Source organism: Fodinibius sp. Rm-B-1B1-1 (assembly GCF_038594945.1).
GTDB classification, from domain to species: domain Bacteria; phylum Bacteroidota; class Rhodothermia; order Balneolales; family Balneolaceae; genus Fodinibius; species Fodinibius alkaliphilus.
This window is the reverse complement of record NZ_JBCFYD010000001.1, coordinates 807,401-865,071: the sequence shown is the minus strand read 5'-3', so window position 1 is coordinate 865,071 and position 57,671 is coordinate 807,401. Positions and strand designations below refer to the sequence as shown.

Here is a 57,671-nt window from a genome sequence, read left to right as displayed (position 1 = left end):
AGAAGTGTTTTCAAACACACCATAGAATTCGAATCCTTGGAACTTGACAAAGGGATTAAGCATAAAGGCAGTCATTTCCCCTGCTGCAGCTGGTTGTCCAAAACCAGGAGTAAAGCTTGGGGCAAAACGTCCACTTCGGAATCCATCATCCATGACACTGTAGTACCGTGAGCCGGCACGATCTCCAGAATACAAGTATATAGATGATGAATTGGATACGTTAAGGATCGATGCACTTAAACGGAAACGCGTGTCTTCGTTCATCTTCTTGTCATAAGCTAACTTACCATAAACAGTGGCGTGTGTCTTAATATCCTTGGCAATAACGCTTTGGTTTAGTTTACCATTGCTCACGCCAAGCATCGCCATCATTCCATTATTATAGTAGTACATCTCACCGGCTACCTCAGTAGTGAAAGAGTCCATGATATAGTTACCTACAAATGGGTTGTGGATGGCAAAAGCGTTATCCGTACGGCGGAAGTGGTTGTCACCGTAGTTGAGTTCCATATGACCAATTTTAATACGCAACTTGTCCATTAAGCCGGAAAGCAGTCCTTCAGAAATAAAGTCAAGTCGATCTACCTGCATGTATCCACTTTTAACATACGCCTCGGTATGGTGTTGCGATGTTAAATACGTACGTAAGTGCATGCGAAGACCGCTGGCCAAAGCTACATCCAGATCTAAGTTAGAAGTAGCAAGGTTGAAATTGTTTTCTAATTCTGGCAGGGTCTTGAAAATTGGATTACCGTTATCATCCGTTCCTGCAAAATATGGATCCCCAGTATTTTCTTGGCTAATTCCTTGAAATTGTAGCGTATTAGCACCACCAATTCGGACATTTAATCCGTCGAACTCAACATCCGTATCAAAGGGAGCTTCAAATTGATTTAGTCCCGTTTGGTCAGGATTGGTATAATACTGCATATCCCGATCGAATTGAGCAGAAGCTATTCCGACCGCCCCGAATACCATTAGGATTGCCAAGCTAATGTACTTGGATATATTGTGTAACGTCTTCATAATAGAACCTCTGGTTATTTTTGTGAGTGTAGATGTTATCTTTTTGTGCTTCGTTAGATAGAATTACAAGATCCGTTCCAAACGGGAGAAGACATGATAATTTTTCAATAATTCTATTTAGAAATGTCTTTTAAAGATGATAGGCACAATAATTATTTGAAATAAATTGTGATTAAATAATGAGGATTTGTCGTCTAAGAATGGGGCATTGCATTATTGCATGGGGATAGCAAACAAATTTTTGCAGATTTGCATAGTGTTATTTCCAACAAAATGCGTACAAATTAAATGACACTTTAACATTGAATTGCTATTTAGTAGCTTGAAGTATAAACCTTAATTAAAAGAGGACAGCTTATGTTTTCTACTATAGGTCGTTATTTATATGCATTGCCATTTGGAGTATTTGGAATTCTACACTTTGTCAATGCAGGGCAAATGGGCGGAATGGTGCCGATTCCCGGTGGCGTATTTTGGGTTTATTTAACGGGATTGGCAATGCTGGCAGCTTGTATAAGTATTCTTATTGAACAAAAGGTGCGATTAGCCACAATTTTACTGGGGGTAATGCTGCTTATTTTTGTATTGAGTATTCACTTGCCGGGTGTAATTGGTGGAGAAATGCAATCCAGTATGCCTAATCTCCTTAAAGATTTAGCGCTGGCAGGGGGAGCTTGGATTATTGCCGGTCAGGCTGAAGGTGACGTAACCGATGAAATCTAAGATATCACTAAACTAATACTCTGATAATTTTAAAAGCCCGCAGTTGCAGCTGCGGGCTTTTTAGTTGATTCTAAATTTCTTTACGCTTTGGCAGGGTTAACCTTTTCGTCGCCCGCCATCCAGTTTGGCACCCAGCTTTGAGCTTTCACTTTCGAGAGTACACTTTCGGCGGCAACATAAACTACCGGGATGAATACTAACGTAACCAATGTGGAAGCTGTTAATCCTCCGATAACAACACGGGCAAGCGAAGCCTGAATTTCAGCCCCAGATCCAATGCCAAATGAGAGCGGCAGAAGTCCCAAAATAGTGGTAAGGGTTGTCATCAAAATAGGTCGCAGTCGCAATCGGCCCGATTCAATGACCGCTTCCCGGATATCCAGGTTATATTCTCTTCTCATCAAGTTAATATAATCGACCAGTACAATGGCATTATTGACGACGATTCCGATGAGCATTACCATTCCCATCATGCTCTGCATATTTATAGTTGTACCGGTAAGCATTAACGTGGGGACGACTCCAATAACTGCCAACGGGACAGAAAACATAACCACCAGCGGATCAAAGAATCGTTCAAATTGAGCAGCCATCACCATGTAGATTAAAAATAAGGCCATAATGATGGACAGTTGGAAATCGGCCGCTGCTTTTTGTTGTTCCTCGTATTCCCCGCCATAGACAATGGAAAACCCATCGGGCAGTGGCATATCAGAAAGCTTAGCCTGAATTTTTTCAACTGCTTCACCGAGGGCCACCCCACTTTCGAGATTGGCCGAGATATACGATACACGCTGGCTGTTTACCCGGTTGATATCGGTTGGTCCGCGCCCTTTTTGTTTTGATACTACAGCAGTAACGGGTAATACTTCGCCATCAGCCGTGGTAATAGAAATATTCTCAAGATCTTTAGGACTAAGACGATCTTCGGGTTGAAGGCGGACCCGAATTGGAAATTCATCTCCACCATCTCGAAACGTTCCGGCCCGGCTACCCCCAATATTGGTCTGAATTACTTGGGCAACTTGGGTTACGGTAAGTCCAAGATCGGCAATTTTTTCTCGATCAAAAACAAAGTTCTCCTCAGGACGTCCTTCCCGCCGGTCAGTTCTTACGCCCTCAACTTCAGGGATTTCTTCCATGCGACGTTTTATCTCCTCTGATAGTTCTTTGGCCTGATCCAAGTCATAACCACGCAGTTGTACTTCAACCGCTTCACCACCGCCTGATCCAAAGATGCGTCGCAATATCCAAAGTCCGGATTGCGCACTAACGCGGATATCTCCCCCCGGTACCGTTCCGGCTACTTTTTTGCGAAGCTGATCAGCAAGTTTTGAGGTACTTATAGATCGCTCAGAAGCATCAACCATTGCGATCTCAACCTCAGCCCGGCCATCACGAACCTCAGTAGTAAGGTGTTCGACATCTTCCATGGGTAAGTGGGCTCGTACCACCGTTTCAAGTTCCTTAAGATACTCATTCTGTACAGCGATATTGGTGCCTTCAGCCATCATAAAATCAATATCGATTTCATCGGCATCAGACTGTGGCGCGAGTTCTACAGGGATAAGCGGAACGAGCAGTATTGATCCAACAACCAACACTCCGGTGATAGAAAAAACGGCTGGTTTGTGCTTTAGGGTGTAGTCAATGAATTGGGTATAGCGGTGCTCCAGAATTCTAAATATCCGTTGGAACCAGCTCTTCTTAGTAGCTTCTTTAGATTCGTCGGGTTGTACCGTTAAGAATCTGCTGCACAGCATGGGCACCAGCGTAAGAGCAACAAAGAGAGAGCAAGCCAAAGCAAATACCACGACAAGCGCAAGTTCCTGGAAAATACTGCCTGAAATGGTCTGCATAAAGACGACCGGCAGAAAGATAACCGAAGTCGTAATGGTTGAAGCAATAATGGCGCCGCCTACTTCACGGGTACCAACCAGGGCACTGGTTTTTAAATCTTTGCCACGCTCCTCCCTGAGCCTGATAATATTTTCAAGTACTACAATGGCGTTGTCAACAATCAGGCCCACCCCCAGGGCAAGTCCGCCAAAGCTCATTTGGTTGAGGGTCAGTCCATTAAAATACAGTAGTCCAAAGGTGGCAATAATAGATATGGGAATGGCCAGCGAAATAATAAAGGTAGATGAACCATTTCGCAGGAAAATATATAGCACAACAATGGCCAATAAAGCTCCCCAGATAGCTGAACTCTGGACGTTATCAATAGAGTTTTGAATAAACTCACTTTGGTCGGTCGTGACAAAAAGATTCATATCCCGCCGTTCATTATTCACTTTTTCAATCTCCTGGCGGATATCTTCTGCTACTGCAACAGTGTTAGCTCCTGTTTGTTTGCGGATACCAAAGCGAACCATCGGCTTTTCATCAATGGTAACGAGGCGATTTAAATCCTCATAGCCCCATCGAACTTCGGCTACATCTTTCACGCGGATAGGTTTGCCATCAACCATCCGGATAATGGTATTTGCTATTTGATTAATATTCTCATATTCACCCAGAGTGCGCACATAAAGTGACTGTACACCTGAGTTTACATTTCCGCCCGGCAGGTTAACGTTTTCACTGGCTATGGCTTGTTGGATATCAGCCGATGAAAGTCCACTTGCAATAAGTCGATCCCTTTTGATTTCAACATGTACTTCTTTGTATACACCACCCCAGATATCGATAGAGCCAACACCGGGAATTTGTTCAAACCGTTTCGTAACTTCACGATCAAGGACCTGGGTAAGCTCTTGAAGATTTCTCTCTGAATTAGCTCCTACAATAACAATGGGGAAATTATTGGGATCAAACTTCCAGATGCGCGGTGGTTCGGCTTCTGGAGGGAGCTCATCCCGGACGCGGTCAAGGGCCGCTCGGATATCATTAGCTGCTACATCAATATCGGTACCTTGGGCGAACTCAAGCGTTACTCGACTTTGTCCTTCTGATGAACTCGATCGCACGCGTTCAACACCCGGCACACCAGCGATGGTATTTTCAATTCGCTGGGTAATGATGGTTTCAATTTCTTCGGGACCCACATTGGGATATTCTGTTGCTACTGTTAATTGTGGGTATTCAACGGGAGGTAAGAGGTCTACAGGTAAGTATCGAAATGATATTACCCCCAATACGATGATGATTAAAAAGAGCATCGTAGTAGCAATGGGTCGATCAACAGCTGTTTCGGTAATTTTCATAGCGTTAGGTGGTCAATAGGGAATAAAAATTATTGTCTCGCAGAGTCATTGAGGTTACCCTCACGGTCTAACACATGTTGCAATAAATCTTGTCGTTGTAGGCCTTGAAGTGCTAAAATACGTTCCCAGGAGCTTGTGCGTACTCTGGCTTGTTCACTTCCCTGGGCTAACAGATTTTGGCCAACAGTAACAATCCAACTACCGGGGTCAACTCCTGAAATACCAACCTCCATTCGCCCTTCGGCGATAACATCTACTGGCTTAAACTGTATTTCGGTTGGTTCGGTAAGCGGCGGGGGATTTTCAGGGTCAACCTGTTCGGGCGGCTGTATTTCAGACCCCAGGGAGGTAGCAACAAATACGCCATCTTCTCCTGTTGTTGGATCGTTATAAACAGCGCTTGTTGGAACTATAGTGGCTTGCTGGCTTTCACCATAAAGGATATCAACGGGAACAAACATTCCCGGGCGTAACTTATTATTGCCATTTGAAATATCAATTTCCCCCTCGGTACTTCGGGTGACGTTATTTAGGAAGGGAGAAATTCTTGATAGTTCGGCTTTTATGTAATCGCTGTTGTTGGCATTTGACCCAGTATAAACATGGGCGGTTTGTCCAACTTCGATATTGTCGAGCATCTGATCGGTAAGCACAACTTCTACCCGCAGGTTGCTGAGGTCACCAATAGTAAATAGTTGGGTGCTGCTATTAACTTGCATCCCGGTTTCTGCATTGCGTTGACCAACCGTTCCCGAAATGGGAGCTTTGATGACTGTTTTCGAAAGTAAATCTTGTTGTTCCTCTAAGCTTGACTGTGCCTGATCGAGTTGGGCTTCAGCCAGTTCCACATCCGCTTCAGCCGAACTCATTTGAGCTTGAATAGTTTCAAGTTCCAGTTCACTTGATAGTTCTCGGTCGCTTAATTGTTTGGTTCGTTTATATTGTGCCTCCAGTTCGCTGTAACGGGCTTTGGCTTGTTTGAGGCGGGCCTCGTTAATCCGCATATTTGCCCTTGCCTGTTGAACTTGTTCACGGTATTGATTATCGGCAAGTGAGACTATCGGATCCCCTTCCTCAACATATTGCCCATTCTGAACATGAACAGTCGCAATTTTTCCTGAAATTTCGGGATACAAGGCGACTTGGTTTTTGGCATAGACGGTTCCGCTCAGCCGTTCAGAAAGAGGCAACGTGCCGAGACGAGATTTTACTGCTTCAACTGATGGAACAGAGGCAGATGGATTACCCATTGCAGGACCCTCTGATGATTCGGAATCACTCGAGCATGAAATGATTATGACTGATAAAAATAGTATTGATGATAAATAGAATAACTTTTTTAATAGGGGGAGCTTCATAAATGAGAACTGAAATTCTTGTTTACGGATCATAATGATACAATCAAAAAATTAACCGAAATGTTCATTATAAAATGTAATAGGATGTTATACTTTATTACGGACTAATTTACTACATGATTTTGAAGGAAATCTGAACGTTTAAGCAGTTAGGAAAATGATGAGCATTTGCGGATCGTAGCTGTTTTATATGTTGAAAAGGATTAACAAATAACTACGATATTCAAGCTTGTTATCGTCTAATACCTGTGCATACTTTATCGACAGATTTTAAATTATATTTCTATAGATGGATACCGTTACACAACTCACATTGGGCGCCGCAGTCGGAGAGGCTGTTTTGGGAACGAAGATTGGAAATAAAGCAGCTTTCTGGGGAGCGGCCTTGGGTGTTATGCCAGATTTAGATGTGCTGGCCTCTCCTTTCGTATCGGAAGTTCAGGCCTTAGCTATTCATCGTGGGATTACACACTCCTTATTTTTTGTCGTTGCTGTTGCACCTATTTTAGGATGGGTACTGCATCGCTACGTTAAAGGTAGTGCCTCTTGGAAACAATGGTTGTGGTTGGTGTTTTGGGTGGTACTGACACATATTTTTATTGACGTTTGCACGAGCTATGGCACTCAGGTTTTTCAACCGTTTAGTAACTATTCTCTCAGCTTTAATTCTATCTTTATTATTGATCCTTTATATACCCTGCCTTTGTTGGGCGGGGTGATAACAGCCTTATTTCTGAATCGTCATTCCAAAGCGAGGTCTTTGGCAAACTGGATTGGCATTGGGATTAGTACTTTTTATCTGTTACTGGGTTTTGGAATAAAACATCACGTAAATAATGTGTTTCAAGAAAACTTTGTGAAGCAGAATATTGCTCCCGAGCAATTTATGACGACCCCTTCGCCCTTAAATATTTTGCTGTGGAATGGTTATGCGGAATCCCAAGATACGTTGTATGTAGGGTTGTATTCTGTTTTTGATGATAATCGACAGATCGAATTTAAATCTATTCCTCAAAATAAAAAACTGCTGAAACCATTTGATGATCAGTTGCCTGTAGAGCGATTGATCTGGTTTTCGCGTGGTTATTATGCCGCTGATAAAATTGGCAGTGAGCTTATTGTTCATGATTTACGCTTTGGTCGCTCCGATCTTTGGCTTACCGATGGTGATGCTCCTTTTGTATGGAATTATCGCCTGGAGTTTAATGGTGATTCAACACGCGTAACAGGATTTGAACAGTTTGAACCCAGTTTTGATATGCGTACCGAAATGTGGAATCGGTTGTTTAAAAGAATGGTAGGGCAGAAATAAATTAGTGGTGTTGGGTGGCAAGGTATTACTACAGCTATCCCAAAATAAAAGGGGGCGCTGTTTCAGAAAACAGCCCCCCAATGGCAATGCGTTTTTACCTTCGATTATGAATTATCATCACCGTTATCATTGTCGGGATTATCCCCTACCTGCGGGGGCAATTCAACGCCAGACATATTTTTGAAAACCTCAAGCATTTCCATGGGCAGCGGTAAGAAAGCGAATGTCGTATTTTCTTCGCTAATATCACTCATCGTTTGTAGGAAACGAAGTTGCAGAGCCATAGGTGCTTGTTTCATCATGGTAGCAGCTTCAACGAGGCGTTCGGCGGCCTGAAATTCCCCTTCGGCATTAATGACTTTTGCACGACGATCTCGTTCGGTTTCGGCCTGACGTGCCATTGCGCGTTTCATATTCTCGGGTAAGACGACATCACGGACTTCTACCGATACCACCTTGATGCCCCAGGGGTCGGTCTGCCGATCAATAATTTCCTGAATATTTTTATTGACTTTATCACGCTCTGCCAGTAATTCGTCGAGTTCTACCTGGCCTACAATGCTACGTAGAGTGGTTTGTGCCAGCATAGAAGTGGCATGAATATATTTCTCAACCTGGATGGTCGCCGCCTCGGCGTCGATAACCCGGAAAAAAGTAATAGCATCCACATGTACTGTTACATTGTCTTTGGTGATAACCTCTTGCCGGTCTACGTTTATGGTTAATACCCGTAGGTCAACGCGCTCAATTTTATCAATGAAGGGAATCAGCATGATAAGGCCAGGGCCTTTGGTTTTATGAAATTTTCCAAGCCGAAATACAACGGCACGTTCATATTCCCGGAGAATTTTAAAAATCTGCGGAAGCAGTATCGCGGCCAAAACCGCAATAGTGACTATCCAGGTAATCATATCAAAAAATTGGTTCGAACTTTCCATAAAGCCTCGTTTTTAGGGATTGGTTAATACTATTAAATAAAGTGTTATGCTGTGTTTGAAGAATTCGTTACAGGTTTTACCCTCATTTTAAGTCCCTCCACTTCTACGATTTCGCACTCTTCGCCCTCTTCAATAGTGTCATCGCTGGTGGCATCCCAATATTCACCGCTCACAAAAACCTTTCCATGGTGATTGTCGATTTTATCAACGACCTCCGCCCGTTTGCCAACCATAGCATGCTTCCCAGTTTTACTTTCGGTAAACTGGGCTCGAATACCTTCGGTAACAATCCAAACGAAAAAGAGGGCTGTTAGTATTGTTGCTGGAACGAGCCAAGCCCATGAAAGCTCCATCGATTCGGGAAGATCCTGAAAAAGCATGAGTGCTCCCAAGAAAAAGGAAACAGATCCCCCGGCAATAAGGAGGCCAAAAGTGGGGGTAAATGCTTCGGCGATAAACAGGATAATTGCCAATCCGATAAGAGCAAAACCAGCAATGTTTATAGGCATAGCAGCTGAGGCGTACAATACCAATACAAGGGCAATTACACCTGCTACGCCAGGGACGATAGCACCGGGATTGGTTACCTCTCCGATAATGCCATAGATAGCAATCATGGTGAGTATTAGCATAACTTCGGGACGCATGATAAAACCTAAAAACTGTTCGGCAAGATTGGTAGGAATTTCCGTTATCGTAGCATTTTGAGTTGTCAGCGTATCGCCGTTGATTACCTGTCCGTCAAGTTCTTGGAGTAGAGTATTCCGGTCGTTAGCAATAAGATCGATAACATTTAACTCAAGTGCTTCGTCAGCAGTAATGGATTCTCCATCACGTACAGCGGATATCGCCCATTCGGCATTGCGGTCGCGACGGTTAGCAATGCTTTCGATAAAACTTTCGGAATAATTAAAGATTTTCTTCTGCATTACCGAGTCGGTTTGCCCGCCCATCTGTACCGGTGAAGCAGCTCCGATTGTGGTAGTGGGAGCCATCGCGGCTATGTGGGCGGCCATGGTAATAAAGGTGCCGGCACTGGCTGCTCGTGCACCTTCTGGTGCAACATATACGACAATCGGTAAGTCATCTGATTCGAGAAAAGCCTGAACAATATTTTTGGTAGATTCCAGCAATCCGCCCGGAGTATCTAACTGTATAATAAGAAGTTCGGCTCCTTGCTCCCTGGCAGTTTTGATCCCCCGATTAATATAGTTGGTTGTTGTAGGAGAAATAGACCCTTCTACCGAAATCATTGTAACAACCGGTTGCTGTTGTAAGGTATCTGAGCGGGCCGAATCTTGGACTGATCTTGACATAGGTGTGTCTGCCTGGCTGGCCGTGCCAGAGATAAGTAATATGAAAAATGTAAGAGCAATTAATCGTTTCATATCATAAAGTTATCAAAAAGCATGTCAGAAACAATATCAAGTTGCGTAGAATACTAGCATGTTGAAAAATAAGTGACCAATACACAAACAAACATCATTTAGATATGAAAACATAACTATGATATAAAACTGTTGTTCTATTATTCTTATGTATGTCCGAGCTAACTGCCTAATTAATGTTTTGCTGTTTCATTAAATATCAATTAGGTTAGACCAAAATACTGACTAACTGTTTAGTTCTATGAGTGAATCAGCTAAAAGTACCCGGCAGGAAATTATAGAAGCATCTCGCAAAGAGTTCTTGGTTCATGGTTATGAGGGAGCCCGCCTCCACAATATTGCCGAGCATATTGGGGTTACCAAGGCTATGATCCATTATTATTTTAATACGAAGCGCGAACTATTTGAGCATGTGTATAAAGAATCTGTGGATGAAATATATTGTGAGCTCAATAATATTTTTGCTGAGGAGCTACCGTTGCTCAAAAAAATTGAGATGCTGGTAGAACACTGTTTGCAAAAAGCAGATGAAGATCCACAAGTTCTTTCATTTGTAATTACCGAGAGCAGGAGAAAATCTGAGTGGCTGCAACCTATTATTAACGATAAGGTTAAGTTGGAGTTGTCAGATTTTGAGGCGGAGTTGAATAAGGCTGCTTCAAACTATCAGGTTGCGTCGGTAACGGTGCATGATTTACTAATGAATATCTTTGCTCTTTGTTACTATCCAGCTCTTGCAGGCCCCATTCATGAATCAATATTTGATTCTAATAAAAGAGATGTTCAAGGAGATATGTCCCAAAATAGGAAAGGGGTTATTTTGGATACGGTTTTTAATTGGTTGACCGCTTAATAGATTGTAGGTTGGATTAACTTCAGAAAAAATTAATACAATTTGTCTGACATTTAAATAGAGCTTTATATATTATTAAAGTCCTGAAAGAGTCTCCAGAAATTACTCGGGACTAAAATAATAAACGGCTATTATGGGCGCTAAAACTACTCGTCTGCTTGCGGCTGTGATGTTTACTGACATTGTTGGCTACACGGCTATGATGCAGGAGGACGAAGAAAATGCAAACGAACAAAAGGAACGGCAGCGTCAGGTGCTTCGAGAGGGGGCGAAAGAATTTGATGGCAAGGTACTACATTACTACGGTGATGGGGCACTAACTATTTTCAGCAGTGCTTATAATGCAGTCAGGTGTGGCATAAAAATTCAGGAGGAGCTGGTTGATCCCTTTCTGCCAATGCGTATAGGTATTCATATAGGAGATGTCGTATATGATAATGAAGATGTATATGGGGATGCCGTCAATATAGCATCGCGATTAGAAGAGATGGCTGTTTCCGGGGGGATTCTTATATCACAAAAAGTATTAGATGAGATAAAAAACCATCGGAATATTCAGACGAAAGAGCTGGGAGTTTTTGATATTAAAAATGTTAAGCAGCCTATTTCAATATTCGCGATTGCAAATGAGGGGATTAATGTGCCCTCAGCAAGGGAAATAAAAGCAAAAAGTGGGAGACGGAAAGACCGTATTGCTGTTCTGCCCTTTGTAAATATGAGTGATGAAAAAGGATTTGATTATTTTGGAGATGGATTAACTGAAGAACTTATCAATGGGCTGACGAAAATGGAACAGCTCGATGTTACTTCACGGACTTCAGTTTTTTCTTATAAAGGACGTAATGAAGATGTTCGGACCATTGGTGAAAAGTTAATGGTCAGCCACGTACTTGAAGGAAGCGTACGTAAAAATAAAGATAAGATTCGGGTTACGGCTCAGCTTATTGAAACGAGCGGCGGATTTCATTTATGGTCGGAAACTTACGAACGGCATCTAAAAGATATTTTTGAAATTCAGGATGGATTAACGGGAGAGATTCTACAAAAAATAAGGCGTTCTTTTGAGGATACGACACCTGAAGAAGACCAGTTTTCCACCCCGACCTCTAACACTGATGAGGGGTATGAGAGCTATTTGGAGGGCAATTTTGAGCTTCAAAAGTATACGGTTTCTTCTATTCGCAAAGCCATGAGCTTATTTAATACGGCAGTCGATATCAATCCCAATGATATTCGACCTCAATTAGGACTGGCTAAGTGTTTTCTCTTTTTGGGAATTTTGGGACAAATGTCACCGCAGCGAGCATATAGAAAGACCGAAGAACATGTACATCAGGTGTTAGACCTGGAGCCAGATAACGATATCGGGCAAGCGATTAAAGGGATTTCTATTGCATTGCAAACTCATGATTATGATGAGGCAAATGACTGGTTTGCCCGGGCCATAGAAGAAAAGGCCGATGCCGAAACTTGTTACTTTTACTTTTTATTTTTGAATATGCTTGGTAAAAAGCATTTGAGCTTGCTTTGGATGGAACAGGCTTTGGTCTTGGAGCCTACTAACACGCTTTATAATGCAGAATTAGCCCGAGCTTACTATATCAACAATCGATATGCCGAAGCTCTGGAGCAGTATAATTATACTCTTGGCCTTGACTCGGTATTTTTACCTGCTATCGAGGGAAAAGGATGGACATTTGTGGCAATGAATCAGCTTAAAAAAGCGCACAAAGCATTCGAGAATTATCAAAAGCTCGTTTCACAAGAGCAGAGGAATATTCCTCACTTGGGGTATATTTCAGCGCGGTTAGGGATGCATGAAATGGCTAAACATTTTTTGGAAGAGCTACAGCTTGGGGACGTCAGCGATTCTTATATTGCATCACCGGTAGATATTGCATTGATATTTTTGGGGATGAAAAAAATAGATGAGGTTTTCTTTTATTTAAAACGTGCCGCTGATGATAGGATTGGCAAGTTCTATTTTATATTAGCAGATCCTGTTTGGGATGAAATAAAAGATGATCCCCGTTATGATGAATTGCTAAGCCAGCTTAATATCCATGATGTTCAAGATATTTCATTGACTACTCCGGTAGGTTAAAATAAGTGTTTAAAATTCACCGGTGATATTAGTTCGCTGCCAGTTTTTGAATTTTCTCCCGAAGTACCGACAAAATGAGCTCTATTTCTGTTAAATGAGTGCGAAAGTTAAGTACGGCTGCCCTTAGGAACACCGTTCCATTAATATGAGTGGAGGATAAAAAAACACGGCCATCACGGTGGATTTCATTCACCAGCTTTTTGTTGAATTTATTGGCATCGTCAGAATCTGGTACGTACCGAAAGAAGGCGACTGAAAGTTCGGGTTTTGGTCCAACTTCAATACCGTCAATCTGTTGGATCTTATTATAAAAATAGCGAGTCAGTAAAAGTTTTTCATCCAGCGCGGCACGGAAGGGTTGAACTCCAAAAAGCTGAAGCGGCAACCACATCCGTAATCCCCGAAAGTGCTTGGAAAGCTCTGGTGAAAGATCAGCGGGTGATGCTTCTTCGGTAGCTTTAAGTGTATCTTGCAGATAATTGGCCGTCATGTGCTGGGAGTCGTACAATTTTTGTCCATCCTTTACGAGTAGTGCGCCCGATCCATACGGCAAGAACAATCCCTTATGGGGATCGATGGTAGCCGAGTCTGATTTTTCAATACCTGCCATCATTTCTTTTCCGTGTTTAGTAAGTAGGAAAAAGCCGCCGTATGCTGCATCTACATGAAACCAGAGGTTATGCTGATCTGCGATGTTGCCAATGTCATTGAGTGGATCAACCGCTCCCAGATCCGTGGTTCCTGCTGATGCAAAGATTGTTAGTGGAATAAGTCCATCAGATTTATCCACTTTAATTTGTTCTTCAAGTGCCTTGGCTTTCATACGAAAACGGTCGTCCATGGGAATGGTACGAATTGTTGCTTCCCGAAGTCCGGCAAACTTAATGGCTTTTATCACGCAATGATGTACCTGTTGGGTAGTATAGATGACGGTTCGTTCAAAATCCTTTGCTTTAATACCCGAATTGTCGCGAGCTATAACAAGCGCAATGAGATTAGCAAGTGATCCGCCCGATGTAAGGTTGCCTGCCGCTCCATCAGGGTAGCCGACGAGATCATTCATCCAGCGGATACACATATTTTCGATGCGTACGGCGCCGGGCGACGAAAAGAAAACACCAGTGTAGCGATTAGTGACGGCAGCCAGGTAATCGGCAATGGCCGAGGGATAAAGCCCACCGCCCGGTATGTACCCGGCATGCTTGCCCGAAGCAGGATTGAGGCCCGGTTTATCTACTTCTAACTGTAGAACTTTCAGTAGCTCTTCAAACTCCCGAGGGTTTTCATCAAAGGGCAGTTCGTAAACGCCCTTACCCATAGAGTTCGAATCCACATAAGCCGATTGCTCGGAAAGCGTTTCCAAGAAATCCTCTCCATAATCTTGGGCCTTTTCAAACATAGCACTCCGTTCTTTCGCAGAAGTTTCAAGTTGACGGGCCTGTTGTTCAAGTTCTTTGATCTGTTGTTGCATAGATGATTGAGAGAATCATATCATTTTAAAAAGTGACCAATACTTCCGAAGTGTCGGAAACTTAGTGCCGGAAAACAAAAATTAGCTCATGAAACTAAAACAAAGCGGAATTTTTTACGTTTAACAGAGAGTAAAAACAACGCCAAAATTTATAATGATGGGTATGAATAAGAATAGTTTACGTACGGTTTTTTTGATGACCCTGGCAGCAGTATTGTTTATGCTTGTGGGACAGGTTTTGGGCGGATCTACCGGTTTGGTAATTGCTTTTATTGTAGCAATGGCTATGAACTTTTTTAGCTATTGGAAGTCCGATAAGATGGTACTGCGTATGTACGATGCGCAACAGGTAGATCGTACTTCCCATCCGCAGTTATACGATATGGTTAAAGAGCTTGCCCGAAAGGCCGATTTGCCGATGCCGGCTTTATACATCATCCCCCAAGAACAGCCCAATGCATTTGCTACGGGACGTAATCCCGAAAATGCAGCTGTAGCTGTTACAGAAGGGATTGTACGGGTACTTAGTGAAAATGAACTTCGCGGTGTAATTGCTCATGAGTTGGCGCATATCCAAAACCGGGATATTTTAACCCAGACTATTGTTACTACGGTTGTTAGTGCGCTGAGTATGTTGGCACAGTTTGCCTACTTCATTCCGTTGGGAGGAAATGATCGTGGATCAAACCCGCTGGTAGCACTTATTGTTTTAATCACAGCGCCCATTGCAGCGATGATGTTACAAGCTGCAATTAGTCGCACGCGTGAATACGAGGCCGATCGGGTTGGAGCTGAAATTAGTGGTCAGCCGAATCAGCTGGCTTCAGCTTTACAGCGTATTGAAAAGGCAGCTGAACAAATACCGATGCGCGGAGTATCTGAATCAGCTATGCGATCGACATCCCATATGTTCCCGGTAAACCCGTTTAGCGGTGGTCGTTTTATGAGTTTGTTTTCTACCCATCCTGATACCGAAGATCGTGTGGAGCGGCTTATGCATATGCAACGGACAGGTGAATATCTGTTTGAGTAATTGATAATTTAATCAACAAAATGAAACCCTCAAGGTGTTAAATACCCTGAGGGTTTCATCTTTTATATACTTATGTATTGGTAGTTATTCTTCTTCCTTGTATTGTTCGTCATAAGCGTTTTTGATACGCTGATTCATGTGCCGCTTATAATTTTTAAATTCATATTTGCGTACCGTAAACTCAGAGTGGTAGTTCCCATCGTTGCAATCCACTTTTAGTTTTTCGGGATTATTCGTCTCACTGATTTCTACAGCGATGTCGCCAAGTTTGTATGATTCAATTACAGAGCTCATAAGTAGGTTTGGTTCGTTTATGCAAAGATAATTACTTATGAGCTCTTTGTGAATTTGAAATCACGGATTATTGCATACCTTCCATATCTTCTGGACCATCGTCGCCTCCGCGTTGTTGCTGCTGTTGGTTGCGATCACGATCTCCAAAGAAGTATTGAAAGCTGATGGTTGCTGAGCGTGACGACCAGCTAAACTCACGTTGCGTATAAAAGTCAGTATTAGGATTGCCGTCCGTATTAGCGGTGTAATTAAAGTTCTGTGAATCCAGCAAATCACGGATATTAAGTGTAAGTTTTGCTTTCCCATCCATGAGGTCTTTAGATAGACCAGTATCCATCATCGTCATACCCTCACGGGTCCCCTGCGTAGAGTTGCTGGGGCCACGATAACGCATAGAGGCTTGGTAGTTTAGGCCATCAACAATTTCCCAGCGCAGCCGCATACGCGCCATAAAGTTTTCTGATTCACTGGTAAATACCTGGTCTTGATACGTACCGTTTGAGTTAGAGCGAAAGAGGTTCGCATTGGCCGTAAGGTTTAGTTGATCCGCAATTTCCTGATCTGCAGAAAACTCTACGCCCCATGCTTTTTCGGTAGCCAGGTTGATGGGGCGACGAATGGTTCCGTCTTGTCCCTGCTGCGATTCTGTAATTCGCTCAATGACATCAGTACGATATCGATGGTAAAAGCTGGTTAGTAATGACCCGCTGTTCCAATAGTGTAGATAACCGAGTTCGTATGAGTTGCTGAATTCAGGTGTAAGATCAGGATTACCAGTAAACTGGCTACGCTGATTATCAAAGTCATTAAATGGGATGAGCATGCGCGACCATGGACGACGTAAGCGCCGGCTATAACTAACCTGCACCGACTGTTGCTCGTTGAATGAATAGCTCAGAAATGCGCTGGGAAAAAGATTCAAGTAGTTTTGGTTGGTTTCTTCACCCGTACTTTTAACTTCGGTTTGGATGCGCGTATTTTCCAGTCGAAGTCCAACCTGACCTGATAACGAATTCCACTCATAGCCAAGGGTTGCAAAAGCGGCATTTACATTCTCCATGTATGTAAAATTATCGGTATAAGCCGGTTCACTTACCCAGTTTCCATTTTCAAGGGTTTCGGCATGGTAGCTATTATCCATCCATTCGAAGTCGCTGCGGACGCCTGCCTCAAGATTTCCATCTCCAAACAGTGGGCGTTCATACTCGGCATTAAACCGGAAATCCATTTCTTCTTCCCCATCAGTAGCACGTTGTGTTAGGGGATCCTGATTACCCTCAAGGATTTCTTCGTCAATATTAGTCGTAGTTTCTTCACTACTGGCGTCAAAACTGGCATCAGCCACCAATTTATGGTCATCGCCATCAATTTTATTTTCATAATCGAGGTTAAAGTCGATATCTCGTTCATTTCCTTCCTCCTCATTATAGCGGATATACTCTGCAATAACGGGGCCATTAAAGGAGTCTTCCCGATATTCCATGTCGGTATATCGAATATCTTCGTCATTTTCTTCCCGTTCAGAGCTGGTATAAATGCTGGCTGTTAGCACTTGTGTATCGGTAAGATAAAAGTCAGCACCAAAACGGAGATCTCCATCCAATTCCGATTCTATAGCATCGGTTTTTTCGCTATACATATAAGAGGTACTGGTCTGTGGATTTCGAAATCGTTGAAACGAACTCCCCCCCTCGGGCTCACTGCGGTAATCCATGCCACCATTTAAAAACCAATTTATGTCACCGACACGATAGTTAAGATTCAATGATCCTTCATACTCTTCCGGTAGGCCACCCCCAACCTGCGCACTACCATTTAGCCCTCGTCGCTGGTCATCCTTTAAAATAATATTAATAATACCGCCCGATCCTTCTGCGGCATATCGTGAAGAGGGATTCGTAATGATTTCTACCTCTTGGATCATGGAAGCCGGAATACTGTTCAGGGCGTCTACATCACTACTGCTAACCATGCTTGATGGTTTGCCATTAATAAGAACGCGTACCGATTCGTTACCGCGCAGGCTGATGTTGCCATCGATATCAGTAGAAACCGAAGGTACATTATTCAGTACATCAACAGCCGAGCCGCCCAAGCTGGTAATATCCTGGCCAACCTGGAAGGTGCGCCGATCAAAATTCATCTGCATTTCAGACTTTTCAGCACGAACTAACAGTTCGCCGAGCTCTTCAGAACTGGGGGTCATTTGGATGGTACCAAGATCCATCGATTCGCCTTCAGAAACCTCAATCTCTTTTTTGAATGGTTGATATGAGAGGTAGGTGATTTTTACAACATAGTTGCCAGTTGAAATATTAACACTAAATGAACCGTCGGATTTCGTTGAAGCACCGGTAACAACATTGGATTCCGAAGCGTTATAGACGGCTACAGAAGTGCTCGGCATGGCCTCTTCCTCTTCGTCTACAACCGTTCCGGTAATAGTTGCATTAGATTGTGCCAGTGTTGCGATAGGGATAATAAGTAGTAGGGAAAGTGATGAAAGTAACTGTTTCATGTTCTACTTTTGGGGATATCGAGAGTTTATAAATTATTAGTGATTAAAACGTAAAAGATGATACTGTTTGAATGCTAAGTGAAAACTGAATGAAATTTGAAGATTTAGTCAGTTTTAAAAGTTATTACAATGGTATGCCACCCGTTGTAGAAATCATACGATATATTATAATGGTACTGGTCTACAATTCGTTTAATAATGGAAAGGCCCAGACCAATAGAGTTAGAATCGACACTGTCTTTCTTAAATCTTTGAAATAGTTCGTCGGGTGATGAGGAAAGCGGTTGGCCGGTATTGGCAATTTTTAGCTTTTTTTCGGTAAGTTCGATATGGATACGTCCCTCTTTAACATTGTGCTTGATAGCATTCTGGAAAAGGTTCGTCCACAGAATATCAGCTAAAACAGGGTGCATTTGAAGCGTAATCTCATCTTGGATATGGCTTTCAACTTCCAAGCCGTTTAGGGCAATAAATTCATCAAAAGCTTTAGTGCTTTCAGTAATGATCTCCGAAAAGTTGATAGCTTCTGTTTTTACAAATTCGTGATTCTCAATCTTAGTTAGCAGAGCCAGTGACTCACTAAGGCGCGACAGTTTTTTAACCGAGCGCTGACTATCTTCTACAAACTGATATTGTTCGGGTGACAGCTCTGTTTCAGTGAGTAGTTCCAGCTTGCCCTTGATAATAGAAAGCGGTGTTTGTAGTTCGTGAGAAGCATTTTCGGCAAATTCTTTAAGGTTTACATAGTCTGATACAGCTTTGCTGGTCATTTCTTCAACAAATTTATTCAGATCATCAAACTCTGTTACTGAGGTACTTTCAGCAGGGATGGGTTCTTTGTCTTGCAGGGTAAAGTTTTTAATGCGCTTTAGGGTTTTACGAAAGGGTTTAAAAAGTCGGTTCGAGACGATAAACCCTACTCCAACAGCACCAATAACCTGTAGTCCTAAAATCCACAGTAAAATTTCGATAACTGCTTCGGTAATATCATCCGACTCAACAAGTGCCCCATAGGTTGTAATGCGATAGCTGGTGCCATCCACATTACGGTGTGCAACCATTTTGAGATTATGTTCTCGCTGGTGCAGTCGATTATGCCAAACAAGGGTATCGCGAATTTCTACGTCTGGCTCCACACGGTTGGGCAGAGCCATAATTTCCAGGTTGGTATCACTGTTATCTTGCACCGTACTTTCAAAATTTTCTCCTTGTTCCAAGAGGTACGTTACCCGCTCCACACGATCTAAGAAACGCCATTTTAGCTCATTATCAAGCTCTCCCTTGATAACATGATACGATACCACGCCCCCCAAACCGAGGACAATAACAGTGACGATCAGGTATATAAGAATAAATTTAGTGATCAGTTTCATATCAGGTGGCAACCTTAAATTTATAGCCAATACCGTAGACGCTTTCGATGTAATCTTCGGCACCTGCTTGTTCTAATTTTTTGCGCAGGTTTTTGATATGCTGATATACAAAGTCAAGGTTATCAAGATGGTCAACGTAGTCGCCCCACAGGTGTTCGGCGATTGTTTGCTTGGAGAGTACGTGGTTTTTATTTGATGAAAAATAGAGCAAAAGTTCATACTCCTTGGGGGTCAGGTTTACTGGATTTTCCTCCACGGTAACTTCCATGGTTTTAGTGTTGATAGCAATTTCATTCACGTTTATAATTTCCCGCCCATCACGCTGTTGCCGTCGATTTACGGCTTTGATGCGAGCATGAAGTTCGGGCAGCTGAAATGGTTTTGTGATGTAGTCATCGGCCCCCAGTTCTAACCCCTCAACTTTATCATCGAGTGCATTTTTGGCCGATATGATGATGGTTCCGGTTTCAGGATTTACGGATTTTAGTTCGCGCAAAACCTGAAGCCCCGATCCACCGGGGATCATAATATCAATGAGTACTACATCGTAGGTGTATGACATTACTTTATCGAAAGCTGCGGAATATGACTGCGCAGCTTCACAGATATATCCCTCACGCTTTAAATACGTTTGGATGTTTTGTAGTAAATCTTCGTTGTCTTCAATAATTAATAGTTTCATGACGGCATAACATAAATAATGAATTTGAAGCAAAACTGAAGAAATGTAAGGCTGCTGAGGTAGAAGGGCTAAGCAGAAAAATAGAAAAGAGAGGTCACGGAGACTACGCCATTAAACGTATCTCTTGCATAATGCTTTTAGAAATAAGCATTAAAGAAGGATATATAACCATCTATTCCCTGTTAGGATGCCGAAAGTCGTGATTCAATTTCGATCACTCCATAATTGCCTTCCATGCCATACTGGGATGAGGCTCCGGCCGATAGCACGGTAACGGAAATAATATCACCGGGACCAAACATGCTGGCAACATATGCATAATTTCGTCCCGCTTTTTGTCCGTCAACCACAAAAAGTGGTTGTGCCAGCGGATTGTTAATTGACCTCTGACCTCGAATAATAATCTGAATATCATTACCACTTCCATTTAGATGTACGCCGTTGGCACGGCGAAGAAAATCTTCAAGGGTCCAGTAGTTCGTATGATCAGTTGTGGAATGTTTTTGAGATTGTTGGCTGGTTGAAGCACAACCCAGTGATCCGAGTAATAGCAGACATAAAGCTATAGATATACCTAAGCTTAATCGTTTCATAGCGGTAGGGTTTGATTAATAATATTAGGTACTTATCAGTATAGCTATTATCCCTATTTAAGTAAATAAAAAATAATTATTTAGGGTTTTATTTGTTTGAATAAGTATGGATTAAGATGACTCCGTAATTGCCTTCCATCCCATATCGAGCCGCGCGTGAAGGCGGTAGTACTTCAATGTAGTTTATTTCTCCTTCATAGAGCATCTCATTAACCTGGGCAAAACTATTCCCCGCTTTTTGGTCGTCAATAATGAAAAGCGGTTGGCTGGTTGGATTAGCGATTGAGCTTTCACCACGAATGATAACACGAGTGTTAGAACCTGAGCCCGTGACACGCACACTGGTAGCACGGCGGAGATGGTCTTCAAGTGTCCAGTTATTTTCGGTAGCTGTCTTGTTAGTTTCGCTCTTATTTGTGGTACTGGTAGTAGAGCAACCTAATACCATAGCAAATAATCCTGCTGTAAGCAGTACAGTAAGCAGTTTTGAAAATGCCATAGCCCTGGTGGTTTATTGGAGTTCTAAAAGCAAGGTATTAAACTCTTGCATTGGTTTAAAAGGGTATGTGATAACACACCCAGTAATATGATAAGCTGTATTATTTCTTTAGAATCGAATCATCCAGCATATCGGTATTTTCAAAAACAAATTTATTGGTGAAAAGAATCCCTAAATAAACCGATAAGATAGTTCCCGAAAAGATAGCTACCATAATCATGATTTGGTATTTAATGGCAATAAGCGGGGAGCTTCCACTTAAGATTTGACCGGTCATCATGCCAGGCAGCGAAACCAGTCCAATGGTAGCCATTGAAGCAAGGGTGGGATTGGCCGATTTTTGTAAGGCCTTACTGAAAAATGGTTTTACGGCTTCGGAACGTGTGGCTCCACAGGAAAGAAAAAATTGGTATCGCTCTTGGTGCTCATCCAGGCTGTAATAAAAAGCATTAATCCCGATGACGTTACTGCGCAGGCAATTACCCAGCACCATACCAGTTATGGGGATGGTATATTGTGCGGCCAATAATTTGGGGAGTTGAATAACAATTTCAAGAAAGAACAGATCAATAACGATAATCCCTAAAAAAGTTGCGCCAAAAACGGGAATAATGACCGACCATTTTCTGGTGAGATCGCTTCGGTCAATGGTAGCAAAATCAGCAACAGCAACCATTACAAAAATCCACGCGGCATTAATCCATGCATTATCATATTCAAACAGGTACTGCAGGTAATAGCCCACAAAAAGAAGTTGTACCACCATGCGGATAGAGGCGGTGAGTAACTTTTTGTTGAGTCCCGTACGATATTTCCACAAGATGTAGGCTGGCAACAGCATAATGATAAAGCCGATGGCGAGCTGTGTCCACGAAAGATCAATGATTTCCATATCAGAGTTCGATGATGTTATCCGCCTTGTCAACCCAGAATGGATCGTGCGAAGTTGAAATTACGGTTCTGTTATTGCTTAAAAGAAGTTCTGCAGCTTTAGCTTTGGATGCCTTGTCGAGGGCAGAGGTGGGTTCATCCAAAAGTAGTATTGGTTTGTCCAGTAAATGACAAATGGTTAGCCCTACGCGCTGACGTTGTCCTGTAGAAAGATCGCGGAACTCCTTATCAAGAGTACTGGCTTCCAACCCCAATGTTTGCAAAGTGGCAATACTTCTTGAGGTAATATCTTGTTGATGGGATTTATTGGCAGCGAACTCAAAGGGCTTGGTCATTACTTGGCGCACGGTGCCCGAACCTAAATTTAGATCTTGAGGCAGCCAAGCTGTTTTACGTCGAAGGGAGTGACGATTATAAGAATTGCTATCAATTGTAATCTGCCCGTTTTGGGGGTTATAAAATCCCAATAGAAGTTTTAGGAGGGTACTTTTTCCCGAGCCGGATTCACCTTTAAGAATTGTATGGTGCCCGGATTTCGCCTCGAAAGAAAAGTTAGAGACGATTTGTTCTCCTTCAAATTCAAAGGTAACGTTCTTAAAGGTTATAGTTGGTAATGGCGACAATTGGTTGCGGGATTTGTATTAAAAGGGAAGTGGTTCTCCGGTAGACTGCGCCCGTTGATGGTGTAATTTTTGTAGCAATTGGGTTATCGAACCTTTAGTCCCATCACTGATAACCCGTTGGTCAATTTCAGCAACGTGAACCAGTTCTCCCATCGTTCCGGTTGTGAAACACTCGTCAGCGGTATACATTTCTGTCATACTTAACCGTTTTTCGTCTACGGGGATGTTGTTTTCTTTACATAAATCAAGGACGATTCCTCGCGTAATGCCTGGCAGACAACTATCGGCATATGGGGTAAGCACCTTCCCTTTTTTCACGAAAAAGATGTTTGTGGCATTTACTTCCGAGACATATCCCTCAATATCCATCATCACTGCCCCGTCGGCCCCGGCTACGTTGGCCTCAATTTTAGCCAAAATGTTATTGATAAGGTTGTTGTGGTGAATTTTGGAATCGATGCATTGTGGTGGGTTTCTGCGGATGGATGAGGTGATCAGCGAAAGGCCGTCTTTGTTCTCATGAATGGGAGGCTTCCACTCGGGAAGTACAATCAGCGTGGGACCATATTGGTTGACCTGAGGATCCATGTAGGAAGTTACTTTTTTACCCCTCGAAAGAGTCAGTCGGATATGGGTATCGTCCTTCATTCCATTGGCTTTAAGCGTTTCAAAAATGGCTTTTTTGATGTCCCCATTCGAAGGAACACTGTCGAAAGCCATAGCATGGGCAGAATTTTGAAGTCGTTCCAGGTGTTCATCGAGGGCAAAGATTTTACCATCATAAACGCGCAGTCCTTCCCAGACGCCATCACCACCTTGCACAAGACTGTCGAATACCGAAATTTTAGCCTCGTCGCGGTCGTAAAGGGTACCATCAATCCAAACTTTAATATCTTTATTTCGAGGATCGGGAATTGTTGGGTGTGTTGCCATTATATTAATCTATGTAGGTATTTGATTTTAAATTATCTTTTAATTGCATGTGCAAACAGTCTGTCATAAATGGTCTTACAGTGCTCAAAAAGAGGCTCGAGCCGGTTGGGTAATGTTTCTTCTTTAGCGGTATAAGGCTTAAATCCCGTAGACTGGTGAACGCTGTGATACCAGTGCTCGGCCCAGACACCATCTTCGGGAATAGGGCCGGGCGGCCATGAAAGCATGGCTTCATCAAAAGAAATGTTGATCTTTTCACACAGGGCCGATAATACAAATTCTGGATCTTTTAACAGTTCTCGAGAGTCGAGCACTGTTAGTGGTAAATCGTTATTTTCAGCAATTTCAAAAAGTGTTAGAAGTTGCTGGTAACCAGTATCACGCAGGTTCGGTTCAGCTAATGTTTTGTCTAAAGAAAGGAGCATTTCTTTAGGATTTCGAATTAAAAATACTGGATCAAATTCGTTGAAAAGCACCTCCAGTGAATCATTCATATTCACCATGTGGTGTGCCATATTTTTTACGAACAAGATATCAGACTGGCTTCCCGAAGCAAGTAGATTTTGCATTACTGCTGCAGGATCCTTGGGCTGGCTTTCGAGCACTGTAGCCCTGCCGGGATGTTTGGCGCCGCTTTGCAACAAGTAGTGAGCATAAAAGGGTTCATCAACTACACAAGTGTCAGATCGCTGAGCAAAAGAATACATGATAGCTGTGGAAATATTCCGGGGACCCGACCACATGTTGATTCGTTTTTTTGCCATAGATATAAAATGGGTTAAAAAACCGTACCGGAATATGGTATTGATATTTTTTGGTGATCAAAAGCCAAAATTTGAAGAACTGTTTAGTAGTTAATAGCCATGGGATGGAACCCGCTTTTGTGCAATACTTTTCATAATTTTATATGATGTTTTGACCTGTTAAAATTTTCAATGGATTTATAGGCTACATGCCTGATAGCAAACAGCATAGTGACAAGCGTAATATTCAGCTTAAAAAACTTTTGAAGAAGAGTTCCATCATTCATTACCGTCGGCTAACAGGTAGTGGTTGCCCTATTATAGGTATCACAAAAAATGTAAAGGATGTGCTCGGGTTTTCTGAATCAGATTTTCTTGCTGATGAAAATCTCTGGTTTAATCGTGCACATCCCGAAGATCGGTTACAGCTGCAGGAGCATTTTGATAAAGTGTCTTCGGAAGAAGTGCCTACGGTTGAATATCGGTTTAAGCATAAAAGCGGATCTTATATCTGGTTGCGTGATGAAACACAGCTAATTGAATCAAATGACAGCGGGGAACAATTCTTTTCTGGGTTTATTACACCGTTAACTAAAAGTAAGAAGCCTGAAATTACTGAGGACCGGGAGCGTCAAAAATTACAGCAATTGGCGTTGGATAACTTGAATGATATGGTAGTGATTACCAAGGCGTTGCGTGATAAGCCACTACAATCGCATATCATTTTTTGTGAATAAATCATTTGAAGAATTCACGGGTTATCAGACGGACGAAGTGATTGGCAAAAAGCCAACGTTTTTGCACGGTCCCAAGACCTCTCAAAAGGCTTTAGATCGAATTGATAAAAAGATAAAGGAGCATAAGTCGTTCCGTGAGGAGTTTGTCAATTATAAAAAAGATGGTACTGCTTATTGGGTAGAGTTGGATATGGCTCCTTTTCCAACCGATGATCAAAAGTATGAGTATTGGGTTGGAATCAATCGTGATATTACAAAACGGAGACAGGCGGAGCTCAAATTAGAAGAAAGTGAAAAGCGATATCGGTCGTTTTTTGAACTTTCTTTTGATGCTATTTTTGAGGTAGATGTTGATGGAAATATTTTAAAATGTAATAAGCGGGCTTGTGAACTTTTTGGATACGAGCGCGATAAGCTTGTTGGGATGCATGTATTGGATTTGACGCCCGAAAAGTATCACCATAAACAGCCGGAGACGTTTGCGGGCATTGCTACTACGGGAGATGAGGCGTGGGAACGATTGTATCGTAAAAAGGACGGTACGGTGTTTCCTACTGAAATTCATACCGAGTTTTATGAGATGGAAGGTCAGAAGCGGTTGATTGCCTATGTGAGGGACAATACAGAGCACAAGAAGTATGAACAGGCGATAAGGAAGTCGTTGAAAGAGAAGGAAACGCTGCTTGCCGAAGTGCATCACAGGGTTAAAAATAACTTGGCGATTATTTCGGGACTGTTGCAGATGCAGGTATTTAATACTGAGGATGAGCAGTTACTGGCTAAGCTCAAGGAAAGTCAGGCACGAATTCAGTCGATTGCAATGGTCCATGAAAAATTGTATCGATCGGAATCATTTTCTGAGGTGGCGATTGACAAATACATCAATGATTTGCTGAGTATGATTGAGGGGACAATGGCGGATTTGGGCAAAAATATTGCTGTTGAAACGGAAATGGAGCCGGTTTTTCTAACAGTAGGTCAGGCTATTCCCTGCGGGCTTTTGTTAAATGAGCTTATCACAAATTGCTATAAACATGCTTTTAATGGTCGGAATGAGGGGAAAATTCGAATTTCTCTTGAGCATAGCAACGACCAGGTAGCTTTAAGTGTGGAAGATAATGGAAAGGGTTTACCGCAGAATTTTGATATCGAAAATGAGTCATCATTGGGGATGACCATCGTCAATACCTTGAAGAATCAATTAAATGGAAGTTTGGAGGTAGAGAGCGATGACTGGGGAACACGTTTTACACTGATATTTAATATAGAAAAGTAGATTGTTTGTTAGTAAAATGTGCTTTTATCTGAAATGTTATAGATAAAAGAAGGTCTGTAACCGTTTTTATTTCGGTAAAATGTAGTGTATTTAAGGATGTCAAAAAATTCACTAATCAAAATAGAGAATACTATGATACCATCACGTTTACAGCGAGCTACATTACTGGTTATAGTAATGTGTTTTGCAGTTTCTCAATCGCTATTGGCGCAATCTAACAATGGGCTAACGCCCGACGATGTTGCTAAGATGCAGCAGGTGAACGAAATAGCAATATCGCCATCAGGAGATAAAGCTATCTATACGTTACAGGTGCAAGCCAACCCACATAAAGAAAATAAGCCGGCCATGCACCATTTGTATCTGACTAATTTATCTAACGGGAATTCGTTACCGTATGTAACGACCATGAGCGTTAGTGATATCGCTTTTCGTCCTAATCATGATGCTATTACGTTTTTGGGTAAGCGTTCGTCAGATGAAACAACGAGCCTGTATGAAATTTCGATGAATGGCGGTGAGGCTCAAAAGATATATTCGTTTGCTACAGATATGGCGGATTATGAATGGGCTCCGGATGGAAATCACATCGCTTTTATGGCGGCCGATACTGTTACTCATGAACGATCGTCGCTCCCTTACCATCCCGAAATCTACGAGGAAAATCTAAAGCAGCGGCGCGGGTATGTGGGTAATGTGGCACAGCCGGGCCACGGTCCGCACCAACTACAAGTTGAGGGATCGGTTTACCAAATGCACTGGAGTCCTAACGGTGAAAAGTTAGCTATTTCTGTAGCTCCTACTCCACTTGTGGATGATTATTATATGAAGCAAGTGGTGAAAGTGCTTAATCACGAGGGAGACAGTGTACTTGCTGAGATTGATCACAAAGGAAAACTGGGACAAATAGGCTGGAGTCCGGATGGTAGTAAGCTGGCAATGATTGCAGCAGCTGACATTCACGATCCTATTGCAGGCCGATTATTTGTCGTTTCTGCCGAAGGCGGAGAGCCGGTACAGTTAAAGCCGCAATACGAAGGCATGTTTGAGCAATTCAAATGGACTGGCAATAATCAGTTGCATTATCTAACAAGCGAAGGCGTATGGTCAACCTACGGCAGAATGAATGCAGATGGGTCTGATATGCAAATCATTGTTAATCGTGGAGATACCAATATTTCTCTTTTCGACAGGGCACAAAGTGGAGCTACGATTTTTGGAGCAAGTTCTGCCTCACATCCACAAGAACTCTATCAACTTTCTGAGAATTCTGTTGACCGGATAACAAATACCAATCCCTGGCTCGATAATAAAGCCCTTGGCGAACAAAAGGTCGTTAGCTGGCAGGCTGATGATAGTACTAAATTGCAGGGTATCCTTATCTACCCGGTAGGTTATAAGGAGGGAGAACAGTATCCTATGATTACAACGGTGCATGGTGGACCCGAAGCTCACTATAATCACGGTTGGGTGACCAACTATTCTGATGCTGGCCAGGTTGGAGCTGCACAGGGTTATTTTGTTTTTTATCCCAATTACCGGGGAAGCACTGGCCGTGGTGAACAGTTTGCTAAAAGCAGTCAGGGTGATTTGGCTGGAGCCGAATTTGATGACATCGTTGCTGGTGTAGATGAACTGGTAAATGGTGGTCTTGCTAATGGTGATCAAATTGGCGTTACCGGGGGCTCGTATGGTGGATATGCAACGGGTTGGATGGCCACGAAATATACTGATCGCTTTGCGGCGGGAGTGATGTTTGTGGGTGTCAGCGACAATATCTCGAAGTGGGGCACGAGTGATATTCCCGAAGAGTTGTATCTTGTTCATACTCGGGAACGTATTTGGGATGACTACCAAGGATATCTTGAGCGAAGTCCTATCTACTATGCCGGTCAGGCCCAAACGCCGCTATTGATTATGCACGGAAAGGAAGATACGCGTGTAGATCCCAGCCAGTCATATGAGCTGTATCGCCATATTAAAACACGCACTGATACACCGGTGCGTTTGGTACTGTATCCGGGAGAAGGGCACGGAAATCGTAACGCTACGGCGCGCTATGACTATAATCTGCGAATGATGCGTTGGTTCAATCAGTATTTAAAAGGAGAAGAATCGGCCCGACCGGATGTGGAAATTGAAGTTGAGAAAACGGCCGTAGAAAACTAATTGCTGTTTTTTGCTTAAGTATGGTGAGATCCCCTTCCGTAACTATGGGAGGGGATTTTTATTTTCAGGAGTGTTTTTGTAGCTAAGCTAAAAATGGATTTAACTTCCAAAAGCAAGTTTTTGAGTTATATATTGCGCCACCACCCCGAATCAATTGGGTTAGAAGTTGATCAAAATGGTTGGGCAGATATTTCTGATCTAATTACCAAAGCCCAAAAAAACGGCAAGAAAATAGACCAGGATGTAATTCAGGAGGTTATAGAAAAGGGAGCAAAACAGCGGTTTATTTTAAGTAATGATGGGAACTATATTCGGGCTGGTTATGGTCATTCCATTGATGTTGATTTACAGCTGAAACCAAAACGCCCGCCCCAAAAACTCTATCACGGTACAGCGCAGTACAATGTCGATGCTATTTTGGATGAGGGTATTTCATCCCAAAGCAGAAACTTTGTACACCTTTCTGCAACAAAGGAGGAAGCTAAAAACGTGGGTGGGCGTCATGGCCATCCGGTCATTTTGGGTATTCAGGCCTTAAAAATGTATGAAGACGGAATTGAGTTTTATCAATCAGAAAGCGAAAAAAGTATTTGGTTAACTAATTTTGTTTCATCAAAGTACATCATTGAAGGCGATTGATTTATACGTTTGAACAGATCTCGCATTTTAAATGGTTGGGCAAATAGCTATCTTATAACCTGATGAAGAAAGCAATCCCTGCCATACTCGCGTGCTGTATTTTTATCAGTGTAGGGGGGTATACGATACCGTGTACCTTGCACTGTTTAAATATGGAATCCGATATGGAAATGTGTCATCATGAGGTCAAGTCTGATGCAGAATGTGAGGGCAGTTGCATGGTAAATACCGTTGATGATAATGTTGATGGACCGGATGCTTCACATTCCAACGACATGTTGTTAACGCAGTACAGAGTTCATTTGACTGCTGTAGATACGATCTCCAGCAGCCTTTTTCTGAATCCCCTTTCGGTCGAAACGTATTTAGAGCCATTGCACTCCTCGTTATTTTCTCCTTGGATTCCTGATCCAGTCATCCCGCCACCCCAAATGCTCCTTTCTGTCTGAAATCAAATCCTCTCAAAGTATTAATGCCGCCTATTCTTTTTGGTATGGGGAGAGGACTCTTATCTCAACAAATTTTAAAAAATTAGATCTGCAATATCTCTTAAGCAGATCAGGAGCAAACTATACTATGAAAGTATTATCACTTTTAAAACGTTTTTTGCCAGCACTATTGCTATTTATCATGCCCGTTATTGCAACTGCACAGTCAACAAGCTCGGTTGAGGGTATGGTGGTCGATGCAGGGACAAGCGAAGTTATACCCGGGGTAAATATTTATATTCCCAAACTTGATAAAGGTGCCGCCACTGATACCGAGGGCGCTTTTTCCATTTCGTCGATACCGCCGGGCAGTTACGAAATGAAATTTTCGTTTATAGGATATCAGACCCAGCGCCGTGCGGTGACCATTGAAGAAGCAGAAACCCTTGAATTGACTGTTCGGCTTTTGTCTTCCCAAATAAAAATGGAAGGGATTACTGTTACTTCTCTTCGTCCAGATCTAAATGTGGATACCGATTTGGAACAGGCAGAAATCCGTAAAGCCAATCCGCGTGATTCGGGAGAGTTGTTGCGAAGTGTTGATGGCGTGGATGCGGTTCGTCGAGGGCCGGTGGGACTCGATCCTGTAGTACGTGGACTTCGCGAAACGGAGGTCGGTACGTACCTTGATGGGACCCGAATCTTCCCAGCCGGACCTGCACGCATGGATTCGCCACTCAGTCATCTCGATCCATCCATGATTGAAAATATCGAAGTCGTAAAAGGTCCGTATGCACTTAATTGGGGCGCCGGAAATATGGGAGCCATTCGGGTAGAAACAAAGCCATTGGATAACCTAAATACCTCATTCGGCGGTAGGATTACGAGCGGTTACGATAGCAATTTCAACACTTTTGAAGAAGCCGCTTCGCTTTACGGGCAATCCGGCAAGCTTGGATACCTCGTTAGTGGTGCCTGGCGTACCGGAAATGATTATAGTTCTGGAAATGGGACTAATATCCCTGGTGATTACCTCTCGCGTGAGGTCCGGAGTAAAATAAATTACGCCACGACTGCGAATTCTCATTTAACGATTTCTTTGGGGTATCAAAACCAAGAAAATATCGATTATCCCGGACGGTTGCTCGATGCTGATTATTTTAATACGTATAATGCCTCGGCCGGATGGGAGTGGAATCCACAGGGGCAGTTAATTCAGAATATGAGGGCTAAAGTGTATCTTAATCATGTCACGCATGGTATGGAGAATGATAATAAGCCCACCGCCCAGCCTGATCCCAACCGCATGCCTCCCTTTGCCATAGATGTAGATGTGGAAACGAGAAATCATGTTTACGGCGCAAAGCTGGCGACAACGCTCAGTACTGACAATAGTTGGGAATGGGAAATTGGCAGCGACATTTATAGCTCATACCGTGATGCTACACGAACAATTGCCCGACGTGATAATAGCCAAGAACTATTTTTTGATCTAATGTGGCCGCAGGCTACCATCACCGATTGGGGGCTTTATAATCGTCTTAGTTATTCGTTTTCCGATCGACTTAGTGCCACCGGGTCGATCCGCTTGGACTTGGTTGCTGCAGATACTGATACGATTAGCCAGTTTTACGAACAGAATGTATCCACCGATCTGGATGCTTTTGAGACAAACTTAAGTGCTTCAGGAACGGTGAATTATCAACTTTCAAATTTCTGGTCAGTCGGTTTTGGGTTCGGGTCTGTAGTTCGTACGGCAGATGCTACTGAGCGTTATTCTGATCGTATTCCAGCCAGCAAGGCCCAAATGAGTGCCGAGTTTGTCGGCAATCCCGACCTCAAACCGGAGCGAAGCACGCAGGCTGATTTGTGGCTCAATGCCAAATATGAACAGTTAAGCATTTCGTTAAATGGCTTTGTCCGTCAAATGGATAACTATATCACACTAACAGCCACCGATCTGCCCAAACGTTTGCCGCTTAGTCCCCAAACGGTCTATCAATATATAAATGGCTCGGCGCAATTTACCGGATTTGATGTATCGACCCATTACCGTGTTGCTGAACCACTCCAACTCAGCGGTTCGCTGAATTATCTTTGGGGTAAGGATACGAAGCTCGATGAACCGGCTTTGGGTGTGTCCCCTCTTTCTGGTTCAGCAGGCTTTCGTTATGATTTTGTCGAGTGGCCACTATTTCTGGAAAGTACAGCCGAATTTGTTGGGAAACAAGATCGTGTAGCTACAGCTCGAGGCGAAACCTCCACGGGCGGATATACAGTGGTTGACCTTTTGGGTGGTTGGACGTTTGGCAATAATATTTCGCTGCAGATGGGGGTTAAAAACCTGTTTGATCACCAGTATGTAAATCACTTGAATGCAAAAAACCCATTCACGATGTCTCCCATCGCTGAACCCGGACGTGTTTTCTTTGGGGATGTCAGTATCCGGTTTTAAACTCTTGTGAAGATAACTTTTTGGATAAGCCAGTCATTTCAAATGACTGGCTTATTTTTTGTAATAAAAAGTTGAGATATGAGTTAGGCTTATCTGGAAGCATTTTTAAAATAGAGAATGTAAACCGTCGTAGATATTTATATTTTAAAGGGATGAAATTCTTTGCCAACATATGGCTTTATCTGCTTCTTGTTTTGCCGGGCTGCATTGGAAATAGCTGGGCTGCGCCAGCAGCAGATACTTCTGCAGAAATAGCGCAGGCAGAGAAGCCGGAATCTCATTCTACCCATCCCTTTGATCAGCCCAGCCTGTTTAATATTTACCATCAGGCCGAACATGCTTGTAATTCTTCAACGAATGTACCGGTACCGCTTTTAGTTCTTGATGAGCAGGATCAATCGCTGGTATATCGCAGCGCATTGTTAGGCAGAGAATTGCAGGATCAGGCATGGTTTGCAATTTTTGAAACGCCCAATCGAAAGTTTACTCACCTCAGTCTCATTTTCCCTTTCCATTCTTTTCTATAGTCTCCTGTGATGATTATCAGCAAAGGCTGATCAAACCATCAATTAGACATCGCATATCTTTTTGCCCACTCATTCAATGGGATGGGCATATTATAAATCAAAAATTATTACAGGGTTAAACCATGGAAATTGATTCAACAACAATTATTATCAGTGTTATAGCTTCACTATTCTTTGCGGTTCCGATTGTTTGGGATCAAATAAAGAAGAAAAAAGAAGACGAAAATAGTTAGTAGCATATCCATCCGACCGCCGAGCTTGTGATAGGATGGATGCAAATAATATCAGGTTAAATTCAAATTATTCATCGGATGGCAATCCAACCATCCGATGAGTATTTTTAGAAATAAAAAAGCCGCGGAACCCCGCGGCTTTTCTCGATCTACAAATAGTCGATTGGTGTTATTTCACTTCAATCTTTTTACCAGCCTTCTCTTTTAGTTTTGGTACTGTAACTGTTAAAACGCCATTATCATAGCTGGCACTGATGTTTTCTTCATCAATGACGTTTGGTAGCGGTAGTGAACGCTCAAACTTGCCAAAACGGCTTTCGATGCGGTGGTATTTTTTACCGTTTTCTTCTTTTAACTCACGCTCACCGCTAATAGTAATGGTATTGTTTTCGAAGCCGATATCAATATCCTCTTTACTCATTCCCGGTAGAGCAACCGTAATTTCGAACTCCTTATCGGTCTCATAAACGTTAAGTTCGGGAACAAATGTGCCCTTGCTCCACGAAAATGCATCCTCCATAATCTCGTCGAGCATATCAGAGAATCGAAGGGTATTCGTCTTTTGGCTTCGGTTATTTAACAACGTTGGAAAGTTGTTTTGTCTCATCAGCATGGCAAATACCTCCTAAATACGATTTTATTTAGCAGTTCTAAGTTACTCATGAGTGTGATGGATGTTCATCACATTTGCACTTTAAGTAGTAACAAATGCTGTGCCAGCACAAAACGGTTTGAAATTTTGACAAAAAATATAACTACCCATTGTAATTTTTGACAAACGGGAACTGAAAAATCGTCAGCTTGATTTTTGTGATTGTAAAAAAATTTAGGAAGAGTTGTTTTTTATGTGGCCTGTTGTACCTTACAAGTACTTGTTAATTAACAATTTACTGCTATGAAAAAACTAATTGCTGTTTTTGTATCTATTGCATTTCTGGTGGTTGCCTTGGTGATAATGAATGCCTCTGTCAGCCCACCTGCAGATGTAGATGTAACTATTACTGAATGGGAGGTGCCGTGGGAGGATAGTCGCCCGCGTGATCCCTATGTAGCGCCTGATGGGGACATCTGGTTTGTTGGTCAGCGTACGCACTATGTGGCAGAGTTTGATCCCGATACTGAAGAGTATACTAATAAATTTGATCTCGAAAATGGAGTGGGTCCGCATACGGTTATTGTGGATGATGAAGGTACGCCGTGGTATGCAGGGAATCGTGCAAATCATATTGGAAGTATCAATCCTGAAAATGGTGATATTACCAAGTACATGATGCCGGATGATAACAGTGCCCGCGACCCGCACACGTTGGCTTTTAATGATGAAGGCGACATCTGGTTTACCAGTCAGGGAGCCAACTCGGTAGGTAAACTGGATGTGGAGACTGGTGAGCCCCAAATATTTGAAGTGCCGAGTGAGCGGGCACGTCCCTACGGCATTATTATGGATGAGGATATGCAGCGTCCCTGGATTTGTCTCTTTGGTACTAATAAGCTGGCGACGGTTAATCCAGAAACAATAGAGCTTACTGAAATTGAACTGCCTAATGAGGATGCACGTCCGCGGCGGCTGGCACAGACCTCCGACGGAAATATTTGGTATGGCGATTATGCCCGTGGTTACATTGGGGTATATAACCCAGATGAGGAATCATTTGAAGAGTGGGAGATGCCCTCAGGCGAACAGTCACGTCCGTATGCTGTTACGGTTGATACTCAAGATCGCATCTGGTTAGTTGAAACTGGTGTAGACCCGAATATGTTTGTGGGATTTGATACTAATGCCAAAGAGTTTGTGAGCCAGACCGAAATTGAAAGCGGTGGCGGTACGGTACGGCACATGGTCTTCCACCAGCCTACGAGTTCTATTTGGTTTGGTACGGATACCAACTATCTGGGCCGTGCTCAGTTGAACTGATTTAATACCCATCGGATAGCTGCTGGATTTGTTTTAAGATCGCATGTAATGCTGTGGATATAATAGATGCTGAAAATCCTGAAGGTTTAAAAATATATGATTCGATTATTCATACTTCCGGTCGTAACCCTTTTGGTGGCTTTTTCATACATAGAATTTACTCAAGGGGCGAGGGGGGAAACGGCAGAAAAAACATCAGTCAATATTTACCCCGAGCATTTAACTGGTGCTTTTACTGGTGGATTTGGAGAAGAAACTTGTCGCAGCTGTCACTTCGATTATGATCTCAATCCCGGTGGTGGAAGTCTTTCCCTGTCTGGGATTCCCGAAAAATTATTGGAGGGAGAAACAGTTGAAATAAAGATTAAAGTAGAGCACGATGAATTGGGCGCAGCGGGGTTTCAGCTATCGGCGCGATATGAAGACGGCTCGCAGGCCGGGGAATTTATGATTGAAGATGATCGTCTGATGTTTAGTGATGCTGTGCCTGACTCACTACAATACGTGCAACATAGCAGTGAAGGCACAAAACCATCCCAAGAAAACAAAAACAGCTGGACAGTACGATGGGCGGTGCCCGATAACCCGAAAGGTTTTGTTATCTTTAATATTGCCGCAAATGCGGCTAATGGAGACCAGTCGGAATTTGGGGATTATATCTACACCCGAGAAGTGTATGCCGAGTTTTAAGTTTTGTTTATGGGGATTGAATTTTTTGATATACCCGGTCTCTTGTATAGAGAATTGTTACGGCCAGTATAATTAGGATGGCCTGTTGCCATCCCGATAAAATACCCAGCGAGACGATGAGCGTGGTGGCGCAGGCGGGGGAATGGCAAGGAAAAGTCCCGACCGAAGAGCGATGATTAATTGCTGGTGGGTTATCGTGCTAATCTTGTGAAAGGTTGTGCAATCGTTCTTTGAGTTGTTTGGCAGCTGATACGTACCCTCCTCCGCTGCCGTCTACAAAGTGAATATGATCCCGGTGATATTCAAAAACCATGCAAGTGATCATGGCGGCATTCGAAAGGTGGATACCGTAGGCTAAGGCACCCTCTTTATACTTTTGATCAAGAAAGTTGACAAACTCTTGCCGCTGTGATGTACTACCACTGATGACGACACGAAGCATGTCGTCAAATTTACGGTGGTCCGAGTTCATAGCCAGATCTGATTTATAGAGTTCCCAGTTTGTGGCTGATGTTTTGTATCCCAGCGCCATCAAAATTTTGCCAATAATTGTTTGCAGTTGGACCTTCAGGATATATCCCATGCGCTTAATCCAGCCCCGCCCATAGGTGCGTATCTTGGCCTCTCCCATAAGTTTCGTTGGTGATAAATTCATTGTCAGTCCGGAAGTATTAATGGGATTCGTTTTGTCATCGAAGCCAAACGTGGCGCGCATTTTTTGAAGTACTTGGGGATAAATTTTTTCGGACTGATTCAATGCCGGATTGGCTTGGACCAGCATGGTGATGACTTCGTTTTGTGGCTGTTTTACTTCTTGCCAGCGGCATTCTAATCCGCTAAAGTCAACTTGTTCGGCATCATCTAACGTTGGGATACTGAATTGTTTTGCCGCCGATTTTTTGAGCAGGTCTTCCGCAAAGCTGAGTCCCCCGCCTGAAAATACGGCTTGGGTATAATATTCAGAAGCTTGATATCGGGCGACCTGGATGTTGTGGCCTCGATCCCGGATATAAGAGACAGGAATGAGGGCAGCCCGTAAATCCAGATCGTATTCGACTTGACCAATTTTTTTACTGGCACCTAAAATTTGTTTGGTTTCGTCACGCAGACAGGGAGGGACACAAAATGTGGAACCGTCTCCGCCAAAGGTAAAGGGGATTTCATTGCGTCCGGCAAGATTAAAAATGGCTACAATGGGTGAGGCCCCTAAAATATTTACTTCTTTATAGCGGTCGTTTTGGATTGCCTGTGTAGAGTCGACAATATCTGTGACAGCAACGAGCCAGTTATCCGGTAACCTGTGGAAGTTTTTGGGGTTTGAGGCGTCGAAAAAACTCTCAATAACCGGCAGATTAGCATAAAATTGTGCGCTGTTTGACACCGTTGGTAAATTGCGTTAGGCATTATTTTCAAGATTTAAACATACAAAAAAGAACTCATTGTTAATGAGATGTTTATTGCTCTGAAAGATAACGATAGCTGAGTGATGAGGGATCTATTTCAACCTTTTTATGATGTCCCTGTATGGCAATATCAGCAAAAGTTGCCATGTGCTGCAGGTATTTTTTCACGGAGTATTGTTTGTCGCGGCATTTGCGATAAATGGTCCGAAACTCATAGCGTAGCTTGTGCCAGTTTACGGAATTTTTAGGGGCACGCCGTTGGATATATGAAGCCAGTTTTCGCTCAAACATGGGGCGAAAAGCCTTCTCCTTTTTGGTACTGCGATACATTTGCTTGATATCTCGGATAGTGCGTTGATCCATAACGCCACAGTCTAACAAACGAAAGTGCAACCGTGGTGTCATCGAAATTGTGATGCGGAAGGTATCTTATTTCCACTCGTTTTGCTCAGTAAAAAGCTGTGAATGAAAGACATCCATAATTTGGCAGGCGTTAACAATGCCTCCACAGTATCCGGGTTCCAGGGCCAGCGTGATACCATCGGTACGGGGAATCATATATTCAAACATGGGGTGCGTTCGATCAACTATTTGTTTGATTTCATCATTGGAATATCGTTGAAAGTCATCAGAGTAATAGCGCTTGCCTTTTCCGTGTATGAAGTAGTCGAGATCCACATCGAAAAAGATGTTTTTATCGTCACGGGTAGTCATAAAATTTTGGAGCTGGTCAAAATCCCGAAATTCATAAACGCTGTGTTCGTTGCCCTCCTTGTCTATAAAGGTACTTTCTTGGTAGGCTGTGGTATTTTGGAGCAGTATAATATCCCCGATTAAGTTAAGCCACGCCGCGCAGAAAATATGTCCGTCGTTGGTTTGGTCGAGCTGTGCCCACACGTAATTGCTGATGTCCGAAAGGTTATCCTGGTCGAGCGCTTCAAGTCTTTCTTTTTGATCATCAGGAACGGGGGCCAAGTCGCGATGCCAATCGATCGTTACCAATGTTGGCGCTGACTGTTTTAGTAAGGTTTTTTTCTTCAACTGGTTCCGCCACTTCATCCAGAAAAAGAACGCAAAGCGATGCTCCATAATAATGGCTTTTTCGATGGAGCGGTTTGGGTCGCCGGCATGCGAAATTTCTTCTAAATGCGTGCCGGGCGGATTGCAACTATTGGGTTCAATGTTCTCGTACATATGCTCCATTAATCAGCTGTTATGATGAATATGAGCCCTTAATTTAGCAGACTTCGTGCGAACTTCAAGTCATTAATCGTTGATAATTATGGACGAAACACTATACTACAAAGTTCGTAATCGGGATGTTCTTCTTAATTAAATATGGAAATGTTATGAGAGCGCTTCGATTAAAAAATGTACTGTTGGGATTGCTGGTAGTTGTTGGAACGCAAGTGGTGGCTTTGGGACAGTCGTCACCAGCATTTGATCGTCAGAAGCTGGATACCTATCTGGAAAAGTTAGGGGAAGAAAATAAGATGATGGGAGTGCTAACCATCGATTCGGCCGGCAGTGGGGGGTATCATAAAACAGTTGGTTTTCGGGATATAGACAATAATTCTCGGGCTAATCGGGAAACTACTTACCGTATTGGATCAATTACGAAAACCTATACGACTACCTTAATCATGCAGCTGGTGGATGAAGGAGAGCTTTCGTTGTCAACTTCGCTGGCTGACTATTACCCCCAAATGCCACAAGCGGAGCAGATCACCATTGAGCATTTACTTCGTCACCAGTCTGGCCTGTATAATTTTACGAATGCCTCAGATTATCCCGGTTGGATGACCGAGCCGCGATCAAAGGATGAGTTGTTAGAAATATTCTATGAGGATGATCCCCAGTTTGAGCCGGGCAGTCAAACCAGCTATAGCAATACTAATTATGTATTGTTGCAGTTTGTTTTAGAGGATATTACGGGACAAAGTTATTCTGATCTGCTCCAAAAACGTATTGTTGAGCCATTGAATCTTCAGCACACGCACTATGGGGATGCAATTGAGCCTCAAAATAACGAAGCCCTTTCGTATCAGGGTAAGGATGGGCAATGGCAGTTAGCTCCCGAAACCGACTTAAGTATTCCCGGTGGTGCTGGAGCAGTTGTATCTACCAATGACGAGATGATTACCTTTATTCGAGCACTTTTTGATGGAAAACTCGTATCACAAGAATCATTGGATAAAATGACTGACATTAAGCAGGGATTTGGGATAGGGCTCACCAAGGTGCCATTTAATGAGCGATATGCGTTTGGTCATAACGGAGGTATTGATGGATTTCAGTCGCACCTCTCCTATTTTCCGGAAGAGGATGTTGCTATAGCTTTGACAACCAACGGGCTGCAATACAGCATGAATGATATTTTGATTGGAGCGCTGAGTATTTATTTCGGTCGAGATTTCAAAATTCCTTCTTTTGATGAGAAGACTATTACTCTAAGTGTTGATCAGATGAAAAAATATGTTGGCACTTATACTACTAATCAACTGCCCATAGATATTGAAGTGTTTATTGAGAAGGAAACCCTAAAGGCGCAGGCGACGGGTCAGCAAGCTTTTCCACTCACGGCTAACAGTAAAACTAAGTTTCGATTTGATCCAGCGGGGGTGGTGATGGAATTTGATTCCCTTAACGGAGGACAATATCAGCAGTTTATATTGAACCAGGCGGGTGGATCGTATCCATTTATACGAAAAGAAACCTCAAATAATTAAAAGATATTTAGTTGTCATCGGGTGGTCTGTTCTACGAAGTTTTATGCATAGTAGAGCTGATATTGCTCTCCGGGGAATAATAACAAGGACAAAAAGGTTTTGGTTACGCGTAAATAGCCGTATTTTTAGCGGCTTCATAGAATAGCTAAATATTGTAAGCAGACTCCACCCAAAGTGAATTACCTCAGTTTTGCCCTGCGAGAAAAACGAATCCTCTCGTTTGGCTTGTCTTTTACCTTTATGTCCAGCTTTGGACAAACCTTTTTGATCTCCCTTTTTGTCCCCTATTTCCTGCAGGATTTTTCCTTGTCAAATGCTACTTTCGGCAGTTTGTACTCTGTAGCCACACTTGCCAGTGCTGGTGTATTACCCTACTTAGGCCGGTGGATTGATCATCTGCCCCTCCGGCAGTATAGCTTGATGGTTGCCTCGGGTTTACTGGTTGCCAGCTTGACGGTAGCCCTTTCGTGGCATGTGGCACTGTTATTTGTGGGATTAATGCTGCTACGCCTGTCGGGACAGGGGCTTAGTAGTCACACGGCCCAGACGGCCATGGCTCGATATTTTGTCCACCAGCGAGGCAAAGCTTTGAGTATTTCGAGCCTTGGTTATCCTATTGGAGAGGGAGTGTTGCCGTTGGTAATTGCTGGACTGCTTGGGGTATTGAGTTGGCTAACGACCTGGGGGGTCATTGTACTTACGATAGCTTTGTTTTTTATTCCCTTGGTACGCTTTATTCTAAAGAAGCAGGAATTTGAAGAACCCGAAGAAGAGGAATCATCTGTTGTAAACTCAGATAGTAGCTGGGATATCTACAAAATGTTAGCCAGTGACTATCGCATGTGGCTGGTAACTCCAGCTGTGTTGCTTCCCCCCTTTTGGGCAACAGGATTGTTTTTATATCAGGTGTCTATTGCTGAGCAGCTGGGGTGGTCGGCAACGCTTATCGCAACAGCTTTTATGGGACTTGCAATAAGCCGGATTATCAGCTCTATTTGCATCGGACCCGTTATCGATTACTTTAGTGCTCGTATTGTTTTTCCCTATTATGTGTTGCCATTTGGTGCTGGTTTGGTCTTCGCATACTTTCATCCCGGTAGTTGGTCAGCTTTTGTTTACATGTTACTCATTGGGGTAACCATGGGAATGGGCAGTAATATAAAATCAGCATTATGGGCCGAACTTTTTGGTACGGATATCATTGGAACGGTGCGCTCCTTATTTTCTTCGCTAATGGTATTGAGTACAGCTCTTTGTCCATTTTTAATGGGTTGGGCCATTGATGCCGGCATGGCTATGGAATCAATTATATTTATTGCTATTGTCACGATTGGCGTTGCGACAATAGCGGCGTATGCCGCTTTTAACTTCTCAACACCAGCAGAAGAATACAGCCAATGATTGAACAATAACAAAAAAACATATCGGGAACGCTAAAAGCATGAATTGTAATTTATTAGGCAATAATGCTTTAAATAATTAGCATAATTCAATATTAAGTCTTTTAATGAGAAAGTAACTATAAATAAAAAGATAGGGGTATTATGTTAGATCGATTACGTTCTTCGAAGTTAGGTGAATTTGTAGATACCGGAATTTCATTAGCTGTTTTTCGGATTTTGGTCGCAGCTTTTATGTTATTTGGTCATGGTTGGGGAAAACTTATGGATGTATTTAGTTGGAATATTCAATTTGGAGATCCCATTGGTATTGGTCCAACCGCATCCCTTATTCTTGCTGCTTTTGCCGAGGGGATTTGTTCATTACTAATTATTGCCGGCTTTTGGACACGATTTGCGGCATCGGTTTTATCAATAAATATGTTTGTAGCAATTTTCTTTTATCATATTCCCAACGGTGATCCTTTATTTGGTGGTTATGAACTTGCAGCTGTTTATTTGGTATCATTTATGTTCCTCTTTTTAATTGGCCCTGGAAAGTATTCGGTTGATAGTGAGTAAATATTGATTTCGGTTTCAATGAGAAGGAGAGTATTATTCAATACTCTCCTTCTCTATTTTAGTTATGTTTTATTGATTTTCTTCTTCAATACTTATCCAGATTTTATAAGAGAAAAATATTAATAAAAGACCATTTTTGATGAGACCCAGAGTAATAGTCTCCATTGCACTTTTACTATGCTTTATTGTGTTCGGATGTAATAATGAGGGAGATACCAGAAAGGAAAGCAACAAGTCATCCCGAGAATCCTCGGTTCATATTCCTAAGTTTGATACGGTCAGTACTGATCAGGTTTTTGTATATAATTGTGCCGACTCTTTGGAATTTACTGCTCATGTTATGCCCGATAGTGCTTGGCTCTTTTTAGCGGATACAACGGTGAAGACCCTTGCTACACGTTCGGCTTCCGGAGCCCGGTACGAAGGGGGAAAATACCTATATTGGAGTAAAGGAAGCGAAGCCATTCTCCAAAAGCCGAAGGGCTCATTTATGCAGTGTCGATCTGTTACTCAAGAAAGATCTTGGGCAGCGGCGGAGCTTCGCGGAATTGATTTTCGGGCATTGGGACAAGAACCCGGCTGGATTATAGAAATAAGGCAAAATGAGCAAACCCAATATATAGGTAACTACGGAAAGGATACCCTGTATTTTTCTACCCCGAAACCCCGGCGTAATAATAGCGGTAATACCACCTATGATATGCGGGGCAAGAATAACACCCTTAATGTAACTATTACGGATAGTTCTTGTACCGATACTATGAGTGGTTTCGAGTATCCCCAGACAGTAGCCATAACAGTAAATGATACAACCACATATAATGGCTGTGGTCGATATCTAAATTAAAATGAGTGTCCAGCACTTGTTTATTTTAAGTGATCTACTAACTCCCAGAGTTCAACTTTAACGAGATCACGTGTGTTATAAATAGTTTCAAAAAGTTCAGGCACATTACTGTTTTCTCCCATTGTTTGCCTGATTATTTCTTGATCAAAGCCAAATTCAAAATGTTCGAGTTTGGCAAAATGGTTACCAGTGGCAAAATTATATCCATAATTCATACCGCCGGGTAATATCAGGGCATATACTTCCCACCCTGCCATTTGGTCTCGTTCAATACGTTCCAGGTGGATCGGCTTGGCGATTTCATCTTCCAGCATCAAATAATCAGGATCTTTACCTGTTGCAACATTCATATAATCCATTGTCATATACCGGCTGGGTGTAGAGCCAGTATCCGCATAGGCCGAATTTTCAATTTTCCAGATTTCAGATTTTACTAACGTAGCAAGTTTCGATAATTGACGTTGTGCATCAGAGGGCACGTCAGAAGGGATAAATCCTGGCGAAGTTGCTTTAGAAAAATGATTTCCCAATGCTCCAATAGATGAGGAGGTTGTAATACTTACAAAATTGTAATCACTTTCCTCACCACCTGGTAACTTTACTTTATAAAGACACCAGCTTTTAATGCCTCCCGATTCCAAAAGGGTATTAAAACTCGCTTTGAAATCTTTTTGGGTTACCTGCACAAACTTATCAATTTGTGATTGGTCTATATCCAAGTAATCAATTTTCCGGTAGTTATTTTCTGGTGCTTGTCCAAATGAGGATGCAAAAACGACAAAACACAGTGCTAAAGAAAAGAGTAATTGCTTCATAACAGCCCCCGCTTTTTAATGAAGATGTATTACCAATTAACACAATTTGAACTAAAAATGCATCAGCCAACTTCAAACTTCTAAAAACCGATAAAAGGCCTATCCACCAGTTAAGTGTAGGGTACAATAAGTACAGTTGGGTTCTTTTTTTGATAGAGATTGAAGGTCAACGAATAATTGTTCGTAAGTTATACCTCAATTGGCGGCGGGGATTTTGACATTAAGTATTTCGACAATCTATGCAAATGAAGATTGAAAATATTATGTGCTTAGATGCATCTATCTGTTTGTATGTGCAAGCATAATTAGGCTTTGGAAGCTTAATACGAATATAAGCTATGCTGGCAAAGAGGGAATAGAGTCAATAACGTTAAAATTTTCAAGCCCCATCCAAAGTAAGAAAAGAAAATAGCCTATAAGTAGTCCGGCCGATTCCCATCGTCCCAAGATCATATTGGTACGCATAAAACTGAACAGCAGAAGGGTACCGAGGGTTAAGGCGCCCATCAACGGTGCGGCAACCGAGAAGTTTATGACGGTAGTGCCCGCAATGAGTACTCCAATCGGGATACAGACCAACAGATCAAAGATGTTGCTGCCCAACACATTAGCTATAGAAGTAATAGCATCTCCCTTTCTGGCTTTTTTGATGCTTACAAATGCATCGGGAATACTGGTGCCTGCAGCTACGACCGAAATACCCCACAAGAATGAAGGAGTTCCTAAAATATTTCCAAATTCGATTGCTGATCGGACCAGCAGTTCTACGCCTATTAAAATGACTGCTAAACTTGCTATTAGTAGTCCCCATTCTTTAAGGGGATTGATGGTGCTTGAATCGCGTTCCGGCACATAGTCCATGGTATCCTGGTATTGAATAAAGATATAGAAGCCATAGAGTACAAGAGGAAGGAGGGCTAAAAGACGATCCATTTCACCCAGGATAACTCCTTTGCCATCTGTAGCCTCAACCGGATTGAAAATAGCCGCAAAAGAAAAGGTAATAATGAGTACAGCTACAGATATGATATAGAACTGCGCCTCTTTATAGACAAGGTCTCGATTCGATTCCAGGGGATCCTTCGTTACAAGGGCTGCTGCGGCAGGTATTACAAGAATATTAAAAATTGCAGAACCAACTATAGCGGCAACACCTAAATCAAACTCTCCATGGAGGATGGTAGATATTACAACGGTAGCCAGTTCTGGAAAGCTGGAGCCAATGGCCACGACCAGCGCTCCCTGTACAATATCCGGTAACTCATAATAGGTAGAAAGTCCTTCACTGGAGTGTTCCAGCCAGTCGCTGCCTTTCCATAAAATGCCTGTAGCGATGATAGCTACGGCCGACCAAAATAGTAATGACAATATCATGCGTAATCTCCTGAATTTTATCAACTGGAAAGCTGCAATAAAATAAGATTCCTGCTCTCAAAAAAGAAAAGAACGGGAATCTTATTGGGGGCATTGAAAAGAGAGTTTATGATTAAAACGTAACAACTTGGTAATCGTCTGCTATAAAGTTGCGCAAGCTTGGATGTTTATCGCATTCATCCAGTAGATCTACATTTGTTTTTTGAACTTCATTTATAACTCCAAACGCTTTTGCACAGAATCTACATGCTCCATCAAAAATAATTTGAACTTTGTCATCATGATCTTGTAACTCTTTAGCCAATTCCATGGCATTTACAATATGTCGTAAAGGATTCGTGTGATTCTGTTTCGGCCAGTACGACAATAGCTATCTTGTTCAATGCGGTAAAAGGTTTGGCGGTAATTAGTTCGTTATCCGGATGAGGGTAAGTTAGGTAAGATTTCTGTCACAAAACCCATCAATTATACCTTGGCTATTTGATGATGAATAATAAAGTAAAAGGATAGGTGTATTGTTTATGGAGTTAGCTAACAAAAAAGTTTTAATAACGGGTGGAAGTGCTGGAATTGGCAAGGCAATAATCGAGGAGTTGTTAACCCATGGGGTGGAAGAAATTGCCGTTATGGGAAGAACAGGAGAGAAGTTGGATGCGCTGGAAGAGCAATTTTCTTCTGTAACGTTTCTGAAAATTCAAGGAGATGTTTCTCAATTGGATGATGTGAAAAACGCAGCAAAAATGGTAAAAGAGGAATGGGGCGCTCTCGATATTTTGATTAATAATGCCGGGGTGGTTAGCGCGGGCTTTCTTGAAGAGATCAGCGATGACGATGTTATTAGTCAAGTAAATATTAATGTTACTGGACTAATTCTATTGACAAAACACCTGTTGCCCCTGCTTAAAGAAAGTTCAGAGGGAGCGCTCATTAATGTATCTTCTGGACTCGGCTACATTGCAATGCCATTTTATAGTGTATATGCCGCTACGAAAGCAGCGGTCAAACACTTTTCCGAGGCGATGCGAAGAGAATTATACAAATACCCAATTCACGTGATGACGGTTTATCCAACTGCTACTGATACCGAAATGATGAAAACAGCAAACGTTGATGGTAAAATGGATAGCCCCACCCAGGTAGCCAAAGCTTCTATAAAGGGATTGGTAAACAAGGAAATTGAGGTCATTCTCGGCGGCCAGCAGCGGAAAGATCAAATAGAAGAAAATTTTCAGAATCCGTTGGACGTAGATGAAAAAGTGGAAGGGCAGTTTAAGTCTCTCCTAAAAAGAACTGAACAACATCGGTCAATGTGACTTAAATTGTGGGACCAGAAGGTAACGAATAGACAAATTAATGAATATTAGCAAGGAAAAGTTCTTGGCTAATCATCAACTAAAAAGTAAAAATTACGATATCCTATAATGGAAAAATTCAATAACCTGACAATCATCGTTTTAGTGCTATTCCTTTTTGCAGCGGCTTGTACTTCAGAACAATCAGAATCAGAACCCAGCAAGCAGCAGTCATCAGCCAATGTTGAAAATGAACTAAAAAAGGCTCCAAATTTTGAAGTCGAAACACTGAAAGGTGATACGGTAAGCTTGAAAAAGGCAATGGCTGAAGATAAACCCCTGGTTGTATATTTCACGGCTTCGTGGTGCCCTGTTTGCGCTAAGAATTGGCCGGTACTTTCAGAAGTCTATCCGGATTATAAAGATCAGTTGAACTTTGTGGCTATTGGAATTGATCCCACCGACACTCGGGAGGTTATGGTAGATCTTGCGGAAGAAAAAGGATTTAAATTTCCAACTACCTGGGGACATCCCCAAATTATGGTAGATTTTGGCGTTGAAAGTCAGGCCACCACCGTGGGGGTAAATCGTGATGGATACATCGTTTTTCAAAAAAATAAAACGGCACTAAGTGAAGAGGAATACCGCGACTTATTTGACCAGTTAGTTAATAACTAATATTCATGGAATTTATCTATTTCTCATTCCTACAGGGGGTTTTTGCGTTCTTGGCTCCATGTGCCGTTGCCTTATTACCGGGGTATATTGTTGCCTTTATCGGGCGTAATTCGCAGAAAGATCCAGCAGTAACAAAACGACTGTATCGAGGATTAAAACTGGCATTATTAAGTATCCTTGGCATTATGGGGGTGTACGTCATCGCCGGCGGGCTTATTATCGTAGCAGCCCAGGTCCTTAAAGATTATATGAAGTGGATCACCATAGGGATGGGCGGAGTGTTGATCATCATGGGTATAGCCATGGTTTGGGGCAAGGATATTTCCTTTTCAATCAACATGAATAATCCATCGCATAAAACGGAAGCAGTGGAAGCGTTTGTGTTTGGAATAGCCTATGCCATCGGTGCACTGGGCTGTTTATTTCCCCTATTTTTAGTTGTTGCTACACAGGCAATGGCTGCACCGTCGCTTTGGCTGGGTACTTCGTATATCGGTGCCTATTTTGTGGGTATTAGCGGCATGATGATCGGAACTATTTTACTCTCCACTTTTGCAAAAGACTTTTTGATGAAATATCTGCGGAAAATCCTTCCCCATATGGAGCGCATTACCGGAGGGTTGTTAGTTCTGGCAGGACTATATGTGATTTACTATCAATCGGTATTGATTTAAGCGACTTTATAAAGGTAGAGAATGTTCAGATTATTATGCTGTATTACTAATTTAGTGAGAATGTGAAAATAAAGGCGGCCCCTTTATAGTCACGGTCAATAGTCAGTTCAGCCCCAAGTTGGGCTGCAAAAGTTTGGATGAGCATTGATCCGAGCGAGTCGCCCGTATCCAGATTAAAATTTTCTGGCAGGCCGGGACCATTATCAGCTACGGTTAATACCGCTTCTTGTCCCTGGTTTTGGAGTTTTACTGTTAAAACCCCCTGCTTTTTATCATCAAAAGCGTGCTTGAAGGCATTAACAACAAGCTCATTAACGAGTAGTCCACAGGGCACAACTTTGTCAATATTAATGTTGGCTTCGTCAAGCTCATATTTAACATCAACTTTATTTTGTTTGTTAATGAATGTTGCACTAATGGCTTCTACCAACTCTTCAAGGTATTCATCGAGGTTGATATCAGAAAGGGATTCGGTTTGATAAAGTTTGTCATGAATAAGGGCCATCGAGCGAATCCGTGACTGACTGTCCTGCAGGGCATTATGGGTGCTTTCAACGTCAGTGGTATCTTTTTGGAGATCGAGGAGGCCGGATATAATAGAAAGGTTATTTTTTACTCGGTGATGGATTTCGCGTAGTAGTATCTCTTTTTCTTCTAATGACTTTTGTACTTTTTGGGTCTTGCTTTCAACTTTTCGCCGTAAACTGATGATCCAAACTATTACCCCAGTAAAAATGAGGAGAATTAGTCCCCCTGCCCCATAAAAGTAGTACCGTGGTATGCCCGTGTATTGTAGGTCATCAGGAGTACGCAGGTAAACCAAGTAGTTGTGGCCTGCAAGGTCACTTTTAAATTCTGATAAAACCCCCGTGAAAGATATCTTGTCGCCAATGCTTAGTATATCAAAGTTGAAATCAGTAAACGAGTTATGAAAGTTAGAGAGGAAAACCTTTGGCTCAAACTCATTATTTTCTCTCATTGAAACAGAAAGGTAAATTCCATTATTAATGGTTCCTTTGTCGGTAATTTTACCGGATCCTTCTACCAGCATCCCAATAAACCGGTCAGGGTTGTTTGTTTTGTCTGTTAGTGTTTTGGGAGAAAACGTTTTATTGACCTCGGGATATACTTCATATGAATCCACATAGAGTTCATTAAGCCCATTATAGTTATGTAACCGTCCTTCGAGTACTAAACTGTCTCCAACTTCAAAGGAGTCGCCTCTCATTTTAGAGTAAAAGCGAAGGCCATAGTTATCATTTTGAATAGCGGAAGATAGTCGGGTAGTGTGGATTTGCGAAAATGCAGTATTGGCAATGCCTCCGATCCTGATATGTTGGTCAGCATAATCCAATGTATCATCATTATCTGTATCGAGCAGAACGGTGGGAAAAGACCATGTGGAGTCTGGTGCTGTCTGTGCGATAGAAAAACCTGTGGGGCCCAGCAAGAGTATTATAAGCATGTAAAAAAGAGCTGGAAGTTTATGATATGGAGGCACTGATACAAGAGATAGAATTTTTGAAAAAATCATAAATGATGGAGGTGAAATATGAAACCTAAAGCCTAAACACTCTTTTTGTATATGGCTAACAATCTAATGCAAATTCTATATAGTTACATAAATCCGGTATAAAAATTTGAGAAAATATGTTAAGCTATCAGTTTGGGAATTTAACAGCTAAGATAATGTTGGATAGGTGCATCAATATTACGAACACTTAATCATCAAAATGGGAAAGGGATAAAGTGTAAGATTTTATCCCTTTTTTATTTAAATCTGTTTTAGTATTGATTGGTCAGGTTCTCCCGTTTTGATAGGATTCTCCGGATCGTTGCACCATTCAAACCATCCGCCGTCATAAACCGAAACATTAGGCCATCCCAATAGCCAGGCGTTCCAAAATGCTTCGCTTCCCCGCCAACCGGTTCCGCAATAAAAAGCAATATGCTTGTCAGGCGTAATGCCACCATCTTTCCATGCCGTTTCCACCTCTTGATATTCACGCATAGTGTGATCAAAATTGCGATAGTTTTCCATATGATAGGCGTCACTTCCACAATTGCCAAATACGGCACCGGGGATACGTCCCCTTCTTTCGATATAGTGATAACCACTTCGATTGCCTATAAACTCCTCCCAGCTTCTGATGCTCACCAATTCTCCATCATCTGACGCCAGCAGCTGTTTTGCTTCGGGCGTATCAATCATGTATTCGGGATGGGCAGGAATCGTAATGCCAAAATCGTCAACAGCTGTAGGTTTGGTCGGTTTTGTTGAAAGGTCGTATCCTTCCGTTTCCCAACTGGTGATACCGCCATTCAGTATTTTGATGTCTTGTACACCGGCATATAGCATAATGGCAGCACATCGCAGGGCTCCAAGATGACCAGCACTTTTTCCGGGAAATTTTTCCTGATCATATACCGGAGAAGAAAACCGTCCATAGATTACCACCATGGTATCGTGGCGAATACCCAAGTTTTGCAGTGTTTCTCGCAGTTCTTCAGGAGACCGCCGGTTCCAGGTTTCGGTCGATTCCAGGCTGTTGGTATCCACGGGAATTGCGCCGGGAATATGTCCCTTGCGATAATCTTCGATATGATCGTAATGGGAGTGGCATATGACATAATCGTTATTATCAAAATGAGGTGGTTGCTGGCCATCAATTAACTGCTTTACCCATTGAGGATACACCAGGTGTTTGTATCGAGGCAATTTATCCAATGGTAGATCCCAGTTAGCAGCCCACTCGTCAACAAAATGGTTGTAAGTCATGATCTGCTGGAACCCCAGCTTATCTAACTTTTGAGCCATCATAGTACTGTTCTCTTTGGTATATCCGTAGATGATAACAGGCTGCTCTTTGCGGATATTTTTTTCCTCGAGTACCTCAATCCAATCCATATATTCGGTCCATTGCAGGGGGATACTTTTAGCACTGGGAATATGTCCACCGCGCTTTTCGCCTTCCAATGTCCAGCCGTTATAAGCAGCAATGGGACGAATATCGATTAATACAGCGTCGGTTTCTTCGATATTCGCAATAAGTTCTTGGGTGAATAGGGTGTTCATATTTGATTGATTTTTGATATCGTATGGATATTAGCAAATAGAATTGTTAACAATTTGGAAAAAGTTACGTTCTCTGCAAAAATATGTAGCGATCTGTAGCAAGGGCGTTGCGTTATCGATGTTCTGGATTAGGATGATCAAACCGGCAACCAGCCTCCCATTCGGATCGCTGATTTCCATGAGCAGGTATTCCGCCGGCCTGATCAAGCATGTGTGCCATGTGCATCAAATTCCACGTCATAAATGTGGTATTACGCTGGGTAAATTCGTTATCAAACCCAATGGGGCCATCTTCTCCTTCATCGCCATAACTTGGTCCCGGCCCTGCTTCACCGATCCACCCGGCATCGGACTGGGGAGGAATCACATATCCCAAGTGTTGTAGGCCATAGAGGATACTCATTGAGCAGTGTTTGATTCCATCCTCATTCCCGGTAATCAGGCAACCACCCACTCGTCCATAGTAGGCATACTGTCCTTTGTCATTGAGATTTCCGGAATAGCTATAAAGTCGCTCAATAACCTTGGTAGCAACCGAAGATTTTTCGCCCAACCAGATGGGAGAGCCGATGATCAAAATATTGGTATCCATGACTTTCTGTTGAATTTCAGGCCAGTCATCTTCTTCAAATCCGTGGTTTGTCATATCCGGATATACCCCCGGTGCAATATTGTAATCTACGGGACGAATAACCTCGGTGAAAACCTCATTCTTTTCAAAAATAGACTGCGATACTTCTATCAGTGTTTCGGTATGTGATTCTTTGGGATTTGGCTTAAGCGTGCAATTTAGAAATAACGCACTTAGGTTCGAGAAGTCGGTTTTGTTGCTCTCGCAAAGGTCTTCCTGTTTTTTTGATAGCGTCATAGCCATACCTCTATTTTTAATTAATATTTATATCCCTGGATTGGCCCTCCCACCCCTAATACCATGTGGTTAACAAAATTGAAATAACTGACCACAAGCACTGCATCCAGGATGGCTCGATCAGATAATCCCGTATTTTTAAGCGGAGTTATATACTTATCTTCATCTATACTGTTGAGATGAAGCGTTAGTTCCCTTGCGAGCTGACAAAGTCGCTTGTCAAGATTATTGAGATCCAGCTTATTATAATCCTTCCAAAGTTGTAATGTTTTATTGTTGAAAGATGATGTAACCTGAAGGATTTTTACGAGAAAGAGAGGTGCTTTGCGGTTAGGGTTATAGGCTTTTGAAAAGAATGGTTTTGTATCATTATTAAATAAACTATCTCTCACTCAAATAAATAATAACGAGTTCTTTCCGTATTTATAAAATTGGTGACTTATAAGAAAGGAACAGTAGTTGATTGGAAAGGGAAAATACAGTACTTCTCTTGAAGGAAAGCTTTTAGCTTTCCTTTTCGATACTGCGTAGTGCTTCGAGCAGTGCCTGATACTCTTCGCGGCAATTCCCACATTTATCAAGATGATCTTTGACCAATGGTTTGGCTTCGGCAGGTGATTTCCCGGCCAGCTCCATCTCAGCAAACTCGTGAAGCTCGGCGAAGCACTCATCACAACCAATTTCATGGTCGTCCGTCATCTGTACCGACTTAATGAGGTTTTTTAAGATGTCGAGTGTTAATTCCATTATTATTTATCACTAAAATTTGTTTCTCATAATTACTGATGATGCGGTCATCCAACATCTTACAATTTATTTAACATTTCGTTGGGGTCGATGCCCTCTACGTCAAGTCTATTTTTAATTTTCTTACGGGCATCGTAAACCAGTTTGTAGAGAGCATTACGATTCGTATCCAGTTGCTTAACGACAGCAGGCATTGGCAGTCCCTGAATCATGAGTGCATTAATAGCCTGTTTTTGTTTATCGGTAAGTTCTTCGTTGATGATATGTAAAACTTTTTCAACCAGTTGGGACTCGTGCACTGCCCGGTCTGGGCTGGTACCATCACTGGCAATTGAAAGTGAAAAGACTTCCCTGCTCTCATCATCGGGTTTCAGATCTTCAATAGAAATATCATCGTAGCGCTTGAGCCGGAGTTCAGTAAGGCCTTCCCGAACGGCAATTTTCATGGCCCAGGTAAGGAGCTTGCTGTTACCGCGAAACGAGTCGATGTTGTCCAAAACTTTGAGTAAAGCATCTTGGGCCACATCCTCCACAAACTGGTCGAGCTCGCGGTCAACATATTTATACAATGCCGGCTTAAGTCCGCGAATCAGCTGTGCGCGAAGCTGTTCTACAGCCTGCTCATCCACAGGAGGTTTGAGGGCCTGGATCCATTCTTCATTGGTGTCGTAAGAAGCGTTTTTCTTACGATGTTTTTTAAACCAGTTGAACATATTTAGATGTTCCGTTTCATATTAGATGCTAAATAATAAGAGATATGCGTTCATTCAACCCGGCCCAACTAAGTTATGTAATAATTCTTTGGCATCAATAACAGGCAGCTTTTTCTTTTTGGATAGGCGGACAGGCGTTATTGCCATATGAACAGAACACACAGCAGTTCCCCTTTTGAGGTTTTAAAATTTCCCCGCAGTTTGGGCATTTCCAAAAGTACTGGCACGAATCCTCAGGCATCTTTTCAGTGGTTTGTACTTCACAATGAGGACATGTTATAGTCGACTCTAAAGTTACTTGTTTACTCATTTTCGTAATTGTTTCCCCGTTTCGTTTTCCCCTTCCAAAACTTCCAGAATAGGACAATCGCCCACGGGTTCGTCTTCAGAACACGAGTCAATAAGATCAGTTAGCGTCTCTTTAATCCGCTGCAGATCTTCAATCTTTTTAGTGACATCCTGATATTTTTCTTGTGCCTCTTTTTTGATTTCTGCGCAGGTAGTTTCGTTATCCATACGCAAATTCAGCAGCTCTTTAATTTCGCTGAGTGTAAAACCCAATTCCTGGGCTCGTTTTATGAATCGAATCTGATCGATATGCCGCTGGGTAAAAATGCGATAGCCCGACCGTCGGCGATCCGGTTTGGGGATTAAGTTCCGCTTTTCGTAATAGCGAACGGTTTCTTTATTGACGCCTGATCGCCTTGCAACTTCACCAGTTTTGTAGGTTGTACGCCCCTCATATTTTTTGTCTATATCCTTAAACATGTTTCTCCATTTTTATAAATGAGAAATATAAGGCTGACTTGTTATCTCGCTGTCATCAAGAATTATAGCCGAGGTTTTAATGACCACGGCTATAATAAAACTAATTTTTCTTTATCATAGTTTTGCCACAGCAACAGGTCGGGTTTTGTGTCCCCGAACAATCGCTGGGCGCGCTTTTGGTTACCGTGACTTCACAACCACAACTTTTATCGGGACATTGATAAACTTCTCCTTTTTTTAATGGCATAGCAGTCAGTTTTAATGTTAAAGATACCTTTCATTCCTAATATAAGCCCTGTACCATGGTCGAGAGTCAAGTCCTAATTTTTATTAGATAACTAATGTATAAACGTTAGCCCTTTTTGTTGGGGATATTAAAGGATTCGATTCTCATCAGTGAGGTCAGGCACTTCTCCGCGATAGCCAAATACCCATTTAATAAGTTTAACCATCCATGTAGATTGATTTTGCACGTACCACTGGTCGGCGGCGCGACGTGCCCCAAGTCCATAGCTGGGATAGGGATGAATGGTATCCGCAATTTGGCGAAGGGTTACCCCATTGCGCATAGCCAAAGCATATTCACTGATGAGGTCTCCCCCCTGTTTGCCCAATATGGTAGCGCCTAAAATTTTACCACTCATCTTTTTGGCAAAAATTTTGATCAACCCTTGTGTGGCTCCGTCGGTAATGGCACGATCAATTTTATCGTAGGGAAATCGGTAGGTTTTGTAGGATATATTTTGTTGCTGTAGTTCCTTTTCTGTAGCCCCTACATGTGCCAACTCGGGATCAGTATAAGTACTCCAGGGTACGTGCTTGTTGTCAATTTTCTTAGGTATTTTTAACAGAGCGTTGGTTACAGCTACTTTGGCCATATGTTCCGACATGTGCGTAAATTGGTAGCGTCCCGTTACATCTCCCACGGCATAAATATGTCGCTTGTTGGTACGGCACCGATCATTAACGGTGATGTCTTTTTTTGTGTAGTTGATACCAGCATTATCGAGGTCTAACTTCTTATGATTTGCCGTTCGTCCGGTAGCCATGAGCAGCGAATCAGTTTTATGCTGAAATGCTTCCTCACCAATAGCCCCAGATACCACAATGTTATTGTCACTGTTTTGGGATACGGAGTTGATTTCGGAACCCAGTTTAAAATTGAGGCCGTCATCCCGAAGATAATCATAGAGCATGTTTGTCAACTCGGGATCATCATTAGATAAAATGCGATCCTGCATATCAAAAACGGTTACCTGCGTACCCAACCGCTGAAAAGCTTGCGCCATCTCGATGCCGATGGGACCCGCGCCAATAATGGCAAGGTGGTTCGGCTGTTCCTCCAGTTCGAAAATAGTTTCATTGGTATGGTAAGAGACCTTATCAAGGCCGTTGATAGGCGGAACCATTGCTTTGCTACCCGTAGCAATAATGATAAATCGAGCCGAAGTTTCGTGTTCACCGCCATCCGTTTTGATGTTGACGGTGTGATCATCCACAAACGAAGCCCGCCCAAATGCGATGTCGATGCCCATATTCCGATAAATTTGTGGGTCGTCGGCCTCTTCATACACATCCTGACGTGTTTCTCGAAGACGCTCCATAACCATTTTGAAATCCAAGTTGTCATCAGCATCAAAACCGAACTGTTTAGCTTCATTTATGTTGTGAGCAATTTTAGAGGCATGAAGGAGTGTTTTACTGGGGATGCAGCCGTGCCAAGTACAATCGCCGCCCAGTTTATTCGCCTCAATCATAAGTGTTTTTGCTCCAAAATTTGCGCCCATGCCTGCAGCTGTAAGTCCGGCCGCCCCGCCGCCAATGACAAGTAAATCATATTCGTATTTCATAAATCAGAGATCTGATGTCGTTATTAAAATTACGTTATGAGGAGAATGCCTAATATTTTTGTTTGTCTATTTGATCCCCCATTATCTTTTCATGTTGATAGTTGTAAGAATAATGAATTATAAACCATCAGGATAACAGGAGAACTATTTGTATATAGATAACCGTTGAAGTTACTTTCTTACGTTTTAAGTCAACGGATAAATTGGTAACGACAATAATCTAAATACGCTTACTATAATGAGTGATACCTATTACAATCCCAAGGATTTGAAAAAGTTTGAAGACGTTGGTGAATTTGGTCCCGAACTGGCCGAAAAGTTTTTTGATTACTACGGTGCTGTTTTTGAAGAAGGAGCGCTTACCGCACGTGAAAAAGCCTTAATTGCATTGGCGGTGTCCCATACGGTTCAGTGTCCATATTGTATTGATGCTTATACCACGGAAAGTCTTGAGAAAGGAGCAAGTGAGGAGCAGATGATGGAGGCAGTGCATGTGGCATCTGCGATTAGAGGTGGATCGTCACTGGTGCACGGCGTGCAAATGATGAATAAGACCAAGGACCTGAGTATGTAAATAGAGTGAACAGTGTTTCAGTTATTAGTAGAACAGTTCACATCGCATAACTCAGAACTCAAGATTCACAATCCTATGATTAAATCTCTGAAAACGCTTGAACACAAACTTTCGGATCCAGCTTACCAGCTTGATGTGCTGAATAATTATTCTGAGGCGCTTAAGAATCAACCTAAATTTAAGGAAAAGCTGGAAGAAATAGATCTGTCTCCGCTGAAACCGACGGGTATCGAGATCTTCCAGATGAATGTGGGCTATATGTGTAATATGACCTGTAAGCACTGCCATGTGGATGCAGGACCGGATCGTGATGAAGTAATGACAAAAGAGACTTTTGAGCAATGTTTAGAAGCACTCGAAAACTCGGGAGTTGAGACGGTAGACTTGACTGGCGGTGCCCCGGAGATGAATCCCCATTTTCGCTGGTTTGTGGAAGAAGCATCGAAGCTGGGCAAACATATCATCGTGCGATCGAATCTTACGATCTTGACTACGGCGCCCAAGTACCAGGCCCTGCCAGAATTTTTTGCCGAGCACGGAGTAGAGGTTACCTGCTCACTGCCCTTTTACAGCAAGTCCCGTACTGATCGCCAGCGTGGTGAAGGGACTTATGATAAATCGGTAGAAGCATTGAAAAAACTGAATGAAATTGGATATGGTAAAGATGATACCGACCTGGAGTTAAACTTGGTATATAATCCTGCGGGAGCATTTCTACCCGGTGATCAGGAAAATATGGAAAAAGAGTTCAAGCGTCAGCTCGATAGAAAACACGGTATTACGTTTAATAATCTGTTTACAATTACCAATCTGCCCATAAGTCGGTACCTGAATTTTCTGATGGAGTCTGGAAACCTGGAAGAGTATATGGATCGGCTGATTACTTCGTTTAATCCTGCTGCGGCCAAGGGGGTTATGTGCCGGGATACGATATCAATTGGTTGGGATGGCACGCTGTACGACTGTGATTTCAATCAGATGCTGGAGATGCCGGTGGCAGACAATGCTCCACAGCATATTAGTGAGTGGAACGAGCTCAAGCTAAATAATCGGCAGATTAAGGTAAACCAGCACTGCTTTGGATGCACTGCCGGGGCTGGAAGCAGTTGTGGCGGTACTACTGCAGAATAGGTGTAATAGGTACTAAGCTTAGAAATTGGTTATAGTGTCATCCTGAACTTGTTTCAGGATCTTAAAAACCGCAATAATGAAATAATAACTTCCGAAAGATCCCGGATCGGGGTCCGGGATGACACGGAGAATATATCCCATTTATTAGTCACCAAGTAAAAATAAAGATAGTTCATGCCCAAGAATAAAAAACACCTTTCAGCGCTTATCATTTTTGTTAAAAATCCCGAGAAAGGAAAAGTAAAAACGCGTCTGGCCAAAACCGTGGGAGATGAAAAAGCACTGGATGTATATCATGAGTTGCTACGGATAACAAAGTCGGTGGCAGATTCCATATCCGTCAATAAGCAGGTATGGTATTCGCAATTTGTTGAGGAGAATGATTTGTGGTCGAAAGGCACCTATGAAAAATATCCCCAAGAGGGAGAAAACCTGGGACAGCGCATGCAGCACGCTTTTCGAGAGGCTTTTGAAAGTGAACAACAAAAAGTGGTGATCATCGGCAGTGACTGTGCGTCGTTGCGGAATGAAATTGTGCAGG

General features: G+C 42.5%; 56 protein-coding genes (2 of these 56 running past the window's edge). 24 read left to right on the top strand and 32 right to left on the bottom strand.

Going from position 1 to position 57,671, the window contains the following annotated elements:
* Positions 1-1,026 carry the 5' portion of a hypothetical protein gene (locus AAFH98_RS03995; RefSeq protein ID WP_342521386.1) on the bottom strand. It extends 303 nt beyond the left edge of the window, so 1,026 of the gene's 1,329 nt are visible here — the first part of the coding sequence; the start codon lies at positions 1,024-1,026; its stop codon lies beyond the left edge, outside the window.
* A 357-nt stretch (positions 1,027-1,383) separates the two neighbouring features.
* Between AAFH98_RS03995 and AAFH98_RS03990 the strand changes: the two genes are divergently transcribed.
* Positions 1,384-1,749 carry a DoxX family protein gene (locus AAFH98_RS03990; RefSeq protein ID WP_342521385.1) on the top strand — a complete coding sequence of 122 codons (366 nt, stop codon included), beginning with the start codon at positions 1,384-1,386 and terminating at the stop codon, positions 1,747-1,749.
* 80 nt (positions 1,750-1,829) lie between these two features.
* Here AAFH98_RS03990 and AAFH98_RS03985 read toward each other — a convergent pair whose 3' ends face one another.
* Together AAFH98_RS03985 and AAFH98_RS03980 are read right to left on the bottom strand one after the other, a co-directional pair.
* Positions 1,830-4,955, bottom strand: a complete 3,126-nt coding sequence (locus AAFH98_RS03985; protein WP_342521384.1) for an efflux RND transporter permease subunit — start codon at positions 4,953-4,955, stop codon at positions 1,830-1,832.
* A 29-nt stretch (positions 4,956-4,984) separates the two neighbouring features.
* Positions 4,985-6,205 (bottom strand): efflux RND transporter periplasmic adaptor subunit, encoded by a 1,221-nt coding sequence (locus tag AAFH98_RS03980; protein ID WP_342521383.1) that lies wholly within the window; start codon positions 6,203-6,205, stop codon positions 4,985-4,987.
* A gap of 397 nt (positions 6,206-6,602) precedes the next feature.
* Here AAFH98_RS03980 and AAFH98_RS03975 point away from each other — a divergent pair, with 397 nt between their 5' ends.
* The gene (locus AAFH98_RS03975) at positions 6,603-7,625 is read left to right on the top strand and encodes a metal-dependent hydrolase (RefSeq protein ID WP_342521382.1); all 1,023 of its coding nucleotides are present in this window, start codon (positions 6,603-6,605) and stop codon (positions 7,623-7,625) included.
* Between the two features lie 104 nt (positions 7,626-7,729).
* On the opposite strand, the gene AAFH98_RS03970 is transcribed toward AAFH98_RS03975, so the two are convergent.
* The gene (locus AAFH98_RS03970; protein WP_342521381.1) at positions 7,730-8,563 is read right to left on the bottom strand and encodes a slipin family protein; all 834 of its coding nucleotides are present in this window, start codon (positions 8,561-8,563) and stop codon (positions 7,730-7,732) included.
* 44 nt (positions 8,564-8,607) lie between these two features.
* Positions 8,608-9,951: an NfeD family protein gene (locus tag AAFH98_RS03965; RefSeq protein WP_342521380.1), complete on the bottom strand. Its 1,344-nt coding sequence runs from the start codon at positions 9,949-9,951 to the stop codon at positions 8,608-8,610.
* Positions 9,952-10,192: 241 nt separating this feature from the next.
* Between AAFH98_RS03965 and AAFH98_RS03960 the strand changes: the two genes are divergently transcribed.
* Positions 10,193-10,804, top strand: coding sequence for a TetR/AcrR family transcriptional regulator (locus tag AAFH98_RS03960; RefSeq protein WP_342521379.1), 612 nt, complete (start codon positions 10,193-10,195; stop codon positions 10,802-10,804).
* Positions 10,805-10,937: 133 nt separating this feature from the next.
* A complete protein-coding gene (locus tag AAFH98_RS03955) occupies positions 10,938-12,908 on the top strand; it encodes an adenylate/guanylate cyclase domain-containing protein (protein WP_342521378.1) in 1,971 nt (656 codons plus the stop codon).
* A 28-nt stretch (positions 12,909-12,936) separates the two neighbouring features.
* On the opposite strand, the gene AAFH98_RS03950 is transcribed toward AAFH98_RS03955, so the two are convergent.
* Complete coding sequence (locus tag AAFH98_RS03950) at positions 12,937-14,379, bottom strand: pyridoxal phosphate-dependent decarboxylase family protein (protein ID WP_342521377.1); 1,443 nt, start codon at positions 14,377-14,379, stop codon at positions 12,937-12,939.
* A gap of 163 nt (positions 14,380-14,542) precedes the next feature.
* Here AAFH98_RS03950 and htpX point away from each other — a divergent pair, with 163 nt between their 5' ends.
* Entirely contained in the window at positions 14,543-15,412 is an 870-nt protein-coding gene (gene htpX / locus AAFH98_RS03945; protein ID WP_342521376.1) for a zinc metalloprotease HtpX, read from the top strand.
* A gap of 84 nt (positions 15,413-15,496) precedes the next feature.
* On the opposite strand, the gene AAFH98_RS03940 is transcribed toward htpX, so the two are convergent.
* From AAFH98_RS03940 to AAFH98_RS03895, 10 genes are all read right to left on the bottom strand, one after another.
* Entirely contained in the window at positions 15,497-15,706 is a 210-nt protein-coding gene (locus tag AAFH98_RS03940) for a hypothetical protein (protein ID WP_342521375.1), read from the bottom strand.
* Between the two features lie 67 nt (positions 15,707-15,773).
* Complete coding sequence (locus AAFH98_RS03935; RefSeq protein ID WP_342521374.1) at positions 15,774-18,224, bottom strand: TonB-dependent receptor; 2,451 nt, start codon at positions 18,222-18,224, stop codon at positions 15,774-15,776.
* 104 nt (positions 18,225-18,328) lie between these two features.
* Complete coding sequence (gene porY / locus AAFH98_RS03930) at positions 18,329-19,597, bottom strand: PorY family sensor histidine kinase (RefSeq protein WP_342521373.1); 1,269 nt, start codon at positions 19,595-19,597, stop codon at positions 18,329-18,331.
* A gap of 1 nt (position 19,598) precedes the next feature.
* Entirely contained in the window at positions 19,599-20,279 is a 681-nt protein-coding gene (locus AAFH98_RS03925) for a response regulator transcription factor (RefSeq protein WP_342521372.1), read from the bottom strand.
* Positions 20,280-20,461: 182 nt separating this feature from the next.
* Entirely contained in the window at positions 20,462-20,872 is a 411-nt protein-coding gene (locus AAFH98_RS03920; protein ID WP_342521371.1) for a TonB-dependent receptor plug domain-containing protein, read from the bottom strand.
* Between the two features lie 88 nt (positions 20,873-20,960).
* Positions 20,961-21,371 carry a TonB-dependent receptor plug domain-containing protein gene (locus AAFH98_RS03915; protein WP_342521370.1) on the bottom strand — a complete coding sequence of 137 codons (411 nt, stop codon included), beginning with the start codon at positions 21,369-21,371 and terminating at the stop codon, positions 20,961-20,963.
* A gap of 100 nt (positions 21,372-21,471) precedes the next feature.
* Positions 21,472-22,263 carry an ABC transporter permease gene (locus AAFH98_RS03910; RefSeq protein ID WP_342521369.1) on the bottom strand — a complete coding sequence of 264 codons (792 nt, stop codon included), beginning with the start codon at positions 22,261-22,263 and terminating at the stop codon, positions 21,472-21,474.
* Position 22,264: 1 nt separating this feature from the next.
* On the bottom strand, positions 22,265-22,885 hold the full coding sequence (locus tag AAFH98_RS03905; protein WP_342521368.1) for an ABC transporter ATP-binding protein: 621 nt from the start codon (positions 22,883-22,885) through the stop codon (positions 22,265-22,267).
* A gap of 18 nt (positions 22,886-22,903) precedes the next feature.
* Positions 22,904-23,818, bottom strand: coding sequence for an aminotransferase class IV (locus AAFH98_RS03900; protein ID WP_342521367.1), 915 nt, complete (start codon positions 23,816-23,818; stop codon positions 22,904-22,906).
* Between the two features lie 32 nt (positions 23,819-23,850).
* Entirely contained in the window at positions 23,851-24,582 is a 732-nt protein-coding gene (locus AAFH98_RS03895; protein WP_342521366.1) for a sulfotransferase-like domain-containing protein, read from the bottom strand.
* A 188-nt stretch (positions 24,583-24,770) separates the two neighbouring features.
* On the opposite strand from AAFH98_RS03895, the gene AAFH98_RS03890 reads away from it, so the two are divergent.
* From AAFH98_RS03890 to AAFH98_RS03860, 7 genes are all read left to right on the top strand, one after another.
* Positions 24,771-25,298: a PAS domain-containing protein gene (locus tag AAFH98_RS03890; RefSeq protein ID WP_342521365.1), complete on the top strand. Its 528-nt coding sequence runs from the start codon at positions 24,771-24,773 to the stop codon at positions 25,296-25,298.
* On the top strand, positions 25,291-26,574 hold the full coding sequence (locus AAFH98_RS03885) for a sensor histidine kinase (protein WP_342521364.1): 1,284 nt from the start codon (positions 25,291-25,293) through the stop codon (positions 26,572-26,574). Before AAFH98_RS03890 ends, AAFH98_RS03885 begins: the two co-directional genes overlap by 8 nt.
* A gap of 132 nt (positions 26,575-26,706) precedes the next feature.
* A complete protein-coding gene (locus AAFH98_RS03880; protein ID WP_342521363.1) occupies positions 26,707-28,743 on the top strand; it encodes a S9 family peptidase in 2,037 nt (678 codons plus the stop codon).
* A 93-nt stretch (positions 28,744-28,836) separates the two neighbouring features.
* A complete protein-coding gene (locus AAFH98_RS03875; protein ID WP_342521362.1) occupies positions 28,837-29,382 on the top strand; it encodes an RNA 2'-phosphotransferase in 546 nt (181 codons plus the stop codon).
* A gap of 62 nt (positions 29,383-29,444) precedes the next feature.
* Entirely contained in the window at positions 29,445-29,831 is a 387-nt protein-coding gene (locus AAFH98_RS03870; RefSeq protein WP_342521361.1) for a hypothetical protein, read from the top strand.
* A 127-nt stretch (positions 29,832-29,958) separates the two neighbouring features.
* Positions 29,959-32,265, top strand: a complete 2,307-nt coding sequence (locus AAFH98_RS03865) for a TonB-dependent receptor (protein ID WP_342521360.1) — start codon at positions 29,959-29,961, stop codon at positions 32,263-32,265.
* Between the two features lie 152 nt (positions 32,266-32,417).
* The gene (locus AAFH98_RS03860; protein WP_342521359.1) at positions 32,418-32,792 is read left to right on the top strand and encodes a hypothetical protein; all 375 of its coding nucleotides are present in this window, start codon (positions 32,418-32,420) and stop codon (positions 32,790-32,792) included.
* 402 nt (positions 32,793-33,194) lie between these two features.
* On the opposite strand, the gene AAFH98_RS03855 is transcribed toward AAFH98_RS03860, so the two are convergent.
* Positions 33,195-33,632 carry an Hsp20/alpha crystallin family protein gene (locus AAFH98_RS03855; protein WP_342521358.1) on the bottom strand — a complete coding sequence of 146 codons (438 nt, stop codon included), beginning with the start codon at positions 33,630-33,632 and terminating at the stop codon, positions 33,195-33,197.
* A 288-nt stretch (positions 33,633-33,920) separates the two neighbouring features.
* Here AAFH98_RS03855 and AAFH98_RS03850 point away from each other — a divergent pair, with 288 nt between their 5' ends.
* Both AAFH98_RS03850 and AAFH98_RS03845 read left to right on the top strand, forming a co-directional pair.
* Positions 33,921-34,940, top strand: a complete 1,020-nt coding sequence (locus AAFH98_RS03850) for a Vgb family protein (protein WP_342521357.1) — start codon at positions 33,921-33,923, stop codon at positions 34,938-34,940.
* Positions 34,941-35,036: 96 nt separating this feature from the next.
* The gene (locus tag AAFH98_RS03845; protein ID WP_342521356.1) at positions 35,037-35,630 is read left to right on the top strand and encodes a choice-of-anchor V domain-containing protein; all 594 of its coding nucleotides are present in this window, start codon (positions 35,037-35,039) and stop codon (positions 35,628-35,630) included.
* A gap of 199 nt (positions 35,631-35,829) precedes the next feature.
* On the opposite strand, the gene AAFH98_RS03840 is transcribed toward AAFH98_RS03845, so the two are convergent.
* From AAFH98_RS03840 to AAFH98_RS03830, 3 genes are all read right to left on the bottom strand, one after another.
* Positions 35,830-37,011 (bottom strand): DUF3095 domain-containing protein, encoded by a 1,182-nt coding sequence (locus AAFH98_RS03840; protein ID WP_342521355.1) that lies wholly within the window; start codon positions 37,009-37,011, stop codon positions 35,830-35,832.
* Between the two features lie 73 nt (positions 37,012-37,084).
* Positions 37,085-37,396 (bottom strand): hypothetical protein, encoded by a 312-nt coding sequence (locus tag AAFH98_RS03835; protein ID WP_342521354.1) that lies wholly within the window; start codon positions 37,394-37,396, stop codon positions 37,085-37,087.
* A 66-nt stretch (positions 37,397-37,462) separates the two neighbouring features.
* Positions 37,463-38,236, bottom strand: a complete 774-nt coding sequence (locus tag AAFH98_RS03830) for a hypothetical protein (protein WP_342521353.1) — start codon at positions 38,234-38,236, stop codon at positions 37,463-37,465.
* Between the two features lie 146 nt (positions 38,237-38,382).
* Here AAFH98_RS03830 and AAFH98_RS03825 point away from each other — a divergent pair, with 146 nt between their 5' ends.
* The 4 genes from AAFH98_RS03825 to AAFH98_RS03810 all read left to right on the top strand — a co-directional run bounded on the left by AAFH98_RS03825 (position 38,383) and on the right by AAFH98_RS03810 (position 42,570).
* Positions 38,383-39,762: a serine hydrolase domain-containing protein gene (locus tag AAFH98_RS03825; RefSeq protein ID WP_342521352.1), complete on the top strand. Its 1,380-nt coding sequence runs from the start codon at positions 38,383-38,385 to the stop codon at positions 39,760-39,762.
* A gap of 174 nt (positions 39,763-39,936) precedes the next feature.
* Positions 39,937-41,163: an MFS transporter gene (locus AAFH98_RS03820; protein ID WP_342521351.1), complete on the top strand. Its 1,227-nt coding sequence runs from the start codon at positions 39,937-39,939 to the stop codon at positions 41,161-41,163.
* Positions 41,164-41,306: 143 nt separating this feature from the next.
* The gene (locus tag AAFH98_RS03815) at positions 41,307-41,723 is read left to right on the top strand and encodes a DoxX family protein (RefSeq protein WP_342521350.1); all 417 of its coding nucleotides are present in this window, start codon (positions 41,307-41,309) and stop codon (positions 41,721-41,723) included.
* A 139-nt stretch (positions 41,724-41,862) separates the two neighbouring features.
* Positions 41,863-42,570 carry an MliC family protein gene (locus AAFH98_RS03810; RefSeq protein WP_342521349.1) on the top strand — a complete coding sequence of 236 codons (708 nt, stop codon included), beginning with the start codon at positions 41,863-41,865 and terminating at the stop codon, positions 42,568-42,570.
* Between the two features lie 20 nt (positions 42,571-42,590).
* Here AAFH98_RS03810 and AAFH98_RS03805 read toward each other — a convergent pair whose 3' ends face one another.
* The 3 genes from AAFH98_RS03805 to AAFH98_RS03795 all read right to left on the bottom strand — a co-directional run bounded on the left by AAFH98_RS03805 (position 42,591) and on the right by AAFH98_RS03795 (position 45,126).
* On the bottom strand, positions 42,591-43,385 hold the full coding sequence (locus AAFH98_RS03805) for a hypothetical protein (RefSeq protein ID WP_342521348.1): 795 nt from the start codon (positions 43,383-43,385) through the stop codon (positions 42,591-42,593).
* Positions 43,386-43,721: 336 nt separating this feature from the next.
* The gene (locus AAFH98_RS03800; protein ID WP_342521347.1) at positions 43,722-44,759 is read right to left on the bottom strand and encodes a sodium:calcium antiporter; all 1,038 of its coding nucleotides are present in this window, start codon (positions 44,757-44,759) and stop codon (positions 43,722-43,724) included.
* Positions 44,760-44,871: 112 nt separating this feature from the next.
* Positions 44,872-45,126 carry a hypothetical protein gene (locus tag AAFH98_RS03795; protein WP_342521346.1) on the bottom strand — a complete coding sequence of 85 codons (255 nt, stop codon included), beginning with the start codon at positions 45,124-45,126 and terminating at the stop codon, positions 44,872-44,874.
* A 154-nt stretch (positions 45,127-45,280) separates the two neighbouring features.
* Between AAFH98_RS03795 and AAFH98_RS03790 the strand changes: the two genes are divergently transcribed.
* From AAFH98_RS03790 to AAFH98_RS03780, 3 genes are all read left to right on the top strand, one after another.
* Positions 45,281-46,072: an SDR family NAD(P)-dependent oxidoreductase gene (locus tag AAFH98_RS03790; protein ID WP_342521345.1), complete on the top strand. Its 792-nt coding sequence runs from the start codon at positions 45,281-45,283 to the stop codon at positions 46,070-46,072.
* 108 nt (positions 46,073-46,180) lie between these two features.
* Positions 46,181-46,729: a peroxiredoxin family protein gene (locus AAFH98_RS03785; RefSeq protein WP_342521344.1), complete on the top strand. Its 549-nt coding sequence runs from the start codon at positions 46,181-46,183 to the stop codon at positions 46,727-46,729.
* A 5-nt stretch (positions 46,730-46,734) separates the two neighbouring features.
* Positions 46,735-47,403: a cytochrome c biogenesis CcdA family protein gene (locus AAFH98_RS03780; RefSeq protein ID WP_342521343.1), complete on the top strand. Its 669-nt coding sequence runs from the start codon at positions 46,735-46,737 to the stop codon at positions 47,401-47,403.
* 46 nt (positions 47,404-47,449) lie between these two features.
* Here the strand turns inward: AAFH98_RS03780 and AAFH98_RS03775 are convergent, their stop codons facing one another.
* The 9 genes from AAFH98_RS03775 to AAFH98_RS03735 all read right to left on the bottom strand — a co-directional run bounded on the left by AAFH98_RS03775 (position 47,450) and on the right by AAFH98_RS03735 (position 55,425).
* Positions 47,450-48,868, bottom strand: coding sequence for a sensor histidine kinase (locus AAFH98_RS03775; RefSeq protein WP_342521342.1), 1,419 nt, complete (start codon positions 48,866-48,868; stop codon positions 47,450-47,452).
* A 309-nt stretch (positions 48,869-49,177) separates the two neighbouring features.
* Positions 49,178-50,479, bottom strand: a complete 1,302-nt coding sequence (locus AAFH98_RS03770) for a rhodanese-like domain-containing protein (protein ID WP_342521341.1) — start codon at positions 50,477-50,479, stop codon at positions 49,178-49,180.
* Positions 50,480-50,591: 112 nt separating this feature from the next.
* Positions 50,592-51,347 carry a flavodoxin family protein gene (locus tag AAFH98_RS03765; protein ID WP_342521340.1) on the bottom strand — a complete coding sequence of 252 codons (756 nt, stop codon included), beginning with the start codon at positions 51,345-51,347 and terminating at the stop codon, positions 50,592-50,594.
* Between the two features lie 20 nt (positions 51,348-51,367).
* Positions 51,368-51,739 (bottom strand): carboxymuconolactone decarboxylase family protein, encoded by a 372-nt coding sequence (locus AAFH98_RS03760; protein ID WP_342521339.1) that lies wholly within the window; start codon positions 51,737-51,739, stop codon positions 51,368-51,370.
* Positions 51,740-51,851: 112 nt separating this feature from the next.
* Positions 51,852-52,094: an anti-sigma factor gene (locus tag AAFH98_RS03755; protein ID WP_342521338.1), complete on the bottom strand. Its 243-nt coding sequence runs from the start codon at positions 52,092-52,094 to the stop codon at positions 51,852-51,854.
* 59 nt (positions 52,095-52,153) lie between these two features.
* Positions 52,154-52,807 (bottom strand): RNA polymerase sigma factor, encoded by a 654-nt coding sequence (locus tag AAFH98_RS03750; RefSeq protein ID WP_342521337.1) that lies wholly within the window; start codon positions 52,805-52,807, stop codon positions 52,154-52,156.
* 94 nt (positions 52,808-52,901) lie between these two features.
* Positions 52,902-53,117 (bottom strand): GDCCVxC domain-containing (seleno)protein, encoded by a 216-nt coding sequence (locus AAFH98_RS03745; RefSeq protein WP_342521336.1) that lies wholly within the window; start codon positions 53,115-53,117, stop codon positions 52,902-52,904.
* Positions 53,114-53,575 (bottom strand): heavy metal-responsive transcriptional regulator, encoded by a 462-nt coding sequence (locus AAFH98_RS03740; protein ID WP_342521335.1) that lies wholly within the window; start codon positions 53,573-53,575, stop codon positions 53,114-53,116. The genes AAFH98_RS03745 and AAFH98_RS03740 overlap by 4 nt, the downstream gene beginning before the upstream one ends.
* A 374-nt stretch (positions 53,576-53,949) precedes the next feature.
* On the bottom strand, positions 53,950-55,425 hold the full coding sequence (locus AAFH98_RS03735) for a dihydrolipoyl dehydrogenase family protein (protein ID WP_342521334.1): 1,476 nt from the start codon (positions 55,423-55,425) through the stop codon (positions 53,950-53,952).
* A 238-nt stretch (positions 55,426-55,663) separates the two neighbouring features.
* Here AAFH98_RS03735 and AAFH98_RS03730 point away from each other — a divergent pair, with 238 nt between their 5' ends.
* The 3 genes from AAFH98_RS03730 to AAFH98_RS03720 form a co-directional block, all read left to right on the top strand.
* The gene (locus AAFH98_RS03730; protein ID WP_342521333.1) at positions 55,664-55,999 is read left to right on the top strand and encodes an arsenosugar biosynthesis-associated peroxidase-like protein; all 336 of its coding nucleotides are present in this window, start codon (positions 55,664-55,666) and stop codon (positions 55,997-55,999) included.
* Positions 56,000-56,077: 78 nt separating this feature from the next.
* Positions 56,078-57,130, top strand: coding sequence for an arsenosugar biosynthesis radical SAM (seleno)protein ArsS (gene arsS, locus AAFH98_RS03725; RefSeq protein WP_407935486.1), 1,053 nt, complete (start codon positions 56,078-56,080; stop codon positions 57,128-57,130).
* 174 nt (positions 57,131-57,304) lie between these two features.
* Positions 57,305-57,671, top strand: the 5' portion of a protein-coding gene (locus AAFH98_RS03720) for a TIGR04282 family arsenosugar biosynthesis glycosyltransferase (RefSeq protein WP_342521330.1). 251 nt of this gene lie beyond the right edge of the window; the window shows 367 of its 618 coding nt (coding positions 1-367); its start codon is at positions 57,305-57,307; its stop codon lies off the right edge, out of view.

What these genes read in the sequence shown, in the direction of transcription:
- AAFH98_RS03990 (WP_342521385.1), top strand. Translation starts at nt 1,384, where the DNA reads ATGTTTTCTACTATAGGTCGTTATTTATATGCATTGCCATTTGGAGTA.
- AAFH98_RS03985 (WP_342521384.1), bottom strand. Translation starts at nt 4,955, where the DNA reads ATGAAAATTACCGAAACAGCTGTTGATCGACCCATTGCTACTACGATG.
- AAFH98_RS03980 (WP_342521383.1), bottom strand. Translation starts at nt 6,205, where the DNA reads ATGGGTAATCCATCTGCCTCTGTTCCATCAGTTGAAGCAGTAAAATCT.
- AAFH98_RS03975 (WP_342521382.1), top strand. Translation starts at nt 6,603, where the DNA reads ATGGATACCGTTACACAACTCACATTGGGCGCCGCAGTCGGAGAGGCT.
- AAFH98_RS03970 (WP_342521381.1), bottom strand. Translation starts at nt 8,563, where the DNA reads ATGGAAAGTTCGAACCAATTTTTTGATATGATTACCTGGATAGTCACT.
- AAFH98_RS03965 (WP_342521380.1), bottom strand. Translation starts at nt 9,951, where the DNA reads ATGAAACGATTAATTGCTCTTACATTTTTCATATTACTTATCTCTGGC.
- AAFH98_RS03960 (WP_342521379.1), top strand. Translation starts at nt 10,193, where the DNA reads ATGAGTGAATCAGCTAAAAGTACCCGGCAGGAAATTATAGAAGCATCT.
- AAFH98_RS03955 (WP_342521378.1), top strand. Translation starts at nt 10,938, where the DNA reads ATGGGCGCTAAAACTACTCGTCTGCTTGCGGCTGTGATGTTTACTGAC.
- AAFH98_RS03950 (WP_342521377.1), bottom strand. Translation starts at nt 14,379, where the DNA reads ATGCAACAACAGATCAAAGAACTTGAACAACAGGCCCGTCAACTTGAA.
- htpX (WP_342521376.1), top strand. Translation starts at nt 14,543, where the DNA reads ATGAATAAGAATAGTTTACGTACGGTTTTTTTGATGACCCTGGCAGCA.
- AAFH98_RS03940 (WP_342521375.1), bottom strand. Translation starts at nt 15,706, where the DNA reads ATGAGCTCTGTAATTGAATCATACAAACTTGGCGACATCGCTGTAGAA.
- AAFH98_RS03935 (WP_342521374.1), bottom strand. Translation starts at nt 18,224, where the DNA reads ATGAAACAGTTACTTTCATCACTTTCCCTACTACTTATTATCCCTATC.
- porY (WP_342521373.1), bottom strand. Translation starts at nt 19,597, where the DNA reads ATGAAACTGATCACTAAATTTATTCTTATATACCTGATCGTCACTGTT.
- AAFH98_RS03925 (WP_342521372.1), bottom strand. Translation starts at nt 20,279, where the DNA reads ATGAAACTATTAATTATTGAAGACAACGAAGATTTACTACAAAACATC.
- AAFH98_RS03920 (WP_342521371.1), bottom strand. Translation starts at nt 20,872, where the DNA reads ATGAAACGATTAAGCTTAGGTATATCTATAGCTTTATGTCTGCTATTA.
- AAFH98_RS03915 (WP_342521370.1), bottom strand. Translation starts at nt 21,371, where the DNA reads ATGGCATTTTCAAAACTGCTTACTGTACTGCTTACAGCAGGATTATTT.
- AAFH98_RS03910 (WP_342521369.1), bottom strand. Translation starts at nt 22,263, where the DNA reads ATGGAAATCATTGATCTTTCGTGGACACAGCTCGCCATCGGCTTTATC.
- AAFH98_RS03900 (WP_342521367.1), bottom strand. Translation starts at nt 23,818, where the DNA reads ATGGCAACACACCCAACAATTCCCGATCCTCGAAATAAAGATATTAAA.
- AAFH98_RS03895 (WP_342521366.1), bottom strand. Translation starts at nt 24,582, where the DNA reads ATGGCAAAAAAACGAATCAACATGTGGTCGGGTCCCCGGAATATTTCC.
- AAFH98_RS03890 (WP_342521365.1), top strand. Translation starts at nt 24,771, where the DNA reads ATGCCTGATAGCAAACAGCATAGTGACAAGCGTAATATTCAGCTTAAA.
- AAFH98_RS03880 (WP_342521363.1), top strand. Translation starts at nt 26,707, where the DNA reads ATGATACCATCACGTTTACAGCGAGCTACATTACTGGTTATAGTAATG.
- AAFH98_RS03875 (WP_342521362.1), top strand. Translation starts at nt 28,837, where the DNA reads ATGGATTTAACTTCCAAAAGCAAGTTTTTGAGTTATATATTGCGCCAC.
- AAFH98_RS03870 (WP_342521361.1), top strand. Translation starts at nt 29,445, where the DNA reads ATGAAGAAAGCAATCCCTGCCATACTCGCGTGCTGTATTTTTATCAGT.
- AAFH98_RS03865 (WP_342521360.1), top strand. Translation starts at nt 29,959, where the DNA reads ATGAAAGTATTATCACTTTTAAAACGTTTTTTGCCAGCACTATTGCTA.
- AAFH98_RS03860 (WP_342521359.1), top strand. Translation starts at nt 32,418, where the DNA reads ATGAAATTCTTTGCCAACATATGGCTTTATCTGCTTCTTGTTTTGCCG.
- AAFH98_RS03855 (WP_342521358.1), bottom strand. Translation starts at nt 33,632, where the DNA reads ATGAGACAAAACAACTTTCCAACGTTGTTAAATAACCGAAGCCAAAAG.
- AAFH98_RS03850 (WP_342521357.1), top strand. Translation starts at nt 33,921, where the DNA reads ATGAAAAAACTAATTGCTGTTTTTGTATCTATTGCATTTCTGGTGGTT.
- AAFH98_RS03845 (WP_342521356.1), top strand. Translation starts at nt 35,037, where the DNA reads ATGATTCGATTATTCATACTTCCGGTCGTAACCCTTTTGGTGGCTTTT.
- AAFH98_RS03835 (WP_342521354.1), bottom strand. Translation starts at nt 37,396, where the DNA reads ATGGATCAACGCACTATCCGAGATATCAAGCAAATGTATCGCAGTACC.
- AAFH98_RS03830 (WP_342521353.1), bottom strand. Translation starts at nt 38,236, where the DNA reads ATGGAGCATATGTACGAGAACATTGAACCCAATAGTTGCAATCCGCCC.
- AAFH98_RS03825 (WP_342521352.1), top strand. Translation starts at nt 38,383, where the DNA reads ATGAGAGCGCTTCGATTAAAAAATGTACTGTTGGGATTGCTGGTAGTT.
- AAFH98_RS03815 (WP_342521350.1), top strand. Translation starts at nt 41,307, where the DNA reads ATGTTAGATCGATTACGTTCTTCGAAGTTAGGTGAATTTGTAGATACC.
- AAFH98_RS03810 (WP_342521349.1), top strand. Translation starts at nt 41,863, where the DNA reads ATGAGACCCAGAGTAATAGTCTCCATTGCACTTTTACTATGCTTTATT.
- AAFH98_RS03805 (WP_342521348.1), bottom strand. Translation starts at nt 43,385, where the DNA reads ATGAAGCAATTACTCTTTTCTTTAGCACTGTGTTTTGTCGTTTTTGCA.
- AAFH98_RS03800 (WP_342521347.1), bottom strand. Translation starts at nt 44,759, where the DNA reads ATGATATTGTCATTACTATTTTGGTCGGCCGTAGCTATCATCGCTACA.
- AAFH98_RS03790 (WP_342521345.1), top strand. Translation starts at nt 45,281, where the DNA reads ATGGAGTTAGCTAACAAAAAAGTTTTAATAACGGGTGGAAGTGCTGGA.
- AAFH98_RS03785 (WP_342521344.1), top strand. Translation starts at nt 46,181, where the DNA reads ATGGAAAAATTCAATAACCTGACAATCATCGTTTTAGTGCTATTCCTT.
- AAFH98_RS03780 (WP_342521343.1), top strand. Translation starts at nt 46,735, where the DNA reads ATGGAATTTATCTATTTCTCATTCCTACAGGGGGTTTTTGCGTTCTTG.
- AAFH98_RS03775 (WP_342521342.1), bottom strand. Translation starts at nt 48,868, where the DNA reads ATGCTTATAATACTCTTGCTGGGCCCCACAGGTTTTTCTATCGCACAG.
- AAFH98_RS03770 (WP_342521341.1), bottom strand. Translation starts at nt 50,479, where the DNA reads ATGAACACCCTATTCACCCAAGAACTTATTGCGAATATCGAAGAAACC.
- AAFH98_RS03765 (WP_342521340.1), bottom strand. Translation starts at nt 51,347, where the DNA reads ATGACGCTATCAAAAAAACAGGAAGACCTTTGCGAGAGCAACAAAACC.
- AAFH98_RS03755 (WP_342521338.1), bottom strand. Translation starts at nt 52,094, where the DNA reads ATGGAATTAACACTCGACATCTTAAAAAACCTCATTAAGTCGGTACAG.
- AAFH98_RS03750 (WP_342521337.1), bottom strand. Translation starts at nt 52,807, where the DNA reads ATGTTCAACTGGTTTAAAAAACATCGTAAGAAAAACGCTTCTTACGAC.
- AAFH98_RS03745 (WP_342521336.1), bottom strand. Translation starts at nt 53,117, where the DNA reads ATGAGTAAACAAGTAACTTTAGAGTCGACTATAACATGTCCTCATTGT.
- AAFH98_RS03740 (WP_342521335.1), bottom strand. Translation starts at nt 53,575, where the DNA reads ATGTTTAAGGATATAGACAAAAAATATGAGGGGCGTACAACCTACAAA.
- AAFH98_RS03735 (WP_342521334.1), bottom strand. Translation starts at nt 55,425, where the DNA reads ATGAAATACGAATATGATTTACTTGTCATTGGCGGCGGGGCGGCCGGA.
- AAFH98_RS03730 (WP_342521333.1), top strand. Translation starts at nt 55,664, where the DNA reads ATGAGTGATACCTATTACAATCCCAAGGATTTGAAAAAGTTTGAAGAC.